The organism is Pseudomonas sp. F2 (assembly GCF_057174385.1).
The window spans coordinates 1,498,897-1,556,567 of the sequence record NZ_CM169904.1 but is presented as its reverse complement, the minus strand read 5'-3'; the positions used below and the strand labels follow the sequence as shown (position 1 = coordinate 1,556,567).

Annotated in this window: 44 protein-coding genes (1 of these 44 running past the window's edge); 31 read left to right on the top strand and 13 right to left on the bottom strand. The window is 57.9% G+C overall.

Annotated elements, in window-relative coordinates:
- Positions 1 to 191 precede the first annotated feature (191 nt).
- The 5 genes from AC193Q_RS06735 to AC193Q_RS06715 are packed head-to-tail and all read left to right on the top strand — an operon-like array spanning position 192 to position 6,745.
- On the top strand, positions 192 to 3,692 hold the full coding sequence (locus AC193Q_RS06735; RefSeq protein WP_483879325.1) for a response regulator: 3,501 nt from the start codon (positions 192 to 194) through the stop codon (positions 3,690 to 3,692).
- Positions 3,692 to 4,525, top strand: coding sequence for a CheR family methyltransferase (locus AC193Q_RS06730; protein ID WP_041064296.1), 834 nt, complete (start codon positions 3,692 to 3,694; stop codon positions 4,523 to 4,525). The genes AC193Q_RS06735 and AC193Q_RS06730 overlap by 1 nt, the downstream gene beginning before the upstream one ends.
- The gene (locus AC193Q_RS06725) at positions 4,522 to 5,115 is read left to right on the top strand and encodes a chemotaxis protein CheB (protein ID WP_483879324.1); all 594 of its coding nucleotides are present in this window, start codon (positions 4,522 to 4,524) and stop codon (positions 5,113 to 5,115) included. Before AC193Q_RS06730 ends, AC193Q_RS06725 begins: the two co-directional genes overlap by 4 nt.
- Positions 5,109 to 6,323, top strand: coding sequence for a hybrid sensor histidine kinase/response regulator (locus AC193Q_RS06720; protein ID WP_041064291.1), 1,215 nt, complete (start codon positions 5,109 to 5,111; stop codon positions 6,321 to 6,323). The genes AC193Q_RS06725 and AC193Q_RS06720 overlap by 7 nt, the downstream gene beginning before the upstream one ends.
- Positions 6,324 to 6,367: 44 nt before the next feature.
- Positions 6,368 to 6,745, top strand: coding sequence for a response regulator (locus AC193Q_RS06715; RefSeq protein ID WP_016774860.1), 378 nt, complete (start codon positions 6,368 to 6,370; stop codon positions 6,743 to 6,745).
- A 79-nt stretch (positions 6,746 to 6,824) separates the two neighbouring features.
- Here AC193Q_RS06715 and AC193Q_RS06710 read toward each other — a convergent pair whose 3' ends face one another.
- Positions 6,825 to 7,124 (bottom strand): hypothetical protein, encoded by a 300-nt coding sequence (locus AC193Q_RS06710; RefSeq protein WP_121185600.1) that lies wholly within the window; start codon positions 7,122 to 7,124, stop codon positions 6,825 to 6,827.
- Between the two features lie 453 nt (positions 7,125 to 7,577).
- Here AC193Q_RS06710 and AC193Q_RS06705 point away from each other — a divergent pair, with 453 nt between their 5' ends.
- From AC193Q_RS06705 to AC193Q_RS06675, 7 genes are all read left to right on the top strand, one after another.
- Complete coding sequence (locus AC193Q_RS06705; RefSeq protein ID WP_483879323.1) at positions 7,578 to 8,633, top strand: hypothetical protein; 1,056 nt, start codon at positions 7,578 to 7,580, stop codon at positions 8,631 to 8,633.
- A 28-nt stretch (positions 8,634 to 8,661) separates the two neighbouring features.
- Positions 8,662 to 9,423 (top strand): hypothetical protein, encoded by a 762-nt coding sequence (locus AC193Q_RS06700; RefSeq protein ID WP_483879322.1) that lies wholly within the window; start codon positions 8,662 to 8,664, stop codon positions 9,421 to 9,423.
- 68 nt (positions 9,424 to 9,491) lie between these two features.
- A complete protein-coding gene (locus tag AC193Q_RS06695; protein ID WP_483879321.1) occupies positions 9,492 to 9,650 on the top strand; it encodes a UBA domain-containing protein in 159 nt (52 codons plus the stop codon).
- A 104-nt stretch (positions 9,651 to 9,754) separates the two neighbouring features.
- Positions 9,755 to 10,957 (top strand): hypothetical protein, encoded by a 1,203-nt coding sequence (locus AC193Q_RS06690; protein ID WP_483879320.1) that lies wholly within the window; start codon positions 9,755 to 9,757, stop codon positions 10,955 to 10,957.
- A 64-nt stretch (positions 10,958 to 11,021) separates the two neighbouring features.
- Positions 11,022 to 11,576: a phosphatase domain-containing putative toxin gene (locus tag AC193Q_RS06685; protein ID WP_121185592.1), complete on the top strand. Its 555-nt coding sequence runs from the start codon at positions 11,022 to 11,024 to the stop codon at positions 11,574 to 11,576.
- Positions 11,577 to 11,738: 162 nt separating this feature from the next.
- A complete protein-coding gene (locus AC193Q_RS06680) occupies positions 11,739 to 12,845 on the top strand; it encodes a hypothetical protein (protein WP_476284617.1) in 1,107 nt (368 codons plus the stop codon).
- A gap of 105 nt (positions 12,846 to 12,950) precedes the next feature.
- Entirely contained in the window at positions 12,951 to 14,081 is a 1,131-nt protein-coding gene (locus tag AC193Q_RS06675; RefSeq protein ID WP_476284616.1) for a hypothetical protein, read from the top strand.
- 194 nt (positions 14,082 to 14,275) lie between these two features.
- On the opposite strand, the gene AC193Q_RS06670 is transcribed toward AC193Q_RS06675, so the two are convergent.
- The 9 genes from AC193Q_RS06670 to AC193Q_RS06630 all read right to left on the bottom strand — a co-directional run bounded on the left by AC193Q_RS06670 (position 14,276) and on the right by AC193Q_RS06630 (position 26,232).
- Positions 14,276 to 15,946 (bottom strand): ATP-binding protein, encoded by a 1,671-nt coding sequence (locus tag AC193Q_RS06670; protein ID WP_121185586.1) that lies wholly within the window; start codon positions 15,944 to 15,946, stop codon positions 14,276 to 14,278.
- Positions 15,943 to 17,445, bottom strand: coding sequence for an ATPase domain-containing protein (locus tag AC193Q_RS06665; RefSeq protein ID WP_476284615.1), 1,503 nt, complete (start codon positions 17,443 to 17,445; stop codon positions 15,943 to 15,945). The genes AC193Q_RS06670 and AC193Q_RS06665 overlap by 4 nt, the downstream gene beginning before the upstream one ends.
- 140 nt (positions 17,446 to 17,585) lie before the next feature.
- A complete protein-coding gene (locus tag AC193Q_RS06660) occupies positions 17,586 to 18,641 on the bottom strand; it encodes a tetratricopeptide repeat protein (RefSeq protein WP_047294601.1) in 1,056 nt (351 codons plus the stop codon).
- A 258-nt stretch (positions 18,642 to 18,899) separates the two neighbouring features.
- Positions 18,900 to 20,321 carry an efflux transporter outer membrane subunit gene (locus AC193Q_RS06655; protein WP_041064275.1) on the bottom strand — a complete coding sequence of 474 codons (1,422 nt, stop codon included), beginning with the start codon at positions 20,319 to 20,321 and terminating at the stop codon, positions 18,900 to 18,902.
- Positions 20,321 to 23,509, bottom strand: a complete 3,189-nt coding sequence (locus AC193Q_RS06650; protein ID WP_121185579.1) for an efflux RND transporter permease subunit — start codon at positions 23,507 to 23,509, stop codon at positions 20,321 to 20,323. The genes AC193Q_RS06655 and AC193Q_RS06650 overlap by 1 nt, the downstream gene beginning before the upstream one ends.
- Before the next feature lie 15 nt (positions 23,510 to 23,524).
- Positions 23,525 to 24,778 carry a multidrug efflux RND transporter periplasmic adaptor subunit MexE gene (gene mexE / locus AC193Q_RS06645; protein WP_047294597.1) on the bottom strand — a complete coding sequence of 418 codons (1,254 nt, stop codon included), beginning with the start codon at positions 24,776 to 24,778 and terminating at the stop codon, positions 23,525 to 23,527.
- A gap of 273 nt (positions 24,779 to 25,051) precedes the next feature.
- Positions 25,052 to 25,504 carry a DUF805 domain-containing protein gene (locus AC193Q_RS06640; RefSeq protein WP_047294596.1) on the bottom strand — a complete coding sequence of 151 codons (453 nt, stop codon included), beginning with the start codon at positions 25,502 to 25,504 and terminating at the stop codon, positions 25,052 to 25,054.
- A gap of 15 nt (positions 25,505 to 25,519) precedes the next feature.
- Positions 25,520 to 25,867, bottom strand: a complete 348-nt coding sequence (locus tag AC193Q_RS06635; RefSeq protein ID WP_041064263.1) for a DUF4190 domain-containing protein — start codon at positions 25,865 to 25,867, stop codon at positions 25,520 to 25,522.
- Positions 25,868 to 26,097: 230 nt separating this feature from the next.
- On the bottom strand, positions 26,098 to 26,232 hold the full coding sequence (locus tag AC193Q_RS06630; protein ID WP_257012240.1) for a hypothetical protein: 135 nt from the start codon (positions 26,230 to 26,232) through the stop codon (positions 26,098 to 26,100).
- On the opposite strand from AC193Q_RS06630, the gene AC193Q_RS06625 reads away from it, so the two are divergent.
- Positions 26,231 to 26,515, top strand: coding sequence for a hypothetical protein (locus AC193Q_RS06625; protein WP_121185577.1), 285 nt, complete (start codon positions 26,231 to 26,233; stop codon positions 26,513 to 26,515). The genes AC193Q_RS06630 and AC193Q_RS06625 overlap by 2 nt on opposite strands.
- Positions 26,516 to 26,689: 174 nt before the next feature.
- The gene (locus AC193Q_RS06620) at positions 26,690 to 27,868 is read left to right on the top strand and encodes a sugar transporter (protein ID WP_483879319.1); all 1,179 of its coding nucleotides are present in this window, start codon (positions 26,690 to 26,692) and stop codon (positions 27,866 to 27,868) included.
- A 16-nt stretch (positions 27,869 to 27,884) separates the two neighbouring features.
- Here AC193Q_RS06620 and AC193Q_RS06615 read toward each other — a convergent pair whose 3' ends face one another.
- A complete protein-coding gene (locus AC193Q_RS06615) occupies positions 27,885 to 28,814 on the bottom strand; it encodes a LysR family transcriptional regulator (RefSeq protein WP_145598195.1) in 930 nt (309 codons plus the stop codon).
- Between the two features lie 269 nt (positions 28,815 to 29,083).
- Here AC193Q_RS06615 and AC193Q_RS06610 point away from each other — a divergent pair, with 269 nt between their 5' ends.
- From AC193Q_RS06610 to pgm, 4 genes are all read left to right on the top strand, one after another.
- Positions 29,084 to 30,106: a zinc-dependent alcohol dehydrogenase family protein gene (locus tag AC193Q_RS06610; protein ID WP_047294577.1), complete on the top strand. Its 1,023-nt coding sequence runs from the start codon at positions 29,084 to 29,086 to the stop codon at positions 30,104 to 30,106.
- Between the two features lie 547 nt (positions 30,107 to 30,653).
- The gene (locus AC193Q_RS06605; RefSeq protein WP_483879318.1) at positions 30,654 to 32,114 is read left to right on the top strand and encodes a hypothetical protein; all 1,461 of its coding nucleotides are present in this window, start codon (positions 30,654 to 30,656) and stop codon (positions 32,112 to 32,114) included.
- A 48-nt stretch (positions 32,115 to 32,162) separates the two neighbouring features.
- Positions 32,163 to 33,563 carry a GntR family transcriptional regulator gene (locus AC193Q_RS06600; protein WP_483879317.1) on the top strand — a complete coding sequence of 467 codons (1,401 nt, stop codon included), beginning with the start codon at positions 32,163 to 32,165 and terminating at the stop codon, positions 33,561 to 33,563.
- Between the two features lie 96 nt (positions 33,564 to 33,659).
- Positions 33,660 to 35,306, top strand: a complete 1,647-nt coding sequence (pgm, locus tag AC193Q_RS06595; protein WP_483879316.1) for a phosphoglucomutase (alpha-D-glucose-1,6-bisphosphate-dependent) — start codon at positions 33,660 to 33,662, stop codon at positions 35,304 to 35,306.
- A 173-nt stretch (positions 35,307 to 35,479) separates the two neighbouring features.
- Here the strand turns inward: pgm and AC193Q_RS06590 are convergent, their stop codons facing one another.
- Positions 35,480 to 36,175, bottom strand: coding sequence for a pirin family protein (locus AC193Q_RS06590; RefSeq protein WP_047294568.1), 696 nt, complete (start codon positions 36,173 to 36,175; stop codon positions 35,480 to 35,482).
- Positions 36,176 to 36,454: 279 nt separating this feature from the next.
- On the opposite strand from AC193Q_RS06590, the gene AC193Q_RS06585 reads away from it, so the two are divergent.
- Positions 36,455 to 38,929, top strand: coding sequence for a UvrD-helicase domain-containing protein (locus AC193Q_RS06585; protein WP_483879315.1), 2,475 nt, complete (start codon positions 36,455 to 36,457; stop codon positions 38,927 to 38,929).
- 62 nt (positions 38,930 to 38,991) lie between these two features.
- Here the strand turns inward: AC193Q_RS06585 and AC193Q_RS06580 are convergent, their stop codons facing one another.
- Complete coding sequence (locus AC193Q_RS06580; RefSeq protein WP_047294563.1) at positions 38,992 to 39,264, bottom strand: DUF1652 domain-containing protein; 273 nt, start codon at positions 39,262 to 39,264, stop codon at positions 38,992 to 38,994.
- Between the two features lie 263 nt (positions 39,265 to 39,527).
- On the opposite strand from AC193Q_RS06580, the gene AC193Q_RS06575 reads away from it, so the two are divergent.
- The 12 genes from AC193Q_RS06575 to AC193Q_RS06520 all read left to right on the top strand — a co-directional run.
- Positions 39,528 to 40,343, top strand: a complete 816-nt coding sequence (locus AC193Q_RS06575) for a helix-turn-helix transcriptional regulator (protein WP_483879314.1) — start codon at positions 39,528 to 39,530, stop codon at positions 40,341 to 40,343.
- A gap of 52 nt (positions 40,344 to 40,395) precedes the next feature.
- Positions 40,396 to 41,802 (top strand): FAD-dependent oxidoreductase, encoded by a 1,407-nt coding sequence (locus AC193Q_RS06570; RefSeq protein ID WP_476284608.1) that lies wholly within the window; start codon positions 40,396 to 40,398, stop codon positions 41,800 to 41,802.
- 31 nt (positions 41,803 to 41,833) lie between these two features.
- Positions 41,834 to 42,178 carry a cupin domain-containing protein gene (locus AC193Q_RS06565; RefSeq protein ID WP_047294557.1) on the top strand — a complete coding sequence of 115 codons (345 nt, stop codon included), beginning with the start codon at positions 41,834 to 41,836 and terminating at the stop codon, positions 42,176 to 42,178.
- A gap of 56 nt (positions 42,179 to 42,234) precedes the next feature.
- Positions 42,235 to 43,320, top strand: coding sequence for a polyamine ABC transporter substrate-binding protein (locus AC193Q_RS06560; protein WP_047294555.1), 1,086 nt, complete (start codon positions 42,235 to 42,237; stop codon positions 43,318 to 43,320).
- A gap of 457 nt (positions 43,321 to 43,777) precedes the next feature.
- Entirely contained in the window at positions 43,778 to 45,244 is a 1,467-nt protein-coding gene (locus AC193Q_RS06555) for a serralysin family metalloprotease (protein WP_047294553.1), read from the top strand.
- Positions 45,245 to 45,336: 92 nt separating this feature from the next.
- Complete coding sequence (locus AC193Q_RS06550; protein WP_183082881.1) at positions 45,337 to 45,765, top strand: AprI/Inh family metalloprotease inhibitor; 429 nt, start codon at positions 45,337 to 45,339, stop codon at positions 45,763 to 45,765.
- 203 nt (positions 45,766 to 45,968) lie between these two features.
- Entirely contained in the window at positions 45,969 to 47,744 is a 1,776-nt protein-coding gene (locus AC193Q_RS06545) for a type I secretion system permease/ATPase (protein ID WP_121185568.1), read from the top strand.
- Positions 47,741 to 49,090: an HlyD family type I secretion periplasmic adaptor subunit gene (locus AC193Q_RS06540; RefSeq protein ID WP_121185566.1), complete on the top strand. Its 1,350-nt coding sequence runs from the start codon at positions 47,741 to 47,743 to the stop codon at positions 49,088 to 49,090. The genes AC193Q_RS06545 and AC193Q_RS06540 overlap by 4 nt, the downstream gene beginning before the upstream one ends.
- Positions 49,091 to 49,092: 2 nt before the next feature.
- On the top strand, positions 49,093 to 50,457 hold the full coding sequence (locus tag AC193Q_RS06535) for a TolC family outer membrane protein (protein WP_121185564.1): 1,365 nt from the start codon (positions 49,093 to 49,095) through the stop codon (positions 50,455 to 50,457).
- Positions 50,458 to 50,629: 172 nt separating this feature from the next.
- On the top strand, positions 50,630 to 53,581 hold the full coding sequence (gene eprS, locus AC193Q_RS06530) for an autotransporter serine peptidase EprS (RefSeq protein ID WP_121185562.1): 2,952 nt from the start codon (positions 50,630 to 50,632) through the stop codon (positions 53,579 to 53,581).
- Positions 53,582 to 53,885: 304 nt separating this feature from the next.
- On the top strand, positions 53,886 to 56,972 hold the full coding sequence (locus tag AC193Q_RS06525) for an autotransporter domain-containing protein (RefSeq protein ID WP_483879313.1): 3,087 nt from the start codon (positions 53,886 to 53,888) through the stop codon (positions 56,970 to 56,972).
- 56 nt (positions 56,973 to 57,028) lie between these two features.
- Positions 57,029 to 57,671 carry the 5' portion of a polyurethane esterase gene (locus AC193Q_RS06520; protein ID WP_121185558.1) on the top strand. 1,046 nt of this gene lie beyond the right edge of the window, so only the first 643 of its 1,689 coding nucleotides appear in the window; it begins with the start codon at positions 57,029 to 57,031; its stop codon lies beyond the right edge, outside the window.

The window sequence follows — 57,671 nt, the reverse complement described above, 5'->3', positions numbered from 1 at the left end:
TGGCGCATGGCCACAAGTTCCCGATTCAACGGAAAAAAGATTAGCTGCTCTTCGCGGCGCAAGGATAACGGTTGGTGCTCGGTAAGCGCAGGAAAATGTAGGAAATTGCTGCCAAAGCAGTCAGAAAAATGGATCCATACGACCGTTTTGGGGCAAACTCCCGGGTTTCGACAGTTCGACAAGGCCGCCCCATGCCCACTCCGTCTTCGATTGATGAAACACGGTTTCGCAAACTCCTGACGCGCAACATCGGATTGCCGCTGGGCGTTGGCGCACTCAGCGCCGTGTTCTTTGTATCCCTGATTACTTATCTGCTGTCGGTGATCCAGTGGGTGGAGCACACCGATCGCGTCATCAATAACGCCAACGAAGCGGTGAAACTCACGGTTGATCTGGAAACCGGCATGCGCGGCTTCCTGCTCAGTGGCGATGAGCATTTCCTCGACCCATACGAGACCGCCAAGCCGCGGATCAATGTGGCCCTCAACACCTTGCTCGAACTGACCGCCGACAACCCGGTGCAGACCGATCGTCTGCGTCGTTTGCAGGCGTTGCAGATCGAGTGGGCCAACTACGCACAATCGATGATCGATCTGCAGCGCACCAGCGGTGATTACCGGGGTGCGGTCAAGGCCGGGCGCGGCAAGCGCTTGACCGACGAGATCCGCAAGCAATTCGAAGACGTGATCGACATGGAGCAGCAGTTGCGCACCACGCGCAACGAAGAGGTGCGCCGCACCACAATCTGGAGCATCACCCTGTACCTGCTGTTCATCGCCGGGATCAGCGGTTTGCTGGCGTATGTCGGTCGCCGTGATCTGGTTCGTCTGTCTGACAGCTACAGCGCCACTCTCGCCGCGCAACAGGCCAGCGCCGAGCGGCTGGAACGCCAGGCATGGATGCGCAGCGGCCAGACCGAGCTGGCGGAGCAGGTGCTGGGGCAACTGACGCTGAACCTGCTGGGGCGCAATATTCTGCAGTTCTGCGCGCAATACCTCGGCACGGCGGTGGCGGCGCTGTACGTGCGTGAAGAACACGGCGGCCTCAAGCGCGTGGCGTCCTACGGGTTCTCCCGCGAGCAGGAAGAAAAGGATCAGCAGATCTACAGCGGCGAAGGCATCGTCGGCCAGGTGGCCCAGCAGGGGCAACTGATTCGGCTGGATTCGGTTCCGGCCGACTACTTCAAGGTCAGCTCCGGCCTGGGCGCGGGCCTGCCGCGCAGTGTGCTGGTGGTGCCGACCAGTGATGACGACCGGGTCAACGGCGTGATCGAGCTGGGCTTCCTGCGTCCGCTCACCGACCGCGATATCGATTTGCTGGAACTGATTGCCGGCAACATCGGCACCTCGATCGAAGCGGCGCGTTATCGCCAGCGTCTGCAGGAAGTGCTGGCCGAAACCCAGCAGCTCAACGAAGAGTTGCAGGTGCAGCAGGAAGAGCTGAAAACCGCCAACGAAGAGCTCGAAGAACAGTCGCGGATTCTCAAGGAATCCCAGGCGCATCTGGAAACCCAGCAAGTCGAGCTGGAACAGACCAACGAGCAGTTGGCCGAACAGGCGCAAACCCTGGCCGAGCAGCGCGACGCCATGGACCAGAAGAACACCGAGCTCAATCAGGCTCAGGTGCAGCTTGAAGAGCGCGCCGAGGAGCTGCAGCGCTCGAGCAAGTACAAGTCCGAATTCCTCGCCAACATGTCCCACGAACTGCGCACGCCGCTGAACAGTTCGCTGATCCTCGCCAAGCTGCTGGCCGAGAACCCGCAGGACAACCTGACGGCCGAACAGGTCAAGTTCGCCGAGTCGATCTATTCCGCCGGCAACGATTTGCTGAACCTGATCAACGACATTCTCGACATTTCCAAGGTCGAGGCTGGCAAATTGGAAGTGATCCCGGAAAACACCAGTGTCGCGCGGCTGGCCGACGGCCTGCGCAGCGTGTTCGAGCCGCTGGCGGCGGACAAGCAATTGACCTTCAGCGTCGAGTTGCAGCCGGATGCGCCGATCATGCTGTACACCGACCGCCAGCGCCTGGAGCAGGTGATCAAGAACTTGCTGTCCAACGCCGTGAAGTTCACCGAGCACGGCGCGGTCAGCCTGACCATCGCCGGCCAGCCAGACGAGCGTATTGCCTTCATCGTGCGCGATTCGGGGATCGGTATCGCCGCGGATCAGCAGGAAAGTATCTTCGAAGCGTTCCGCCAGGCTGACGGCACCACCAACCGCAAGTACGGTGGCACTGGCCTTGGTCTGTCGATTTCGCGGGATCTGGCGGCCTTGCTCGGCGGCTCGATCAGCGTCAGCAGCGCGCCGGGCCAGGGCAGCGTGTTCACCCTGGTGTTGCCACAGCAATACAGCGAGCCGGGCGACACACCGTCCGCGCCGTTGTCCTTTACGCCGCCGCCGGTATCGAGTCCGGCCCCGGTGGCGCCGCCGTCGATTGCGGTTTCGCCCATGGCCCCGGTGCACATCCCGCGCTTTGCCGACGACCGTGGCAAGGCACCGTTCGCCACGCGCTGCATTCTGGTGGTGGAGGACGAGCCGAATTTCGCCCACATTCTTTACGATCTGGCCCACGAACTGGGTTACCAGTGCCTGGTGGCTCACGGTGCCGACGAAGGTTACGACCTGGCTCGCGAATTCGTACCGGATGCGATCCTGCTCGACATGCGTCTGCCGGACCATTCCGGGCTGACCGTGCTGCAACGCCTGAAAGAACATGCCGGAACCCGGCACATCCCGGTGCATGTGATCTCGGTCGAGGACCGCGTTGAAGCGGCGATGCACATGGGCGCGATCGGTTATGCGGTCAAGCCGACCACCCGTGAAGAGCTCAAGGACGTGTTCGCCCGTCTCGAAGCCAAGCTGACCCAGAAAGTCAAACGCGTGCTGCTGGTCGAAGATGACGATCTGCAGCGCGAAAGCATTGCCCGCCTGATTGGTGACGATGACATCGAGATCACGGCCGTCGGTCTGGCGCAGGATGCGCTGGAGAAACTGCGTACCACGATCTACGACTGCATGGTGATCGACCTGAAGTTGCCCGACATGCTCGGCAACGATCTGCTCAAGCGCATGTCCACCGAGGACATCTGCTCGTTCCCGCCAGTGATCGTCTACACCGGGCGCAATCTGACCCGCGATGAAGAAGCCGAGCTGCGCAAGTATTCGCGTTCGATCATCATCAAGGGCGCGCGCTCCCCGGAACGGCTGCTGGATGAGGTCACACTCTTTCTGCACAAAGTCGAATCGCAGTTGTCCCATGAACGGCAGAAGATGCTCAAGACCGCCCGCAGTCGCGACAAGGTCTTCGAAGGCCGCAAGGTGTTGCTAGTGGACGACGACGTACGCAACATCTTCGCCCTGACCAGTGCGCTGGAACACAAAGGTGCAGTCGTGGTGATCGGCCGTAATGGTCGCGAAGCGATTGATAAGTTGAATGAAGTCGAGGACATCGATCTGGTGTTGATGGATGTGATGATGCCGGAGATGGATGGCTTTGAAGCCACTATTGAGATCCGCAAGGATCCGCGCTGGCGCAAGCTGCCGATCATTGCGGTGACGGCCAAGGCCATGAAGGACGATCAGGAGCGCTGCCTGCAGGCGGGCGCCAACGATTACCTGGCCAAGCCCATCGACCTGGATCGCCTGTTCTCGTTGATTCGCGTGTGGTTACCGAAGATGGAACGCATTTAGTGGACAGCAGTCACTCCGTGGAGCGCAACAGCGAAATCGAATTACGCTTGTTGATTGAGGCGATCTACCTCAAGTACAGCTACGATTTTCGTGATTACTCGGGCGCTTCGATCAAGCGCCGGGTGCAGCACGCCTTGAGCCAGTTCGAGTGCGCGACGATCTCGGCGTTGCAGGAGAAAGTGCTGCACGATCCGACTGCGTTCATGCAGCTGCTGCAACTGCTGACGATCCCGGTCAGCGAGATGTTTCGCGATCCGTCGCACTTTCTGGCGATCCGCCAGGAAGTGGTGCCGCTGTTGCGTACCTACCCGTCGCTGAAGATCTGGATCGCCGGCTGCAGCACCGGTGAGGAGGTCTATTCGATGGCGATTCTGCTGCGCGAGGAAGGCCTGCTCGAGCGTACGATCATCTACGCCACCGACATCAACCCGCGCTCGCTGGACAAGGCCAAGCAGGGGATTTTCTCAATGGAGAACGTGCGCGCCTACACCGCCAATTATCAGCAGGCCGGCGGCCAGCGCTCCTTCGCCGATTACTACACCGCAGCCTACGGCTACGCGATTTTCGACAAGAGCCTGTGCGAGAACGTGACCTTTGCCGATCACAGCCTGGCGACCGACAGTGTGTTCTCCGAAACTCAATTGATTTCCTGCCGCAACGTACTGATTTACTTCAACAAGAAACTTCAGGACCGTGCCTTCGGTCTGTTTCATGAATCGCTGTGCCACCGTGGCTTTCTGGTGCTGGGCAGCAAGGAAACGCTGGATTTTTCCGGCTACTCGAATCAGTTCGAGCCGCTGGTCAAACAAGAACGGATCTACCGCAAATTATGAACGATGCCTTGGATTTGCCTTGTGTCGAGGCCATCGTGGTCGGCGCTTCGGCTGGTGGGGTCGAGGCCCTGCTGACCCTGCTCGCGCCGCTGCGCCAAGGCTATGTGCTGCCAATCATTGTCGTGTTGCACCTGCCGGAAGAGCGCCGCAGCCAGTTGGCCGAAGTATTCGCCCGACGGTTGATGCTGCCGGTGGAAGAGGCGACCGACAAACAGGACATCGCTCCCGGTACGGTTTACTTCGCGACACCCGGTTACCACCTGTCGGTTGAGCAGGATCGCAGTCTGTCGCTGAGTCTTGAAGACCGCGTGCACCATTCCCGGCCAGCCATTGATTACCTGTTTGAATCCGCCGCTGATGCTTACGGCGCAACCTTGGCTGCCGTGTTGCTGACCGGTGCCAATCACGATGGTGCTCGCGGTCTGGCGCAAGTCAAACGGCGCGGCGGACTGACCATTGTTCAAGACCCGCAGGACGCGCAGGTCGCCACCATGCCTCTGGCTGCGCTGAAGATTCAGCAGCCTGACCATGTCCTACCCATTCACGGCATCGGCCGTCTGCTTGTCGAGCTGGAACGAATCGCATGCTGAGTAATATCCAGGCCAAATTGCTGATCGTCGACGATCTGCCGGAGAACCTGCTGGCCCTCGAAGCGCTGATCAAGCGCGAGGACCGCACGGTGTACAAGGCGCTGTCGGCGGACGAAGCACTTTCGCTGCTGCTGCAACACGAGTTCGCCATGGCCATCCTCGATGTACAGATGCCGGGCATGAACGGCTTTGAACTCGCCGAGTTGATGCGCGGCACCGAGAAAACCAAAAACATCCCGATCATTTTCGTCAGCGCCGCCGGCCGCGAACTCAATTACGCGTTCAAGGGCTACGAGAGCGGGGCGGTGGACTTCCTGCACAAGCCGCTGGACATTCACGCGGTGAAGAGCAAGGTCAACGTGTTCGTCGACCTGTACCGCCAGAGCAAGGCCATGAAGCAACAGGTCGAAGCCCTGGAGCAGGCCCGCCGCGAGCAGGAAGCGCTGCTGCAACAGCTGCAGAGCACTCAGTTGGAACTGGAGCAGGCGGTGCGTATGCGCGATGACTTCATGTCAATCGTCGCCCACGAAGTCCGCACGCCGCTCAATGGCCTGATACTCGAAACCCAATTGCGCAAGATGCACCTGGCCCGGGACAACGCTGCGGCGTTCACCCTCGACAAGATGCACGCGATGGTCGATCGCGACGAGCGCCAGATCAAAAGCCTGATCCGTCTGATCGAAGACATGCTCGACGTCTCGCGGATTCGTACTGGCAAGTTGTCGATCCGTCCGGAGCGGTTCGATCTGGTGCAACTGGTGAGCAACCTGCTGCAGAATTTCGCCCAGCAGATAGAAGCCGCCGAGACCGAAGTGTCGTTCACTGCGTCCGGGCCGGTGGAGGGTTATTGGGACGAGTTCCGCATTGAGCAGGTGGTGTCCAACCTGCTGACCAATGCTCTGCGCTACGGCGGTCGCAGCCCTATCCAGGTGCGGGTGTACCGTGAAGGTGATGAGGCGCGGGTCGAGGTTCAGGACCGCGGCATCGGCATCAGTGAAGAGAATCAGAAGCGTATTTTTCAACAGTTCGAACGGGTTTCCGCCAAGACGGTAGTGGCTGGTCTCGGGCTGGGTCTGTTCATTTCCGAGCAGATCGTCGCCGCCCATGGCGGTTCCATCGTCGTCGAGAGTCAAATCAACGAAGGCGCCCTGTTTCGCGTTTGTCTGCCAATCCAGGAAAACGGCATATCCGACGCAACCTCTGAGTGACCGCACGGTCGTATCAGCAGCTATTGACCGAACAAAGGCTTCCCATGAGCGTAGATGCACAAGATGTAGTACTCGTCGTCGAGGACGAACCGGTTATCTTGATGGTGCTGACAGACTATCTGTCGGGGCAGGGTTACCGCGTGTTGCAGGCCGAAAACGGCGAGCAGGCGTTCGAGATTCTCGCGAGCAAACCGCATCTGGACATGCTGATCACTGACTTCCGCCTGCCGGGCGGGATCTCCGGCGTGCAGATCGCCGAGCCGGCAGTCAAGCTGCGTCCGGACCTGAAAGTGATCTTCATCAGCGGCTACCCGCAGGAAATCCGCGAGACCGGCAGCCCGATCACCAGCAAGGCGCCGATCCTGGAAAAACCGTTCGATCTCGACGTGTTGCAGGAAAAAATTCAGGAATTGCTGGCCTGAAGCGTGCGTCGGCGCAACGCCGACGCACATCAAGTGAATCCTTTCATCGTTTTACCAGCAGCAAACTGTTGCTGAACCGTTATCTGACCTGATCAGCCTGGTTATCTATGAACTGCGCATCGGCGTTGCCGGCGCGTGGTAGGTTGATCTTGATAATCGGCACGATCTTGTCATCCGTCGAATTGAAAAAAACGTTTTGATCAAACTGCACACTGGCTAATTCTTCTTCCAGATAAAAGAACGCCAGAATTGGCAGTTTTTTCGAAATGTTTTGCGCCCAAGTCACCAGAATCAGCTCAATATCGTCAGGTTGACCGGCGAAAAACGCCCAGCTGATGAGCACGGAAGGGTAAAAAGATCCCACGCCCAAATCGTTCATAGAGTCTGACTCGCACATCGTTTTACGCGTCCTCAGATCCTAAGCGGCCTGCGGACCGTGCTGTGCTCGATACCGCACTGGCGACGCCGATCCCACTGTGGGTTTTTACCTTCGCCTGTTCGCGGGAAGTCCTCCGCCAACAATAGCGCCAGTATCAAACCTTCGATATAACAAAAACAACTAACCTCCCGGCACAAATTCCAAATAAGTATTTTGACCTGTCATATCTGACAGTGTTCATCGTCTCCTTTCGATGTTTATCTATTCCAGAGCGTTACCGTCCAGTCCGGAACAGTGGTCAGAGCGATAACTGGTAAACACCGTTAAACAACCGCTGGATCACTCAATATGTGAGACGTATCTAATTCAATTTAAAAAAAGACGTTACAGCAAAACGCTGATTGTCGGCTAAACATCCGTAAACCGAAGACGCCCATTTGAAGGACATTTTACATGGAACTCAGTGCAGACTACGCAATCCCGATCGTGACGAGTGATGATGTGCGCGTTATACAAAATTATGTTTCTACGGCAAAAGATCTTCCCTTGACCACTGACGGTGTAGAAAAGGTAATAAATAACGCGCCAGCTACACTGATCACTGAAGTCATGAATAATTACAAGATCATCAACGCGCATGCCCTCTCATGGGAAAAGACTCAGAATAGCATGATTACCATCGGCTCCGTCCTCATAGCGTTTTCTAAAGATATACATGAGTATGGTGACGAGGTCGTCGTTCTTATCAAAAGCATGGAGGGCTATAAATCCAGGAAAATAGATGATTTGACCACTGATGAACTCAATGCCTTTCCTTCAATATCACTTGACGGTAATGACCAAAGCAAAATCGCAACATTGGAACAAACGATCAGCTACATTAAAGACTCCATCACACAAAAAAAACAGAAAAGTATTGTGGCGTTAGCGGATCTCGATAGCTTTAAAAAAATACTACTGGGCACCATTGAACCTTGGATTGGGAAAATGATATCGATTTCGAATCCAGACGCACTGGATCGAGAAATTTCCGATATTGTTCGTCAGCTAAACAAATTAAACAACGATATTGTTCAAATGCAAGTAAAACCTAGTTTCATGCACGACGTACTAGGTATGGCACGCTATTTGAGTCCACTAGCTGCACTCCTTGTTGAGTCGAGGAAAGACGGCGGGCCTGGTGAAAAATTCATTAAGCGGCGTGACGAAATTCTCAACAAACTGAGAAACGACAACCAGCTTAAAGCAGTACTTCACACTCTCTATATCGGCATGGGTTCCTTGTACGATGTCGTTACCCCAGCCATTAAAGCCGTTATGCAACTCCATAGCCATTGGGAAAATATCATTGCGCTTATTGATGACTCTTCAAATCAATTTAAGAATAAAACAAACTACGCCTATCTCGGTTTATTTGTCAGAAAGCTGGAGGTGCTGTTACAGGATTGGCGCAGCATTGAAGACAACTCGACGGCTGTGAGGGATGCCTTCAGGCTGAGCAATAAATAATCTTAATCACTTACACAGGCACTCAACTATGAACGCTATCTGTATGACACTGCATATGCCTAGTTTAAATACGGTAAAAAACTGTCGGGAAATGATTAAATACTATGCAGAATTAAAGCTAGGCACTATTAATATACCCGCACTACGAGCGGACTTGTCAATGCTGGTAAATTACTTGAGCCAGACTGATCAAAATGCCAATGACGTATTGGTAAAGGTCGTCAATGTCATGAAGACCACTGACATCGACGCTGCGCTGGAAGATTTGGGGGGGTTAGAGGGAGACGTACTCACTGCCTATAAACGAGATTTGGGTACGACGCTCGAAAGCAAAAGAAATACGCTTATTGGCTTGTCTAACGAACTATCCAAATCTGCTCACGAAATTAAAACGATGAACTACACTACTAACACTTTCAGAAAGCAAGAGCTCGAAACCACTAGAGCAAACCTTCAAGCCATCTCATTGGTGGAAAAAGGCGAACTCTTTTATGATGTAATGCTACAAAAAAAGCAGGCGTTGGATATTTCAATTGAGGCTTACAATGCAGAATCTATTTATGACAAAGCTTTGCCAATAATAAATCAAGTTGACAAGATTGTGACGGCAAGTGAATCACCCGCGACTTTTAAAAAGGAATTGATCAAAGAAGGCGTGGAGGCGGCGAAAACCATTCTGAAACTTGTTGATAGTGCCGTAAAATACGATGATATGATATCCGCTCGCATTGAACTCATAAAAAAATTAACAAGATTGAAGAGCGAGCTAATGATATCGATAAACAACTGAAGTCAAATTTTGAAGCGCTAAGCCAAATCCTCGCTTTTGATCAATTGCGGGATCCAAAAGCCCAGTACGTGGCTGAAGTCGAAAAAATCATTGAATCCTATAAGACCTTCATCGCGGTCGTTTTTACCGGTTCTGACCCGGCGGAAATTGCCAAGCGTTTCGTAGAGCATGCGCCGGCACTGCGTGATTATGCTAACAGTCTTTATCCATACTGGTTGCGAGTCTAGTTAATAATAAAGAGTTCATATCGGTGGATGCGAGGCATTTGATTTTTACCTTGTCTCGGTCGAGATGGTAGAAAGTTTATTGGATTAGCGTGGAGTTATCGATCATGAGTGTGAAAACGGTATATTTCAATAGTGATGGGGATTGTCTGCCTTTTAGTTTTGAAGATGGATATCGTGGAACTACAAGAAAATTCGGACTTGATAACATAAGCTCCAACCCAAGAATGCATTTAATGAGCGCAATGCTGCCAAGAGAAGAAGGGCAAGGCGAAATGATTTATCTATTGATTGCTGCAGAATATGTGATGCATTCGTCGCCTAGGGAGTATAGCGGTGACTTTGTGGTAAACGGCCCCGGCAGCGGTTATTTCAAGAGCGATGAAAACATTACAAAATCACCTCATATCTCTCAATGGATCTCTCCTGAGTTAATGAGCCTATGGAAAGCCAATGTAGACCTAATATTCCGAACCCTTACTGGATATGCATTCGAAGAAATTAAAAATCGACCTGATGAATTTGAAATTGCGGAGCTCGCTGAGGAATTACCAAGGGACTGGACCTACAGACAATTCAACCCAGATTTTTTCAAAGATATTTTTAACGAAGCGCCTCTTGCTGATCCGGACACACGGTTAATTCTAATGGGCTGGGGACGCGGTGCGGTGAGCTGTCACATGCTGGCGAATCTTTTAAGGAACGATAGTAAGTTTTGTAACATCCCTATCAATATTCTGGCCATCGATCCAGTCACTGGCACTTCGAGCCCTGAGCTCGACCAAACAACGTTGGGAAGCAATGTCAAAGAATACGTAGGGCTTTATGCAAGAGATGAACGGTCCAGCAATCTGCCCTGCATCGTCCCCGATACCGCTTCGACGACGCTTGTTCATCTTTACCCAATAGCGGGTCGCCACACCACTTTAATAGGAAATCAAGCATCAGACGGCGAAAACAAGCCCGGAACATTTTCTGAACCTTCCGAGTTGGTTTTTTTTCTTTCACAGAAATGCCTGAGTCGATGGCGAGGACCGGATTTTTATAAGAATAAGGACTACCCCGACCTTAGTCTATTCAATAGAAGTAACGAAGTGCTCGCTAAAATTAAAAGTGAATACGACGACTACGTTTTTATGCGAAATACCACTTACTCGAACCAAGGTTATGACATCAAAAATGAACGTACGATTATATTGAACGGGCAACTAACAAACTTCAAGTCTGCCCAAGGTGCGCGTTTCACGCCCAGCCAAGGGCTGGCAAAAGGGCATATTGACGATGTGACGTATTTCAAGGATATACTTTGACATAAACACGCTCAGCTTAATGACTTCTCTGCGCTCTACATCATTAATGCACTGGAGAGGGAAAATGAAAAAAAGTGTCAGTAGTTTGGCGGGTTACGTAAAAACATTGTCGTCCGGCAAGATTGCTGTATTTCAAAATTGGGTGACGTTCGATAAAGGCGGCACCAAAGTCTTCAGAAGCTCACAACCATATTATAACGACACGGAGGATACGGTTCAGAAGTTTGACTCCCCGGCCGTTGCGCTGTTAAAAACTTACAATATCAAAGGTATTGTAAGTTTAAATCATAATTTAATATATGATAGCAGTGCGGCAGTGTTGTCTGCTGAAAATATTACTTACCATAATCTCGCTATTGTTGATTTTAGCACCCCTACAGTGAAAGAGCTTTTATATGGATGCCAGGCCATAGATAACATCTTGAGTAGAGGTAATGCATTAGTCTATTGTGGTTTTGGTCAAGGCAGGACGGGAACGATGATGACGGCTTATGCTATCTACAAACTTCCCAAAGGGAGTCCTGCGTCGAAGTTGGAAGACCTCATCGAGGCATCGACTGCGGAGACTAATGATCAGGAAAATGTTCTTCGCGAGTTTTATAGGACGCTTCCTAACTGACGCGTCGTTTGTTGATCAGAGGTTCTCTATTAGTTGGGTGGTTTTTAAGGTGAGATACAGCAAGCAGTTTCCAATTTTGTCCAAGGTGTAACGCAATAATAACGGAAGTCAAGAATTTCACTAGGGTGTATCAACGACATCGAGCGAAAGAGGAACATTGTCATGCCTAATCAATCAGCAACTATTGCTATTCTTACACCGCGTGAGGTTGAGGTAATCAAGCAGTACGTGAGCCTTGCGCGCCGGCTTAGAACAAGCTTGGGACAGATGAAGGAATATTGGGCTGACGAGGCCGTTCCCGTAAATTATGAGGAACTAACCCGTATTTATGGTGATGGCATAGGCAGTATCATCAGGCATATTACCGAACACGCAGACAAGTGGCCGTCCATTGAAGAGCAACTGAAGATACTTTGCGAAAACGTTCTTGAATGTTTCACGCAATTCAAGTTGCTTGCCGATCAAGCCATCTACACTATTGAGCACTTGCCAGGCTACGTAGATTTTACCCGTACCCTCGAACAAGAAGAGGCTGACTTGCGCTCGTGTCCTGTAGTTGATAGCGAGCTGCCGCAACTCCTTTCGGTCCGGAGCAATGTCAGCGATATGATGAAACGGGTGAAGGATTTGGAGCCCGAACTTTTTGGTCTGGTTAACTCCGTTCAAAATTTCAAGGAAAATCTCATGAACGGAATTGAAACGGAAATCAATCAGTTCGTGAAGTTGGACACCTTGTCCGAACTCGACAACAAATTACTCAAGATGCCTATGGGCGATGCTAGTCGCTCTCTATTTGCCACGTTCATGGGGGTGATACGTGGCGTGGTGATTGAGGTTGTTAAGAATTCCTCAAGTGAACCTTTGGATAACCTTGAGCAGTTAGTTACCTCACGATTGCACCCCAACCATGTTAGGCAATACACTGAAGCTCTGAATTATTTGTCCCCCACAATCAGAGATCAAGTCGAGCAACTTATATCTCAAACAAAAAAAGGTCATGTGCTGTTTGCACAGCTGGAATCTTTGCATGACTGGCTCGATTCATTTAAAGAACCACTCAACAATGCTAATAAAGGTGTTGGTCAGATACGAACCCTTTGGGTCAACACGCAAAATGAGTTAGAAAGCATCGAAAGCAGAGTGTTGCAGGTTAAAGAGCATTCAATATTGCATAATATTGTCAAGTCTCTGAATTCTTCTTTAATGCGCTGGAAAGACACTGCCGAAAATGCACAGCTGCTAAAGGATTTACTGGAGCGTCGCTATTAGTCGTCGGCTACATTGTAACTTTATAAGCGACTGTTTTTTTTACAATCGTGTTACCCACCGCCAAGTGTTTTCCATTGAAATCCTTTGTACCTGCGAGCGTATCCAATGAGCATATTTACTGTTTATTTTTGCGGTACCAGTTCAACTAAATTTGATGATGTTAAAGCAAGTTTTTGGAATGGTGAGCTTATATCCACTCTTGCTCAGAACAACCTCGGAAGAGAGTTTGTCGACTGGATTATAATTAACGGACCCGGGAGCGGAAATCTGCAAGATGACGAGTTGTTCACCGCACCGGGTGGCTATAACAAATGGGCAGGGCAAGCCCTTGGCCAAGGTTGGGAAGAGAATGTAAAACACGCGATCAACATGATCAAAGGGAAGTTTGATTGGCAGCGCGAGGCACTGACAGAAGAAAACTACAATCAACTGCAAAATGCTGGTATCCAGATTGAGGAGGTAAAAAAACAAGGTAGTTGGTTCTGGCGTAAATATGATTATGGTTCGCGCGCCATCACACCACAACAGTTGCAGGAACAAATAATCAAACAGTTTCGCAAGGGCGACGTCATCCCAACCATGGTTAATTTGATCGGTTGGAGTCGAGGCGGTATCAGCTGTACAATGTTGGCTAATGCAATGTTAAATGACAGTGAATTGAAAAACATACCTGTCAATATTTTTGCAGTTGATCCGGTTCCCGGTGCATTGAATTACCAGAGTAATAGAACAAGGCTCGGTGAGAACGTAAAAGAGTATGTTGCGATCTATGCAAGGGATGAGCGATCATTTGGTTTCGATTGTGTAGTGCCCAAATTCAGCGATACAACAAAAGTGCATATCTACCCGATGGCGGGTCGGCATGCTACGTTAGTTGGCAATGCGGCACCGGACGGCGTCAATGGTCCCAAGGTTTTTTTTGAACCCGGCGAGATCGTCCGTCATTACGCAGAGACTTGCCTGACTCGCTGGGGCGTGGCACTTGATAAGAAACTGATGTTTACCAAGTCACAGCTTGATCAACGGTTGTCCACCATTAAAGCTTCATATGACAACTATACAATGATGCGAGATAAAGCCTATACCATAAGCTCGGACGTAAAGGGTGAGCGCGAAATTTATCTTGATGGCAAAAATAGTAACTTCACTGCAGCAAGTGGTGCTCGTTACACACCCGAAAAAGGACTGTCAACGGGGCATATCCTGACTAGCACTTATTTTGACGACCTTATTTAATGTTCATAACTTTGATGGCAGATAGGCTAGAAGAATAGCCGAATCCAGGACTATAAATAATCGTTATTGGATTCGGCTTCTCATAAAAACAGCATCTAAAGCTAACTTATTGCCCCAAACTTTTTGGCACCCAAGATACGGCCTTCAACGTCCGAACGCTGACAGAACTGGGTACGTACTACCCAGTGTCATGGTCAGGTACGAATCATCTCGCGGACCTTGGCGGTCAGCAGATCAAAGGTGAACGGCTTGGTGATCATCTGCATGCCCGGGTCGAGGAAGCCGCCGCGCACAGCGGCGTGCTCGGCATAACCGGTAATGAACAGCACCTTCAGCCCCGGCCGGTACTGCCGACCGATTTCCGCCAGTTGCCGGCCGTTCATGCCCGGCAGGCCGACGTCACTGATCAACAGATCAATGCGCTGCGTCGAGTTGAGGATCGGTAAGGCGCCATCGGCATCGCCGGCTTCGACAAATGCATAACCCAACTCACTGAGCACTGCACTGACCAGCACGCGCACGGCAGGGTCGTCTTCGACGATCAACACCGTCTCGCCGTCCATCGCCTCCGGGGCCTGTTGAACAGCGGACACCGGATGCTCCAGTTCCTCGCCGCGGAAGCGCGGCAGGTACAGTTTGACCGTGGTGCCCTGATCGATTTCGCTGTCGATCGAGACGTGACCACGGGACTGTTTGCTGAAGCCATAGATCATCGACAGGCCCAAACCGGTGCCCTGGCCGATCGGTTTGGTGGTGAAGAATGGATCGAACGCGCGGTTGATCACGCTCTGTGGCATGCCGCTGCCGTTGTCGGTGACGCTGAGCATGACGTACTCGCCAGGTTCGAGGTTGGTGTAGGCCTCGGTGAACTCCTGTTTAAGGACCTGATTGCTGGTTTCGACCACCAGTTTGCCACCCTCGGGCATCGCGTCCCGGGCGTTGAGCACCAGGTTGAGCAGGGCACTTTCCAGTTGATTGGGGTCGGCTTCAGCGACCCACAAATCGTCGTTCAGGCGCATGTCGAGCTGAATGCTTTCGTTGAGGCTGCGTTGCAGCAACTCGCCCATCGACAGCACCAGGGTATTCATCTGCACGGCTTTGGAGTCCAGCGATTGCCGGCGGGAAAATGCAAGCAAACGGTGGGTGAGGCCGGCGGCGCGGTTGGCTGAGGTGACGCCCAGATCGATCAGGCTGTCGAGGTCATCAAGGCGCCCGCGAGCCAGTCGCCGGCGCAGTAATTCAAGGCTGCCGATGATCCCGGTGAGCATGTTGTTGAAGTCGTGAGCAATACCGCCGGTGAGTTGACCGACCGCTTCCATTTTCTGCGACTGACGCAAGGCTTCTTCGTTGTGGCGAAGCTGGGCGGTGCGTTCCTCGACTTGCTGCTCAAGGGTTTCAAGGGTTGATTGCAGGCGCCGTTCACTTTCACTCAGATCGATCAGGCGATCACGGGCTTCGTACTGTCGTCGTCGCCCGCGCAGGGCGGTGGATACCAGACTGACCAGGGTCGCCGGATGAAACGGACGCTCGAGAAAGGTCACGTTGCCCAATAATTCACTCAGGCGAGAAGACGGGCCTTGTTCGGGGCCGCCGTGGTGCGTCAGCAAGACGATCGGCAGATCCGACCAGGCCGGTTGCTGCTCCAGAAAATGCAGAAGCGTTTCCAGTTCCGGGCCGCGCAACGCTTCGGCAGCAATCAACAAGAGCCCGGCGCCAGGTTCCAGTTCAGCGCACAATGCGCCCAGATCCGGGGTGATGACCCCGCCGTAACCCGCCTCATTGAGGATCATCAGCGCCACTTGGCTGTCGCGGCCCATGGGCGCGAGAATCAGCGCCCGTTCCGGCAGTGAAACGGAGGCTGTCACAAGGCTTCTTCCCGCAACAGCGGATTGCTGGCGCCAAGGTAAGTCGGTACGCCCCGCAACACACCCTGGAACGCTTCCAGCGGTTCGCCAATGGTCATGCCCTGGCCCGAAATGCGGAATTCACGGATGGTCGACTCGTGGTTGCCGGTGCGTTTCTTGATAATGGAAATGGCTCGGCGGACTTTGCCGATGGCTTCGAAGTAGCGCAGCAGGATCACCGTGTCGGCCAGGTAAGTGATATCGACTGGCGCCTGCATGTCGCCGACCAGACCATGCTGGGCAACCGTCATGAATGTCGCCGCACCTTTGCGGTTCAGATACAGCAGCAACTCATGCATGTGCAGCACCAGCGCGTTTTCTTCCGGCATCGCGGCCTGATAGCCGTTGATACTGTCGATCACGACGGTCTTGATGTTGCCCTCATCGACACAGCGACGCACCCGGTGCGAGAACTCGCCGGGGGACAGTTCGGCGGCGTCCACCTGATCGATCAGCAGGTTGCCGGTCGCTTGCAGGGCCTTGAGGTCGATGCCGATATTTTTCATACGCTCGAAGAGCAGACCCAGCTCTTCATCAAAGATGAACAGCGCCGCCTTTTCACCGCGTGCTACGGCAGCGGCAGCAAAGATCATTGCAATCAGCGATTTGCCAGTACCGGCCGGGCCCAGGATCAATGTGCTGGAACCGGTCTCGATGCCACCACCGAGCAGGGCGTCCATTTCCTTGATGCCGCTGGTCAATTGCAGGCGTGGATAGTCGCCACGGTGTTCGGCAGCGACCAGGCGCGGAAATACATGGACCCCGTCGCCCATGATGGTGAAGTCATGGTAACCGCCACGGTACTTCTGCCCGCGGTACTTGATGATGCGTACGCGGCGGCGCTCGGCACCGTAATTGGGGGTCAGCTCTTCGAGGCGGATGACGCCGTGGGCGACGCTGTGCACGGTCTTGTCGAGGGACTCCGTGGTCAGGTCGTCAAGCAGCAGGACCGTGGCGTCGTAACGCACGAAGTAATGTTTGATCGCCAGAATCTGCCGGCGGTAACGCAGCGAGCTTTGCGCCAGCAGGCGGATCTCCGACAGGCTGTCGAGCACCACACGGGTCGGTTTGAAGCGCTCGACCACCTCGAAAATCTGCTTGGTGGCTTCACCGAGCTCAAGGTCGGAGGAGTACAGCAGGCTTTGCTGATGTTCGGCGTTGAGCAGGCTTTCCGGCGGTGTTAGTTCGAAAATCTCGATGTTCTCGTTCAGTTCCCAGCCGTGAGAGGCTGCGCCCTGGCGCAGTTCACGCTCGGTTTCCGACAGTGTGATGTACAGACAGCGTTCGCCGGCACGGGCGCCCGCCAACAGGAAATGCAACGCGACGGTGGTTTTGCCTGTACCGGGTTCACCCTCGAGCAAAAACACATGCCCTCGGGACAGACCACCGGCGAGGATGTCATCCAGGCCAATGATGCCGGTGGCGGCTTTTGCACTGATCAACTCGTTGGACGTAGACAAAGAATGCCCTCTCATGACTAGGGGAATCGAGGCAGCAGGCTGTACCAGCCGTTGTGCTCTACCTGATTACTTGACCGCTGCCGCTCATGACGGTTCCGAGGTTTCGATAGCAAAGTGTCATTGAATCAGCGGCCAACGGCTCAAAGTCCCTGCTGCAGGGCCGGGTCGTCGGGGTTCATCTGCTCCAGTTGCGCCAGCAGAATCTGCACGTTCTGCAACTGTCCGCTTTCCTTCCAGTAATTGATCAACAGCACCCGAGCCTTACGGTCGGCGGGGTGGCGCTGCACGACTTCCTGCAATTGTTTTTGCGCCGCTTCCAGTTCTTCGGCGGCATGCAGGGTGGTGGCGAGGTCGTAGCGGTAATCCTTGTTGTCCGGTTCCAGTTCGACGGCTTTGGACAAGCCGAGCAGGGCGAACTCACGCTGGCCGTGGTGCAACAGCCACAGGCCCAAGGCGTGTTGCAGATAGGCGGAATCCGGCTGCGCCTGCAGTTGTTTGGCGAGCAACTGGCGCGCGGCGTCGCTCTGACCCTGGCGATCGAGCACATCGATTTGCATCACCAGCGCCGGCAGGTTGCCCGGTTCCAGACGCAGCGTGTTGTCCAGCGCTTGCTGCGCCTGTTTGAGCTCGGCGTTGTGCAGATACAGGCGCGCCAGCTGCGCAAAGGTGGCGGCGCTTTCCGGTTGGCCCTTGAGCACTTGTTCCCAGCCATCGATGGCTTGCTGCAACGGGGCGAAATACAGACCCAGCTCATCTGGCGTCAGACCGAGGAGGGCGTTGATCGCGGCAAAACGCACGTTTTGATCTTCATCGTCGAGCATCGGCCCGAGCAGCAGGCTGCGTTGCCCGCCAGGCACCAGCCCGACCACACTTTGAATCGCTGCCAGCCGGACTTCCGGGGCTTCGTTCTGCAGGTGTGCGTCGGCCAGTTTCAGCGCTTGTGGGCTTGGATAGTTGGGCAGTTCGGCCAGCAGCCAGACGCTGCGCTTGGCCGACAAGTCCGGGCGCCCCAATTGCTGGTACAACTGCCGTGCCGCCCCGGGCTGCCCGGAGCGGGCCGCCGTCAGGGCTTCGCTGTAGCCGCGCTTGATCGCCTCGGGCACTACCGGGGCGGTGGAGCGCAGAGATAACCAGGCAACGACGATGATCAGCACGAGGCCAAGGCTGATGAGCAGGTAGCGGCGGGACTGAGGCATGCGATTTCCGTGAACGGGTGTTCTTTAGCAGAGGGGCAAGCTTCGGTCAGAGAAGGCCATGAGTCAAACCCGTGCTTGCGAATTGACCTGTAGGAGCTGCCGCAGGCTGCGATCTTTTGACTTTGATGTTCAAGATCAAAAGATCGCAGCCTGCGGCAGCTCCTACAGGGGCGGGCACAAAAAAGCCCCGCGACCGAATGATACGCGGGGCAAAAAATTGGTTGGTTGCGGCCAACCAAAGGAGCGCTTTGAAAACCTTTACTTGCTGGCGACGGTTTCCGGTTGCCAGCCACCACCCAAGGCCTTGTAGATCGCCACGATGCCGCGATACAGATCGACTTCGGCCTGGGCCTGACTGTCTTCGGCGTTCAGCCGTTCACGCTGGGCGTCGAGCAGCACGAGGAAGTCGGTGGTGCCTTCGCGGTAGCGGATTTCAGCCAGGTCGGCAGCCTTGCGGCTCGATTCACTCTGACGAATCAGCGAGATCAGCCGTTGCTGACGCTTGCCGTAATCGCTGAAGGCGTTTTCCGATTCCTCCAGCGCCAGCAACACTTGCTGCTCGTAGGTGGCAAGTGCGCCTTCGGCATCGGCATCGGCGCCACGCAAGCGGGCGCGCACGCTACCCAGATCGAACGCCGCCCAGGTAATGCTCGGGCCGAGTGCCCAGGCGTTGGCCGCTGAGGAGCCGATCTGCGAACCACGCCCGGCCGTCCAGCCCAGGAACCCGCTGAGGCTGACCCGTGGAAACAGATCGGCTTTCGCCACACCGATCCGCGCGGTGGCCGAGGCCAGTTTGCGTTCGGCGCTGAGGATGTCCGGACGGCGTTGCAGCAGCTCACCCGGATCACCGATTGGCAAGGCCTTGGCAATTGCCGGCAAGTCTTTCGGGCTCAAGTCCACGGTCATTTTGTCCGGACGCTCACCCAAAAGGGTGGCGATGCGGTTTTTCTGCCGTACCTGTTCCGCCTGCAGTTGCGGCACGCTGGCTTCGACCGAGGCCAGACGCGCATCGGCACGTTCGACGTCAAGCTGATCACCGACGCCGGCGTCACGCAGGCTGATGGTGATCTTGCGCGACTCCTGCTGGTTTTCCAGGTTGGCCACGGCGATTTTCTCGCGCAGTTGCGCCCCGCGCAGTTGACCGTAGGCGTCGACCAGTTCGGCAATCATCGTGACTTGCAGTTGATACAGATCGGCTTCGGCCGCCTGCTGGTCGGCGTCGCTGGCTTCCAGATTGCGCTGGATCCGGCCGAACAGATCAAGCTCCCAAGCCATGTCCAGGCCCAGATCGTAGCGCTCGCTGTTGACCCGCTTGGTGGTCTGGCCGGGAATTTGTCCCTTGGCCAGATCACTGCTGGCGCGGCTGGTGATGGTCGGCATCGCATCGTTGCTGACGTCGTCGCGGATCGCCCGGGCGGCTTTCCAGCGGGCGAACGCCACGCGCAGTTGACGGTTGCCTTGCAGCGATTGCGTCACCAACTGGTTGAGGGTCGGATCGTCGAATTGCTGCCACCAGATGCCTTCGAATTTCGAACGGTCAAAGTTCTTTTGCCCGGCGGCGCCATCGGTGGCGGCCGTGATATTGGCCGCCTCCGTGGCTGGGGTCTTGTAGTCGGGGCCGACGGCGCAGGCGCTCAGCGCCAGCACCAGAAGACTCGGCAGGAAGACTTTCAGACTCATTATTGCGCCTCCAGTGGCTTTTGAAGAGCGTGCGCTCTGGCCGCTTTGCGGGCTTCCCCGCGTTCGACAAAGTTACGGATCAACACGTAGAACACGGGTGTCAGCAACAGACCGAAGAAGGTCACCCCGAGCATCCCGGAGAACACGGCCACACCCATGGCGTGACGCATCTCGGCACCGGCACCGCTGGAGAACACCAGTGGCACTACACCCATGATGAACGCGAACGAAGTCATCAGGATCGGCCGCAGACGCAGACGGCAGGCTTCCAGTACCGCAGCCAGCGGGTCGAGGCCTTCCAGCTGTTTGTCCTTGGCGAATTCGACGATCAGAATCGCGTTCTTACAGGCCAGGCCCACCAATACGATCAAACCGATCTGGGTAAAGATGTTGTTGTCGCCGCCGGAGACAATCACCCCGGTGATGGCCGACAGCAGGGTCATCGGTACGATCAGGATCACCGCCAGTGGCAGGCTCCAGCTTTCGTATTGAGCGGCGAGCACGAGGAACGCCAGCAATACGCAGAGCGGGAACACGAACAGCGCGGTGTTGCCGGACAGAATCTGCTGGTAGGTCAGGTCGGTCCACTCGTAGGTCATGCCGTTTGGCAGTTCATCCTTGAGCAGTTTTTCGATGGCTTTTTCGGCCTGGCCGGAGCTGTAGCCAGGGGCTGCCGCACCGTTGATTTCAGCGGTGATAAAGCCGTTGTAGTGCATCACGCGATCCGGGCCCGAGGTGTCGCTGACCTTGATGAAGGTCGCCAGCGGGATCATTTCGCCCTTGTTGTTACGCACTTTCAGCTGACCGATCTGATCGGATTCGAGGCGGAACTGCTGTTCAGCCTGAACGTTGACCTGATAGGTGCGCCCGAAGCGGTTGAAGTCGTTGGCATACAGCGAACCCAGGTAGATCTGCAGGGTGTCGAAGATGTCGCTGACGGCCACGCCGTGGGTCTTGGCCTTTTCGCGGTCGATGGCGGCATCGACTTGCGGCACGTTCACGGTGTAGCTGGTGAACAGTCCGGCCAGTTCCGGCACGTTGTGGCTCTTGGCGATGATGTTCATGGTTTCCTTGTACAGCTCGTCGTAGCCCAGGTTGCCCCGGTCTTCGATTTGCAGGCGGAAACCACCAATGGTACCCAGACCTTGTACCGGCGGTGGCGGGAAGATCGCCATGTACGCTTCCTGAATGTTCGCGTACTGACCGTTCAAGGCCCCGGCGATGGCACCGGCGGACATGCTCGGGTCTTTACGTTCGTCGAACGGTTTCAGGGTCACGAACACGATGCCGGCGTTCGGGCTATTGGTGAAGCCGTTGATCGACAGGCCCGGGAACGCTACGGCGCTTTCCACGCCAGGCTGTTTCAGCGCCAGGTCGGACATGCGCTTGATCACGTCTTCGGTACGATCCAGGCTCGCAGCGTCCGGCAGTTGCGCGAAGGCCACCAGGTATTGCTTGTCCTGGCCGGGCACGAAACCGGTCGGCGTGCTGGAGAAACCGAAGAACGTCAGCACCATCAGGCCTGCATACAGCAGCAAAGCGATGCCGCTGCTGCGGATCACGCGGCGCACCGTGCCGACATAGCCATGGCTGGCCTTGTCAAAGAAACGGTTGAACGGACGGAACAGCCAGCCACCGAAGATCCTGTCGAGAATCCTCGAGAAGCGGTCTTTCGGCGCGTCATGCCCTTTGAGCAACACGGCGGCCAGCGCTGGCGACAGCGTCAGCGAGTTGAACGCCGAGATCACGGTCGAGATCGCAATGGTCAGCGCGAACTGCTTGTAGAACTGCCCGGTGAGGCCGGAGATGAATGCCGCCGGAACGAACACTGCACACAGTACCAGTGCGGTCGCAATGATCGGGCCGGTCACTTCGCCCATGGCCTTTTTGGTCGCATCGAACGGGTTGAGCCCCAGTTCAATGTTGCGCTCGACGTTCTCCACCACGACGATGGCGTCGTCCACCACGATACCGATCGCCAGCACCAGGCCGAACAGCGACAGGGCGTTGAGCGAGAAGCCGAACAGGTGCATGACCGCAAACGTACCGATCAACGACACCGGCACCGCCACCAATGGAATGATCGAGGCGCGCCAGGTCTGCAGGAACAGAATCACGACCAGCACCACGAGGATCAGCGCTTCGAAGAGGGTGTGAACCACCGCCTCGATCGAGCCGCGCACGAAGATCGTCGGGTCATAGACGATGCTGTAGTCCATGCCTTGCGGGAAGCCTTTCTTCAGTTCCTCCATCTTGCCGCGAACTTCGTTCGAAATATCGATGGCGTTGGAGCCAGGACGCTGGAAGATCGGGATCGCGACCGCTGGCTGGTTGTTCAGCAACGAACGCAGGGCGTACTGGCTGGAACCCAGCTCGACGCGCGCGATGTCCTTGAGACGAGTGATCTCACCATTGTCGCCGGAGCGAATGATGATGTTCTCGAACTCTTCCTCGGACACCAGACGGCCTTGGGTGTTGACCGACAGCTGGAAGCTCTGGGCATTCGGGGCAGGGGGCGCACCGAGCTGACCGGCAGCAACCTGACGGTTCTGCTCACGAATCGCCGTCACCACATCAGTGGCAGTCAGGTTGCGCGAAGCGGTCTTGTTCGGATCGAGCCAGACCCGCAGCGAGTAATCGCCCATGCCGAACAGTTGCACGTCACCGACACCGCCCAGACGCGCCAGCTCATCCTTGATGTTGAGGATCGCGTAGTTGGACAGGTAGAGCATGTCGTAGCGTTTGTCCGGCGAGGTCAAGTGCACAACCATGGTCAGGTCGGGCGAGGCCTTGTCGACGGTGATACCGATGCGCGTCACTTCCTCGGGAAGTTTCGGCTCGGTACGGGTCACCCGGTTCTGCACCTGCACCTGCGCATTGTCCAGGTCGGTGCCCAGGGCGAAGGTGATGGTCAGGGTGATCTTGCCGTCAGCGGTGGACTGCGAGGACATGTACAGCATGTTCTCGACGCCGGTGATGGCTTGCTCCAGCGGAGCGGCCACGGTTTCACCGATGACTTTGGGGTTGGCACCCGGGAAGTTGGCACGTACCACCACGGTCGGTGGCACGACTTCCGGGTATTCGCTGATCGGCAGCTGGAACAGCGAGATCGCACCGGCGATCAGGATCAACAGCGAGAGCACCGCTGCGAAGATCGGCCGTGAAATGAAGAATTGGGAAAAATTCATCGGAGTTGTCGTCCCTTAACCGCGTGGGGTCGTAGCGGCCAGCTTCACAGCCGTACCCTGTGCACCTTTGGCAGGTGCGACTTTGGGCAGGTTGCTGGCTTCCAGCGCTTGACGTTGTTGAGCCAGAGCGGCAAGGGTCTGCTCGCTGGCCATCGGGATCACTTCAGGCGTCACCGGCGAACCCGGACGAACCCGCTGCAGACCCTTGACGATAATCGTGTCGTCCTTGTTCAGACCGGTGCGCACGATGCGCAGGCCTTCGATCTTCGGCCCCAGTTCAACGGCGCGATAAGCGGTTTTGTTGTCCGCATCCATCACCAGCACGAACTTCTTGCCGAGGTCGGTACCGACCGCTTCGTCGTTGATCAGCATGGCGTTGTAGGTGCCGCTGCCGACCAGTTTCAGCCGTGCGTACAGGCCCGGGGTGTAGGTGCCGTCGCTGTTGTCGAACACCGCGCGACCACGGATGGTGCCGGTTTTCGGATTGACCTGGTTGTCGACGAAGTTCATCTGACCGAGGTGCGGGTTGCCGTCTTCGTTGGACAGGCCCATGTACACCGGCGTGGTGGCGCCACGTTGGCCGTTGCGGGCGAGTTGGGTGTATTTGAGGAACACCCGCTCGTCAGCGTCGAAGTAGGCGTAGACCTTGTCAGTGGAAACCACGCTGGTCAGCGGTGTGGTGTCGGCGGTCACCAGGTTGCCGGCGGTGATCTCGGCACGGCTGACGCGACCGCTGATTGGTGCGGTGACGCGGGTGAAGCTCAGGTTCAGTTTGGCCAGATCCAGTTGCGCTTGCAGGGCGCCGACGGCGGCGCGGGCCTCTTGTGCGGCACTGGTGCGCGAGTCGGCCAGTTCAGCGGAGATCGCGTTGCTGGCGCGCAGACGTTCGCCGCGACCGGCTTCGTTCTCACTGCGAGTGGCATTGGCGCGCGCCTGGGCTACCAACGCTTCGAGACGGCGAACTTCTGCCTGGAAAGGACGCGGATCGATCTGGAACAGCAGGTCACCTTTCTTGACCAGCGCGCCTTCGGTGAACGCCACCTCGTCGATCTGGCCGGAGACCCGTGGACGGATTTCAACGGTTTCCGGCGCTTCGAGGCGCCCGGTGAATTCGTCCCACTCGTTGACCGGTTGTTCCAGCACCTTGGCCACGCTGACTTTGGCAGCGGGCATGGTGGCGGCAGTCTCCGGAGTCTTGCCGCAAGCGCTCATCACCAGCACGGCCAACATGGCCAAGGGGAAGCGCAAATGTTTGAGTGACTGTTCCATGGAATCATCCGCCAATGTATTGAAGATGGGCGGATGATGCTCGGCGGGCTGTGATGGCACGAATCGAATGAAGCAAAGGTAACTATCATTCGGAATGATATAAGAGCGATTCGAGCCCTCTAGCATGCACCTTTCGTTAGGGTGCTATCAATCTGTTTGATGACAAATGTGTGTTGCGCCGCCAGTAAAAATCCAGTGGCGGCTTCAGGATCAGAATGCACAAACAAAGAGACGGCCATGAAGGCCGTCTCGTTCAACGTGTTGCGAAGTGACTTAGTTGTTGCCTTTGCGGTTCGGCCCGAAACGGTTCGGACCTGGCTGGCTGTCTTGCACCAGGAACACCAGGTTGACGATCGGCAGCAGCAACCACCAGCCGCTACGGTCAGTGTCGTGCATACGGCGCGCGCCCACTGCGATGCTCGGCAGCAACATCGCCAGGCTGTACAGGTTGTAGAGCACGCCCTTGGTGTTGAGCATGGCGTCGAGAACGCCCATGACAATGCAGATACCCATGTTGATCAGCACAAACATCCAGTACTCGCGGCGGGTGGCGCGGCCTTTGAATTCGGCGTAATTCTTCAGCGCTTCCACGTAAGGATTGCCCGTGGTGATGGCGGGGCCGCTTGCATAGGACGGTTGAGCGGCCTGAGGTGCACCGCACTGTGGGCATGCCACGGCCAGGCTACTAATTTCCTTGGCGCAACCACGGCAGAAAACCAAGCTCATATTTTTTCCCTAAAATTATTCAATCGATAGACAGGACAAAACGAACGCGGCAAGGCCAGACAAAACGATGCCGGCGATCGCGAGGTTTCTTCCTGGGTGTTTTTGGTTGATACAGACGATGCCGCAAGTGAGGCCCGCAAGGCTGAGGATGCCCACACCGACAATCGCATCCCTGTCCCATTCGGAATCATCAAATAGGTTGAGTGCGCTGATAATCCCGAGGATCAATGAAACGATGGCCAGCCAGGGTGTTTCGGCTTGCGTTTGCGGCACGGAGGCCTGTTGGGGCGCCCCGCATTGGGGGCAGGTGAGCGCCGTTTCGTGTAGCTCCTTGGCGCAAGCACGACAATAGACCATTGCCATCGTTTTCCTTAACTGAGTGCAAATGCCCGATCCTCCAGCGGTCGGGGCGGCGGTAAGTTAAACTTTATTACCGGATTTGTCATTATCACTTTGCCATCATTGCTGCCGTGGGTGTGCGGGGACTCAAGGACTGAAGGCTATCGGGATTGTGGAAGCGTCTGGAGCCGTGCCAGCCAGCGAGGCCATTTACCGCTTCGGCATGGTCGAACGCTTCACCGGCTCCTTGCTGCTCAAGATACGTCGCGCAGCACGAACCGCATTTCCATGCGCGGCGATTGCAACGCCCAGGCGTGCCAATAAAACTCTACATCGGTGAAATGATTCGGCGCGACATCTACCCGCTGGCGAATACCGTCACCTTGCATGCAGTCTCGCGAGTCAGACCGTGGCACACCGACATCCATACACGATTGGTCCAGGCCCGGCGCCAGTGCTGCTGAAATCCAGCACGATATAGCTGAATGCCAATATCAGGCCAACGCTGCGACCGCCAGCTACCATTCGACCCCGGCAGCGAACGATAAAACCCACGGCATGGGCAGTGCCGTGGGTGACGGGATTATCATCGCGGAGAAACAGATCGACCTGAAGAATGACTGCATGCAGGGCAACGTCTACTTGCGCCAGTGGACAAGGCAGCTTGTTTGATCAAGACCTCGTATGCTTCTACCGCATTGGATCAGATCAGTGTGGCTTGACCCTCTGATGATGCGTCCCCCTAAACGTCGAAACATTCGGCAATCGGTACCAAGACACCGACAGATGGGCACAGATCGCTTGCGTGCATTCACGCGCGATCATCGACGAGTAATACGACGTTCAATGAGTGATTCTACGGCGACAAACACCGGCAACTGGTACGCAGTCATTGCCCTGGCATTGGCCGCGTTTGTGTTCAATACCACCGAGTTTGTGCCTGTCGGGCTGTTGAGCTCGATCGGCAGCAGCTTCGACATGTCGACGGCGCAGGTCGGTTTGATGCTGACCATTTACGCGTGGGTGGTGTCTCTGACGTCGCTGCCGATCATGCTGCTGACGCGCAACGTCGAGCGACGCAAACTGTTGCTCGTGCTGTTCGCAATGTTTATCGCCAGCCACATTCTATCGGGTCTGGCGACCAGCTTCGGGGTGCTGCTGGTGAGCCGGATCGGCGTGGCGCTATCGCATGCGCTGTTCTGGTCGATCACCGCTTCTCTGGCCGTGCGCCTGGCTCCGCCGGGCAAGCAGGTTCAGGCGCTGGGCTTGCTCGCAACCGGTACTTCACTGGCGATGGTGCTGGGCATTCCCCTCGGCCGCTTGCTGGGGGAGGCCATGGGCTGGCGCACCACGTTCATCGTGATCGCGGGCTTCGCGGCAGCGCTGGTGTTCTGTCTGGCGAAGGTGCTGCCGTTGCTGCCCAGCCAGAACTCGGGCTCGCTCAAGAGCCTGCCTATATTGCTGAAGCGACCTGCGCTGGTAGCCGTTTATGTGCTGACAGCTCTGGTGGTGACTGCACAGTTCACCGCCTACAGCTACATCGAGCCGTTCGTACTGACCGTGGCCAACATGAGCGGTGAGGTGGTGACGCTCCTGCTGTTGTTATTCGGCGGCGCCGGCATTTTCGGCTCGCTGCTGTTCAGCTATTTGCACAGCTATAACCCGCAACGTTTTCTGATCATCTGCGTATTGGTGCTCGCCTTGTGCCTGGCGTTGCTGTTGCCGTTCAGCGGCAACGTCTCATACCTCGGCGTGTTGAGTGTGTTCTGGGGCATGGCGATCATGGGCTTCGGGCTGGCGCTGCAGTCGAAAGTCCTGGTGCTGGCGCCGGACGCCACCGACGTGGCGATGGCGCTGTTTTCCGGGATCTACAACATCGGCATCGGCGGCGGGGCACTGGTGGGCAGTTGGGTCGGCAGCCAGTTCGGCTTTGCTTACGTCGGGCTTGTCGGCGGGATGCTGGCGGCGTTGGCGTTGGCGTCTTACTGCGTGTCGATCTATCGCATCAGCCGGCCGAGGACTTGAGCCTTTGGCTGCCTGCTTAATGTGCGGGCAGCTCAAGGCTGTCAGGATCCCCGAAAAACATCTGAATCCGCGACCGCAACCAGCGCTCCCCTGGATCGTTGTCCTGCGATCCACGCCAGGCCATGTGCAGCTCAAACGTGCGCGTCGGCAACGGTGGATCTTCTGCGCGCACACCGCCCGCCGCCGTCAGCGCATCCGCCGTGTAATCCGGCACCGTCGCAACGATGTCGGTACCGGCCAGCAACGTGCTCAAGCCGTTGAACTGCGGCACGGCCAGCACCACGTGGCGCTTGCGCCCGAGTTTTTCCAGCTCTTCATCAATGAAGCCACTGAGGTCGCCGGCGAACGACACCAGCGCGTGCGGACGCGCGCAGTAATCGTCGAGACTCAGTGGGCCGGGCACGGTGTCGGCGCGCAGCAGCTTCGGCTGGCTGCGACGCAGCACCTTGCGTTTGGCGTTGGCCGGCAGGTCGGTGGTGTAGCTGACGCCGATGGAAATTTCGCCGGAGGCCAGCAGGCTTGGCATCAATATGTAGTTGACCCGGCGCACGACGAGGACGATCCCCGGTGCTTCGGCGCGCAGGCGCTTGAGCAGCATCGGCAGCAGGGCGAATTCGACGTCGTCGGACAGGCCGATGCGAAATACCGAGGTGCTGGTGGCGGGGTCGAATTCAGCCGCGCGGCTGACAGCCGTTGAAATCGAGTCGAGCGCCGGGGAGAGCAGGGCGAAGATTTCCACGGCGCGGGCGGACGGTTCCATGCTGCGTCCGGTGCGCACGAACAACGGGTCGTCGAACAGGCTGCGCAGGCGCGAGAGCGCCGCACTGATCGCCGGCTGGCCGAGAAACAGCTTCTCGGCGGCACGGGTCACGCTGCGTTCGTGCATCAACGTTTCGAATACGATCAACAGGTTCAGGTCGACACGACGCAGGTCATTACGATTCATCTGGAGTCCTGGCAGAGTCATCAAGCTTGACGAGAGCGACCATATGAGAACAATGGCCGGCATGAATATTACGGGGAAAGGCTGGTACTCTGCACCGCTAAATTCAGCTTTACCGAGCCGGTTGCGGCATTTTTTCATCGATTTTGCCAATGCCGTTCATACTGCGGAATCAATGACAGGCATGTCGACTATTAATAGCCACTGATAGTCTTGGGTCAAAAGCCCAGATAGAGTTCAGGGCATTAGAGGTTACTTTGACGAGGTTTGCGATGTCCCGCACGATCCGTTTTCACAAGTTTGGTCCGGCCGAGGTGCTCAAATGCGAAGAGCATGCGGCCGCTCAGCCAGGTCCTGGCGAAGTGCAGGTGCGTGTCGAAGCGATCGGCATCAGCTGGTATGACATTCTCTGGCGTCAGAACCTGGCCTCGTCCCAGGCACGCTTGCCGTCCGGTCTCGGCCATGAAATGGCCGGCGTGGTCACGGCGGTCGGTGACGGTGTCGACGACCTGTCGGTTGGCGACAAGGTGGCCAGTTTTCCCGCCGAAAGCCCGAACGACTACCCGGTCTACGGCGAGCAGATCGTATTGCCACGAACCGCGCTGACTCGCTATCCGGACGTGCTCAGCCCGATCGAAGCCAGCGTGCATTACACGCCGCTGTTGATCGCCTATTTCGCCTATGCCGATCTGGCGCGGGTCAAACCCGGGCAGTTTGCCCTGGTCACTGATGCCAGCCATTGCGCCGGTCCGTCCTTTGTCCAGTTGGGCAAAGCCATGGGGGTGCGGGTGATTGCCGCGACGAAAACCGCAGATGAGCGTGAATACCTGTTGTCGCTGGGTGCCGAGAAAGTCATCGTCACCGAGGAAGAAGATCTGTTGATGCGAATCAACAAGATCACCGACAACCGTGGTGTCGATGTGGTCTTTGACGGTCTCGGCGGCCCGCAGATGTCGTTGCTCGGTGATGTACTTGCGCCGCGTGGCAGCCTGGTTCTGTATGGCCTGCAAGGCGGTAATCAGACACCATTCCCGGCCTGTGCGGCCTTTCAGAAGAACATCCAGTTCTTTGTGCACTGCATCGGCAATTTCACCGGCAAACCCGAGCTCGGTATCACTCAGGATCACGTCGCTTTGCAGCGGGCCCTGCGTGACATCAACCAGCTCACCGCCGACCGCGTATTGCTGCCGCTCAAGACTCGGGTTTTCCCGTTCAACGAGTTCGTTGAAGCGCATCGGTACATGGACGAATGCCCATGCCGCGAGCGGGTTGCCCTGCAGGTCGAACCCGCGTAACCCCCCCTCCGATCAGAGTCCGTGGCCCCACGGACTCCAGCGTGTTGCGCCCTTGCCATCACAACAGTTGCCGGATTCAGTGCCTGGCCGTCTGTGCATCTGAACCGGTTTTTGCTCGCGACCTGTATCTTTTAATCGCCCTCCAGGCCCTGATAATTGAATGATTACTTTCATCTCAAGGAATGAGCCATGTCTGTGCATTCTGTTATTTATTCCGTGTTTAATTTTATCTCGAGAACGATGCGTCGGTTTCTGTTTAATCGGTGTAGGGTCTTTCCTATCGTTGTTCTGCTTTTCTTGTACTCAAAGTTCGTGGGACGTTGTAAGAAGTTTCCTCAGATATTTTTCTCTCAGATAAAACCCAATGTAAACAATGGGTTGCGTCACTTTGGATGGTGTCTCTGCCAGCGTCTTGGGTACATGTGTTTCAAATAACTTCAAAATCATAAGTGTTAGTATTTGATCGTCTATTACTTATTGATGAATTTATCGCGCCAGTGTCTTCATTGATGCGCGATATGAATTTTTTACGCCGGGTAAAGTACTGATGAGCACGATCCATGATCAGGCAATGAACTATGTCTACCAGCAAGTACTGCAACGTTTGCTGAGTTTCTTTTCCAGAGCCGAACGCACTGCACTGCAGCTCCTGATCCAGCGGCTGATGGTCGCCGCCGGCGGAGCGGAACGCATGGGTGACTACAAGGTTCTGGTGACCCCCTCCGGTACTCGCGACAGCTGCTATACCCTGGCGTTGCTGCGTGCCGCTCAACTGAGTATCGCCGGCCGCGCTCCGGCCACTTTCAAGTTGCGTGTCGCCATCCTGCGCAGCGGCGGCATGGGCGGTGCCCCACTCGACAATCTGCACCGCAGCTTTGCTGCACTGTTTCTTTACGATGACCCGCGGGTCGAATTGCTGATGGTGGATCACCGTCAAGTACTGCCGTTCAATCACCTGAAATCACCTGACAAGGAGAGTGCGGACGCCAATCGCATCAATCTACTGATGATGGGGCACCGCCGGGCGAGGGACGAGCAGCTTGAATTGTGGGACGACGTTTGCCTGGCGCGGGCCGAGTTTTGCGGCCAGATTGCCCGCTGGAACAATGGAGTTGACGCCTGGGTTGCCAGTGAGTCGCCGCGGCGCCAGAAGCAATTCATCAATGATCTCGCGCGAGCGGTGCAGAAAGCCGGCCTGGAGGCTCCGCCATCCAATGCCGTTTCATTCGATGATTTGTTCGCGATTCTCGACGGCCTGGGGGGGGATCTGTATCGCGGTCTTTACGCCGAATCCGAACTATTGCGCTGGCGTCCCGAAGACGGATTCGAGTCGTGCCGTCGCACTACATTCCTCGATATTCACGACATGGCAGTGGGCAAGCTGGAGGAGCGCTGGCCGTTGCTTAGCGAGTTTCTCGGGTTTCAGGCGGAGGAATGGGTGTTTCATCAGGGCGAAGGTGAATACGCCGATCCTTTGATTGAGGCTCATCTTCGCGGTCTTGAGGCCGAGTTCATTGACGGAAGCGGTTATGAATGCGGTTTTGCGGAACATGTTCAGCGCATGCTGGTAAGAATGCAGCAAATGCAGGTGCCGGATCCGGTTTGTGAACAGATGATCGCGAGGCTAGGGTTACAGCAGACTGAGGTATTGCGTGAAGCGGCGGCAACAGCTTTGCACAAGACCTATGGTCTGAACGAAGCGCAATGGGTGTGTTTGCTGTTCACGCCGTTCATCGAACGAGGGGCCGGGCTTGAACGGTTTCTGCGCAGCTGTCATCCCGGCATGTTGGTGGCATTGCCCGATTTGCACCGGGCAATGCAAGGGCTGCACGGCCCCGAGCAAGTGTTGCAATGGATGACGGATGTCAGTGGGCTGCCAGTCAGTCTGATCGGTCATCTCTATGCCATGGAGCCGTTGCCGATCCGTGGTGCTGGCCGGTCGGCAGGAGAGGCGGCGGATGCTGGTAATGCCGACACCGGTGTGAGTAGCCGGTCAGCGGAGCGCTGAGGTGAGCGATGCATCTTTCAGGACCCCCGTCGTCCCGGCATCGGGATCATGAGGGTTGTACGAGAGCCTGGTTTCGCTTATCAGGCCGTCTATCGTTACCTGATGCGATTGATGGCGGAGACGGCTGGTGATGACAACACCAAGCTACCTTCGCTGCGTCAGCTGGCAGAGCGTCTGAACGTGTCGATTTCGACCATTCAATACGCTTATTCGTTGCTGGAGAAGGAAGGGCGGGTCTATTCAGTTGCCAAGTCCGGGTATTACGCACGGGCATCAGCAGGGCTGTCGTCTCCAGTTATTGGCAATGACCTGCTTGAAACGCTCTACATCAATACGCGGCGCCCGGGAATGCGGCTGTTGAGCGCCGAAGACCCGGTCTCCGTGCAATCGCTGGACAGCCCGTTGCTCTTACTCGAACGCGAACTGCTGCGGCAATATCCCCGGCAATCAACGCTGGTTGACCAGCCTTGCGGCGAGCTTGAATTACGCGGAGTCGTGGCAGCCCGCTATACCACTTCACCGCAGCAGTGCTGGCACGCCGAAGATGTCTACATCGGTGCGGATCTGCGCGGGGTGCTGGAAATTCTGGTTGCCGTTCTGAAGCTGAAACATGCAACGGTCCTGGTCGAGTCGCCCTGCGACTGGGTCATACTGCGGCTGCTTCAGGCTGCAGAGGTACGCGTAATCGAATTGCCGCTGCAGGCCTGCGGCGGGCTGGAACCGCAGCGCCTGGAAGCGCTGCTCAATACTGAAGATGTCAGGTTGATTGTGCTTTCTTCGGGGTTGTGCATGCCGCGTGGCACACAGGTTCCTGTAGATAATCGCAGCCGCATCGCCGGGTTGCTTGTCAAGCACGGCACCTGGGTGCTGGAAAACGATTGTTATGGTGAACTCAGCGAAGCAATGGACGGCGGGTGCCTGCGTGACTTGCTGGATCCCGAACGGCTGATGGTTTTCTCCACGTTCGAGAAATTCATGGGGATCGAAGCACCTTACGGGGTTGTGTTGTCGCGCCAATGGAAGAGCGAACTACTGCGGCATTTCCTGATGCGTTCGTTCCGACTGTCACCCATCCGCCAGAAAGCGATCGCTCGACTGTATGGAAACGGTCGGATCGATCAGCATCTGCATGTCCTTCGTCGGCTGCTCAGGGAGCGTCGGGCGCCCATGATCCACTTGCTGCGCGAGCGCTTGAGCGATGCACTGCAGGTCGTTGAGCCGCAGGGCGGTGCAACCGTCTGGGTGCGAGCAAAGCGTCCGGTGGACATGCGCGATGTATTTCAGCGCCTGCTCAGACAGCAGGTTCTGATCGCGCCGGGAGAGCTGTTCAGTTTGCAGGGTTTGCACCGTCGGCATCTGCGTCTGAATCTACTGGATCAGGGGGAAACCGGCTTGAGCGGGGCGATTGCAATGCTCGGGGATGCATTGCGCCTGGCTGCTGTGGAATGAACGTTGGAAAGCGTCGGATAGATCCCGTCGCGCTGCGGTCAAACTGCCAGTAAACTGCGCTGTATTTCCTGAACCACTCTATTTCAGAGGTTTTGCATGACTATCAGTCCTTTTGCGGGCAAACCGGCACCGGCAGAATTGTTGGTCGACATCCCGCGACTGGTAACGGCTTATTACACCGGCCAACCGGACGCTTCGATTTCCACCCAGCGTGTGGCGTTTGGTACTTCCGGGCATCGGGGCAGCTCCTTTGACCTGAGCTTCAATGAGTGGCACGTTCTGGCGATCAGCCAGGCGATCTGCCTGTACCGCGAAGCACAGGGCATTGATGGCCCGTTGTTTGTCGGTATCGACACTCACGCACTGTCGACCCCCGCCGGAGCCAGTGCGCTGGAGGTGCTGGCAGCCAACGGCGTGACCGTGATGATCGCCGAAGGTGACGAATACACGCCGACGCCGGCGGTTTCGCATGCAATTCTCTGCTACAACCGTGGCCGTACTTCTGGCCTGGCCGATGGCATCGTCATCACGCCGTCGCACAACCCGCCACAAAGTGGTGGCTACAAATACAACCCTACCAATGGCGGCCCGGCCGACACCCATATCACCAAGTGGATCGAAGCCAAAGCCAATGAACTGCTGGCCAACAAGCTGGCGGGTGTCAAACGCATCAGCTACGAGCAGGCGCTCAAGGCGAGCACCACGCACCGCCATGACTACCTCAACACCTACGTCGCCGACCTGATCAACGTGATCGACTTCGATGCCATTCGTGGCGCCAAATTGCGCCTGGGTGTCGATCCGCTGGGTGGAGCAGGGGTGCGTTACTGGTCGGCAATTGCCGAGCATTATCGTCTTGATCTGGACGTTGTTAACAAACAGGTCGATTCGACGTTCCGTTTCATGACGGTCGATTGGGACGGTCAGATTCGCATGGACCCATCGTCCAGCCATGCGATGCAAGGTTTGATCGGTCTCAAGGAACGTTACGACGTGGCGTTCGCCTGCGACCCGGATCACGACCGTCATGGCATTGTTACGCCTTCAGGCGGTCTGCTGGCACCGAACAACTATCTGGCGGTATCCATCGATTATCTGTTCCAGAACCGCCCGCAATGGCGCGCCGACGCTGCCGTGGGTAAAACCGTGGTCAGCAGTGGCCTGATTGATCGTGTGGCCAAGCGCCTGGGTCGGCGCTTGTATGAAGTCCCGGTCGGCTTCAAATGGTTTGCCGATGGACTGTTCGACGGCTCATTGGGTTTTGGTGGCGAGGAGAGTGCCGGCGCTTCGTTCCTGCGCAAGGATGGCGGCGTCTGGAGCACCGACAAGGACGGCCTGATTCCAGCTCTGCTGGCGGCTGAAATGACTGCGCGTACCGGTCGTGACCCAAGCCAGGCCTATCACGCTCTGACCGATGAGCTGGGCGAACCGTTCTCGGTGCGCGTCGATGCCAAGGCCAACCCTGAGCAGAAAGCCCTGCTGAGCAAACTGTCGCCGGAGCAAGTGACGTCGACCGAACTGGCGGGCGAGAAGATTCAGAGCATTCTCAGCCATGCGCCGGGCAACGATCAGGCCATCGGCGGTTTGAAGGTGATGACCGAAAACGGTTGGTTCGCTGCACGTCCTTCCGGCACCGAAGACATCTACAAGATCTACGCCGAAAGCTTCATTGGCGACGACCACCTGAAGCAACTGGTGGCTGAAGCGCAAACGCTGGTGGATGGTGCAATCAGCACCAAGTGATCTTCAGGGAGGTGAGTTCTTCCTGTGGCGAGGGGATTTATCCCCGATGGACTGCGTAGCAGTCCGCTCCATTGAAAAGACGGCCGCTTTGCGGTCTATCGGGGATGAATCCCCTCGCTACAACAAAAGGGCGACTGTAATGGTCGCCCTTTTTTTGCCTGCAAATCAGCCGATCAAGCCAGATCCACCAAAACGATTTCGCTGTCTTCGAGTGCCGTCACCGTCAGCACCGCCTCCTGCTCGACGGCAACGCCATCTCGAGCTTGTGCACGCAAGCCATTGACTTCAATCAGGCCGGTGGCGGGCACCAGATACGCACGGCGTCCTGCATCCAGTTGATATTCCGCGGTTTCTCCCGCCTTGAGATTGGCTGCAACCAAACGCGCATCGGCGCGAATGCGCAAGCTCTGATCATCGCCTTCTTTGCCGCTGGCCAGGGTGACAAAGCCTTCGCGCTGACCTTTGGGGAACGGTTTGGCACCCCACGATGGCGGCGCCCCGGTTTCCGTCGGCAGAATCCAGATCTGAAAGATTCGGGTCTCCTTGTCTTCCAGGTTGTACTCACTGTGCGCAATGCCGGTACCGGCGCTCATGACCTGTACGTCGCCGGCTTCGGTACGGCCCTTGTTGCCGAGGTTGTCCTGGTGGGTAATCGCACCTTCACGCACGTAGGTGATGATTTCCATGTCGCGGTGCGGATGTAACGGGAACCCGGTGCCGGCGGCGATCACGTCGTCATTCCACACCCGCAGATTGCCCCAGTTCATGCGTTGCGGGTCGTAGTATTCGGCGAAGGAAAAGTGGTGATGGGCATCCAGCCAGCCGTGATGAGCGCCGCCCAGCGTGTTGAAAGGTCTGAGTTCAAGCATGATCGTCTCCTCAAAAGGTCCGTCATGGGGCGTAACGCCAGAGCCACGAAGCGAGACCGTCGGTTAATGACGGGCATCATCCATCAGTCAATCATCGATAAAAAGCGTAAAAAGTGCGGCATTCTCATCGAATCCGTTGATGGGAAGCTGGCTCGAAACGATCTCACCCCACTTTCATTTCATCGCCTAAACCTATGAGCTGTAAGCATTTCGCTAGAACTCAGGGGCAAATAAAGACACCATAGCCCCCAACAGCCTCACACACTGGAGCCCCTCAGCGTGGCGCAACACACTCCCGATCTGCCTCCCGAACTCCGTCCACTGGCCGAGATGCCATGGTTCAAGCGTCTGGCCGCGCGTTTCTTCGGCCACGGCCTGACGCGCTTGCGCGCTCAACACCGCGCGTCATGGTTGCATGGTCAGGCTGACGGCTTTCGCAGTGGCCACACCGCTGGTGTGGAGTACGGCTTCAAGGAGGGCAAACTCGAAGGCCTGGAGGAGGGTCGGCAAGTGCTGTTGATTCGTGACAGTCGCAGCACCGAACATCGTCCGCCGAACGTGGACAATCATTTGTTCGACGACTGGCGCCTGCCCCTCAGTGCCGAGCTGAAGAAGCGTATGAAGGCCGATGTGGCGCGCTTGCTGCCCGAACATGCTCAGCCAAGCGCCGCGCAATGGAAAATGATTTTCAGTGATACGCCTTCGACCTCGGTGATTGCCGGTGCCGGAGCGGGCAAATCGACGACGCTGGTACTAAGGATTCTGTTGCTCACTCACTACCTGGGCTTTGAACTTGATTCGATGACCGTGGTGACCTTCACCCGCGAGTCTCGCAAGGACTTCATCAACAAACTGATCGAATTGTTTGCGCTCTGGGGTTTAGCCCTGAGCCTGAAACAGGCGCGGGAACTGGTGCGCACCTTTCACTCGCGGATTCTGCCGATGGTGCGCAGTCTGCCGGGATTTGAGCGCTTGCAGGCGTTCGAGAACCTCAGCGACCGAATTCAGGGTGCTGACGAAGAGGTCGACAGCAATCCATTCGATTTGCGGATCAACGACGCTCAGCGCCGCCAGCTCAATGCCTGTTACCACCGGTTGTTCACGGAAGACGAGCGTTTCCGTCAGCTCATTCAGCCGTTGGCCAAGGCGGGTTTGCAGCTCAAGGAGCTGGAACGCGATCACCCGGACGTGCAAAAGCGCATGGCGGTGACAGAGTTGGCGGCCAAGCGCGATGAAGAGCTGTGCGATGCCATCGAAGACTTGTGGTTTCGCGCAGGCGCCTGGCCGATCAAAGGCATCGAGCCCAGCCGGCAGACGTTCGAGATCAACGGTTCGACCTTTCACTGCCATGGCTACATTCCCAGCCTCGATGCCTGGGTGATGCTCGGGTTCGATCCTCGGGAAAACCCGCAGATCTGCCGACCCAACGCCAGGCTCGGAGTGCGCGCCGAGTGGGCAGTCAAGCGCACCCTGTTTCAAGCTTTCTGTCGTAAGCCATTGATTTGGTTGGATAGTTACGAAGCTTCGAAGCGGGTCTTGTCGACGTTGGCAGGCGACGCGAGCGCCGGTCCAGGCTTCGATTACAAGGTCAAAGGTGAGCTGGTTTCGGCGCCGCTGCTGGACTGCTTTGTCGCGGCGGCCGGCTTCATCGAAAACCTCGGGCTGGACGTGCCGGACGCTGTCGGCCGGATGAGTTTCGCCAAGGACGATCCGGACCGGTTCTTCTTCGAGGCGCTGAGCCTGTTCTGGCGTGCCCTGGAGGATCATTTGCTCGATCAGAAGCCGCCGGTGATGACCTATAACCGGATGTTTGCGCTGTTCAGCGAACATTCGCCAGAGAACCTCAAACTGCTCAGTGACGAGCTGCTGCGCCCCATGTCGCACTTGATGATCGACGAGTTTCAGGACGTTTCGCCGCAAATCGTCTCCTGGATTCGTGCCAGTCTGGCGGAAATCCGCAGTCGTGGCCCGGCGATGCATGTTGGGCGGGGCGCACAGCGTTCGTCGTTGCTGTGTGTGGGCGATGACTGGCAGTCGATCTACGGCTGGCGTGGCAGTTCGCCGAGTTATTTCATGGAATTCAACAAGGAATTCCCTTCACCGGGCACTACACGGGTGATGCTCAGCGACAATTATCGCAGTCATCAACACATCATCGATGCCGCTGAACACATCGTCCGTGCGGCGCCGGCAATCCCGGGCAAAAAAGCCAAAGCCAGCGGCGCCCCCAAGGCCTTGTGGCCGGTGAGCGTGCTGGAGCGCGATGATCAGGCTTTGGGGCAGCGCTTGGCCGAACACTATAATCGCGGCGATTCAATCTTGATGCTGTATCGAAAAGGTAGCGATAAGTCGTTGATTGAACAGCATATTCAGTCTGTAGTTAATGTTGATTCGAGCTTGCCGTACGAAGCGCGACGCCTGAAACAGCTGACTTACCACAGTGCCAAGGGACTGCAAGCCGATGCGGTGTTTCTGCTGGGTGACTGCCAGCACCTGACCAGTTCTCCGTACAAGAACCAGGTGTATCGCATGGCCGGCCTGGGCAAGGCTGGCGACAGTGAGCCCTATGACACGGCGCAGAAGGACGAAATATTGCGGCTGGCCTACGTCGGCATCACCCGGGCGGTCAGCCATTGCTATTGGTACGTCGAGCCGCAGGACACTCAGTCAGTCAATATGCCGAGAGCGTCTGACCGGGTGGCCCAAGACAAGGCATTCTTCGTCGATCACCGTAAGCAGCCGCAAACCGCGTGATGCACGCCCGCGCACAAAAAAGCCCGCCGGAACTGGCGGGCTTTTTCAATAAAAACAAAAGCTTAAGCGTAACTCTTGAGAGACTCTGGAGGAATGAAAGTCTCCAGTTCGTCTTCCACGGCTTCAATGATTCGTTCGACATCGGCCGCGTTCATCACCGTGGCGCAGGGAATGCCGGCGATGGCGATCATGGTTTCACCGCTGGCACGATCGAACAGTCGGGCAATCATGCTGCCCGGCGCATCCATCGTCGCTTCAAAACCCATTGGATGAAAATGCCAGCGCATCAACTGGCACGCGTTGGGGAAGGTGACTTTACTGGAACCTTTATTCATGTGTTGCCCGCCTTCTTCATCGAGCGATTCCTTTTGCTCATGCTAGGTGGGAAGAGCCTTCATTGGCTCAACCGGTCAGTGACATTAAAAGTAGCATCCGCATGTGAATTTTCCGTGAGCTTTTTCAGTTCATTTTGCGATTGCTGCGCATTTTTTGATGTAAGTCACGCCTCATTCACTCTTCGCCAAAAGGCCACTACGGTTTACTGATTGATCGTCTGGATGAAGTTGGGCAAGCTCGGTGCTTTTGCGCAGAGCCCTTTATGCATGTCGACGACGACGGCCCAGAACAGACCCCGGCCACGGCCGCTACGGTCATGCGCTATCACCTGAGCTGGAAACATCGCGACCTGGACAGCGTCATGGCGCTGTACCACCCGGACGTCCAGTACAACGATTTCTTTCAGAACCGGGTGCTCGGCTTTGATGAGTTGCGTGAGTACGTGCGTGTCAGCATGCCGCGAGAATCCGACGAAGCGCTGGAGCATTGCGACCGGATCCGCGTGGATGGCAACACTGCCTACATTCAGTACGAAGTGACCTTGCGCGGTGGCGACGGACTGGTGTCGTTCCGTTCCAGTGAAGCGATCACAGTAAAGGACGGCCTGATCTGGCGGGTCAACGAATACGCCTCGCTGGTTCGCACGGCAAACAGTGGCACCGTCGCCCCCAGCCAGCGTCCGGCGGTGAGTCGACTGGGCCTGTCACCGCGCCAGATCAGTTTCATGGCCGAAGACCTGCAGCAATATTTCGAACGGCAACAGCCTTACCTCGATCCCGAGCTGGATCTGCAACGGGTGGCGAAGGAGTGCGGGTACAGCCGCAATCAGATTTCCTACCTGCTCAATCAGGTGCTGGGGCAGAGCTTCTATCGATACGTCAACCACGCGCGCCTGCAGCACTTGCTCAAGTCACTGGATCACGCCACGCCACCGCTGCGTATCGATGAACTGGCATTTGCCGCCGGTTTCAACTCGCTGTCGGCGTTCTACAGTTGCTTTCGCCAGCACACCGGACAGTCGCCGAAGGCCTACGCCAAACAAATTTCTTTGCGGACACGCGCGCAAGACAGCCGTTGAAGGCTCGCACTAGGATCGACGCCATCGAAGGTTTTCAGTGGCGGAGTCTTGCATGCCGGCGTGGCGCACTATCAGTTTGTGGATGGATCAACTCGACGAGCCGCTGATCGCGCGGCCGGCGCTGGAACAGGATCTGGATGTCGACGTGGCCATCATCGGCGCCGGCTATACCGGGCTGTGGACCGCGTACTACCTGAAAAAACTCGCGCCGGGTCTGGATATCGCCATCATCGAGGCGCAAACCGCCGGTTTCGGTGCGTCCGGACGCAATGGTGGCTGGCTGATGGGCAATCTGCTGGGCGAGGATCGACTGCTCGCCGGTCTCTCGCCACAACAACGTCGCGCCTCTTTTGATCTGCTGCACAGCATCCCCGATGAAGTGGAAGTTGTCCTCGAACGTGAGGGTATCGACTGCGATTATCGCAAGGGCGGGGTGCTGTACTGCGCCGCTCGCTACCCGGAACAGGAAGCCAGCCTGCGCGAATACCTCGACAAGCTGCACGCCCAAGGCCTGACCGACAACGATTACCGCTGGCTGAGCCCCGAACAACTGGCGCAACAGATTCGCGTGGCAAAACCCTACGGCGGCATCTATGCGCCGCACGTGGCGACGATTCACCCGGCGAAACTGGTGCGCGGTCTGGCGCGTACCGTGCAGAACATGGGCGTGAAGATCTACGAAAACAGCCCGGTCACGCACTGGCAGTCCGGTAGTTTGCGCACGGCCAGGGCCAGTGTGCGCAGCCGCTGGATCGTGCCGGCCGTTGAAGGCTATTCGGTGACGCTGCCGCCGCTGGGTCGCTATCAGTTACCGGTGCAGAGTCTGATTGTCGCCACCGAACCACTGTCGGTTGCGACCTGGGATGAAATCGGCCTCAACCGTGGCCAGGCCTTCAGCGAGTTCAGCCGTCAGGTCACTTATGGCCAGCGCAGTGCCGATAACCGGCTGATATTCGGCGCTCGCGGGGGCTACCAGTTCGCCGGCAAGTTGCGCCACAACTTCGATCTGACCCGCGATGAAGTCGAACTGCGGCGCTATCTGTTCGGTGAGCTGTTCCCGCAACTGAAAAACGTGCAAATCACCCACGCCTGGGGCGGCAACCTCGGCATGTCGCGGCATTTCAAGCCGCACATGCTTTGCGATCGGGCCAATGGCATCGCGCTGTCCGGCGGTTATGGCGGGGAGGGCGTGGGGGCCAGCAACCTCGGCGGCCGCACCCTGGCCGATCTGATTCTGGAGCGCGATACCGAACTGGTACACCAGCCGTGGGTGCTGCCGGACGGCGGGATCCATGCGTTGCGCGCCTGGGAGCCGGAACCGTGCCGCTGGCTCGGTTACAACGCGATCATCAAAAGTTTTGTCCACGAAGACCAGACCCTGGCCAATCCGGCCACCGCACCGTGGCGGCGCAAGCTCGCCAGTCAGGTCGCGGGCTTCATGGAAGGTTTCATGCACTAACCGCCGTTTTCTTCACAAGACAGGTCCCACCATGAGCATTACGCAGTTCAAGAACACCGCCAGCCTGCAACTGGACCAATCCAACCCGGTCGCCGTGCCGATCGGCGAGCCGGTCGCGATGACCTCGACCACCAGCGTCGAGCGCGACGACGGCGTTGAAACCGGCGTCTGGGAATGCACCCCGGGGCGCTGGCGCCGGCAGATCACCGCGCAAGAGTTCTGCCATTTCATCTCCGGGCGTTGCACGTTCACCCCGGACAACGGCGGTGAAACCCTGCACATACAAGGTGGCGACGCACTGATGTTGCCGGCCAACACGCTCGGCATCTGGGATATCCAGGAGACCGTGCGCAAGACCTACGTCCTTATTTTCTGATTGTTTGATCCTTTGATTGCCTGCCAACAAAAATAGCCACTACAGGAATCGACCCCATGATCCAGAAAACCCTCGCTCTGGCGCCGCTGCTGCTGGCTGCCTCCATTAGCCATGCCGCCGAAACGGTGAAGATTTACAACTGGTCCGATTACATCGCGCCGGACACCACGAAAAACTTTCAGAAAGACACCGGCATTGGCGTCACCTACGACGTCTACGACAGCAACGAAACCCTCGACGGCAAGTTGATGACCGGCAAATCCGGGTATGACGTGGTGTTCCCGTCCAACCACTTCATGGCGCGGCAGATCCAGGGCGGGGCGCTGAAGAAGCTCGACAAGAGCCAGTTGCCGAACTGGAAGAACCTCAATCCGGTATTGCTCAAGGCCTTGCAGGTCAATGACCCGAACAACGAGCACGGCTTTCCGTACCTGTGGGGCAGCACCGGCATCGGCTACAACGTCGCCAAGGTCAAAGCGGTACTGGGCGACAACGCGCCGGTGGATTCCTGGGACCTGATCTTCAAACCCGAGTACATGGAAAAACTGCAGAAGTGCGGCGTGGCGATCCTTGATAACGGCCCGGAACTGCTGCCGGCGGCACTCAACTACCTGGGTTTGCCACCGCATAGCAAGAACCCCGAGGACTACAAGAAAGCCGAAGCACTGCTGATGAAAGTGCGGCCCTATGTCAGCTACTTCCATTCCTCGAAATACACCAGTGACCTGGCCAATGGCGATATCTGCGTGGCGGTCGGTTTTTCCGGCGACATCCTGCAAGCGGAAAACCGCGCCAAAGAAGCGAAGAACGGCATCGACATTGGATACGCGATTCCCAAGGAGGGCGCGGCAATCTGGTTCGACATGGTCGCCATGCCCGCCGATGCGCCGGACGAGAAGGCCGGTTACGCGTTCATGAACTACCTGCTGCGCCCGGACGTGATGGCCAGCATCAGCAATTACGTGCACTACGCCAATGGCAACCAGCAGGCCGACGGCCTGATCGACCCGGCCATCAAAAGTGACACCAAGGTTTACCCAAGCCCGGAGATGATGGGCAAGCTGTTTGCGCTGGAAGCCATGCCGCTGAACATCGACCGGATCCGCACCCGTGTCTGGAACAAGATTCGTACTGGTAGCTGAGCCAACCCCAAACCCTGTAGGAGCTGCCGAAGGCTGCGATCTTTAGATCTTCAAATGCAAAGATCGCAGCCTCGTTCCACTCGACAGCTCCTACAGGGACAGGGGTATCAGGCGTTATTAAATAGTTGATATCAATACACTGGCATCGCACTAATAGAGTGCAGGAAAGTGAGACGCGTCTAACAAAAAACAACTTACCAATATTTAATATTTAAATAGAAAATCGTCAGACAATTGGAGGCGGTGAAACCGGGTAAAACAATCTTTCGACCCCGCAGGCTTTGTTTACGGTAGTTTTGCGCAACAGTGCAATTTGATCTCAAAAAAAGGCTAGACGTATGATTTCAAATTGTGTCAGGTTCGTTACGCCTTCATTGGGCGAGTGATAGGACGATCTCGCCAGGGATCGTCGCTATCTGACAAAAACTGTTCCATTGCTAAACAAGGAAGTGTGTTTATGTCGAAAGTAAAAGCTAACGCTATTGATATCACCGCAGACACATTCGTGCCTGTGGGCGCAGTGCAGTCTCTGGCGGCAACCAGCTCCGCCTGGAATCAGATCAATAGCTTCAGCCATCAATACGATCGTGGCGGCAACCTCACGGTCAATGGCAAACCCTCCTTTTCCGTCGACCAGGCCGCAACCCAATTGCTGCGCGACGGCGCTGCCTATCAGGACAAGGATGGCAGCGGCAAGATCGAACTCACCTACACGTTCCTGACTTCGGTATCGTCCAGCACGATGAACAAGCACGGGATCACAGGGTTCAGCCAGTTCAGTAATCAACAGAAAGCCCAGGCCGTGCTCGCCATGCAATCCTGGGCCGATGTGGCCAACGTCACCTTTACCGAGAAAGCCACTGGCGGTGACGGCCACATGACCTTCGCCAACTACAGCGGTGGCGTGGACGGCGCAGCAGCGTTCGCCTACCTGCCGGGTACCGGTCCTGGTTACGACGGCACTTCGTGGTACTTGATCAACAGCGGTTACACCCAGAACAAGACCCCGGACCTGAACAACTACGGTCGTCAGACCCTGACCCACGAAATCGGCCACACCCTTGGCCTGGCGCACCCGGGCGACTACAACGCCGGCAACGGCAACCCGACCTACAATGACGCCACCTACGGGCAAGACACCCGCGGCTACAGCGTCATGAGCTACTGGAGCGAAAGCAATACCAGCCAGAACTTCAGCAAGGGCGGCGTAGAAGCCTATTCCTCAGGCCCGCTGATGGACGACATTGCAGCGATCCAGAAACTCTACGGCGCCAACATGAGCACCCGTACCGGTGATACGACCTACGGCTTCAACTCCAACGCCGGTCGCGATTTCCTCAGCGCCTCGTCGTCGAGCGACAAGCTGGTGTTCTCGGTGTGGGATGCGGGCGGCAAGGACACCTTCGACTTCTCGGGTTTCACCCAGAACCAGAAGATCAACCTCAATGAAGCCTCGTTCTCCGACGTGGGCGGCATGATCGGTAACGTATCCATCGCCAAGGGCGTGACCATCGAGAACGCCATCGGCGGTTCGGGCAACGACCTGCTGATCGGTAACAGTGCGTCCAACGAGCTCAAGGGCGGTGCCGGCAACGACATCATCTACGGCGCCGGTGGTGCGGACAAACTGTGGGGCGGTTCGGGTTCGGACACTTTCGTGTTCGCCTCCAGCTCCGACTCCAAGCCGGGTGCAATCGACCAGATCCTCGATTTCGTCAGCGGTCTGGACAAAATCGACCTGAGCGCCATCACCAACGGCTCCGGCCTGCACTTTGTCAGCAGCTTCACCGGTTCGGCCGGCGACGCGATCCTGACCTCGTCGGGCGGCAACAGCCTGTTGTCGGTGGACTTCTCCGGGCACGGCGTGGCGGACTTCCAGGTCAGCACCGTTGGCCAGGCAGCGACCAGCGACATCGTGGCGTGATGTAAACGGGAAAGCGGCGCTTCATGCGTCGCTTTCTTTGCTTGCATCGTGTTGATGGCTGGGCAAGGCTAGGTGCCGGAGCGAATTTTCTGATGATCCGTAAAGTTTTTACCTACAAGGGAATGGCGTGGCTTTCGGCGGCGCTGATCATGATTTCTGGAGAAGCAACCATGGCAAGCAGCCTCAGACTGGAAGACCCCTCCGTGTTCGTCGGGCAGTGGCAGGCGATTCTGACTGCGCCCGATGACGCCCCAGAGGCGCAGGCATTGCAGGATAAACCCTCGAACACCTGTCTGATCGATCTGAAACCCAACCAGACACTGGGCAAGGGCGCCGAATGCCTGGGGGCATGGCTTGAGCAAGCGCCAGTCGGCTGGTTTCCTGATCCGGACGGCCTGTCGATTACCGGCAAGGAAGGTTCAAGAATCCAGTTCTTCAGCCGACAACGTGATGGGCTTTATCTGAGCACTTTGAAGTCGGGACTGGTGATTACGCTGACGCGCCATACACCGCAGCCGTGAACAACGGCACCGACTGAACCGTTGACTATAAGGTTTGATGTTGCAGTTATAAGCAACAGCTCAATGCAACGAGTGGCGTTGAACTGTTGAAAGTTGTTATTGAAGTGTAAGTGCAAGTTGCAAGAACCCGTCCGGTCTGTGCACGGATAATTAATAGAAGCGTCTCGCCAAAGAATGGCGGGGATTACATTCAGGAATAATCAATGAAGATGGCGAAGGCCCCAGCCACCGCTCCCTTATTCAAGGCTTTGGGTGACTATAAAAGCATTCTGATCAGCGTTGGGTGCTTTACCGCACTGATTAACGTGCTGATGCTGGTGCCCTCCATTTATATGCTGCAGGTCTACGACCGCGTGCTGTCTTCGCAGAACGAAACCACCCTGGCGATGTTGTCCTTGATGGTGGTCGGCTTTTTCGCCTTCATCGGCATGCTGGAAGTGGTGCGCAGTTTCATCGTAATCCGCATCGGCAGCCAACTGGAGCGCCGCTTCAACCTGCGGGTGTATCAGGCGGCGTTCGAACGCAACCTGTTCAAGGGCGAGGGTAACGCCGGGCAATCGCTGGGCGACCTGACCCACATTCGCCAATTTGTCACCGGGCCAGCCCTGTTCGCGTTTTTCGACGCGCCGTGGTTCCCGGTCTATCTGTTCGTGATTTACCTGTTCAACGTCTGGCTCGGAGTCCTCGCCACGGCGGGTGCGCTGCTGCTGATCGCACTGGCGTGCCTCAACGAATACATGACCAAGAAGCCGCTGGGCGAAGCTGCCGGTTACTCGCAGAAGTCCAGTCAACTGGCGACCAGTCACCTGCACAACGCAGAAACCATTCAGGCCATGGGTATGCTTGGCGCGTTGCGCAAGCGCTGGTTCGGCGTGCATTCACGCTTCCTCGGTCTGCAGAATCAGGCCAGCGACACCGGTGCGGTGATCAGCTCGATCAGTAAAACCCTGCGTCTGTGCCTGCAATCGCTGGTGCTGGGCCTCGGTGCGTTGCTGGTGATCAAGGGTGACATGACGGCCGGGATGATGATCGCCGGTTCGATCCTGATGGGCCGCGTGCTGAGCCCGATCGACCAATTGATCGCGGTGTGGAAACAGTGGAGCGGGGCGAAGCTCGCCTACCGCCGTCTGGATGCCTTGCTGCAGGCGTTCCCGCCGAGCGACGAGGCCATGGCGTTGCCTGCGCCAAAGGGCCAGATTGCCTTTGAACAAGTCAGTGCCGGCCCACCGGGGCAACGCGCGGCGACCCTGCACATGGTCAACTTCGCGATTGGCGCGGGCGAAGTGCTGGGCGTGCTCGGTGCTTCCGGGTCCGGCAAGTCGACCCTGGCCCGAGTGCTGGTCGGCGTGTGGCCGACCCTGGGTGGCACGGTGCGCCTGGACGGTGCCGACATCCATCGCTGGAACCGCGATGAGCTCGGCCCGTACATCGGCTACCTGCCACAGGACATCGAACTGTTCAGCGGCAGCATCGCCGAAAACATTGCCCGGTTCAGTGAAGCCAACCCGGAACAGGTCGTGGCTGCCGCGCAACAGGCTGGCGTGCACGAGATGATTCTGCGGATGCCGCAAGGTTATGACACACAGTTGGGCGAGGACGGCAGCGGTCTGTCCGGCGGCCAGAAACAACGTGTCGCATTGGCGCGCGCCCTGTATGGCGACCCGAGCCTGGTGGTGCTGGATGAGCCGAACTCCAATCTCGACACCGTCGGTGAGGCTGCGCTGGCCAGCGCCATCGCCCAGCTCAAGGCCAAGGGCACTACCGTGGTGCTGGTCACACACCGCTCTTCGGTATTGGCCCAGGCCGACAAGTTGCTGGTGCTCAACGACGGTCGTCTGCAGGCATTCGGTAACAGTCAGGACGTACTCAAGGCGCTGTCCGGCGCTCAGGAACAATCACGGGAAAAATCTGCGCAGGCACCGGGCGGGCTCAGCATGAGCCGGCAGTACCAGCCCACGACAAGGAATTCGGGTGTATGAGCAGCGCCAGCATGAACACTGAAAACGAAGCCTCCATGGAACACGCATACATCACCGAGCGCCCGGAGCGCGATGCGAAATTCTTCGCGCGCATGGGCTGGATTCTGGCCATCGTCGGCGCCGGCAGTTTCTTCACCTGGGCCGCACTGGCGCCGCTGGATCAAGGCATTCCGGTGCAGGGCACCGTGGTGGTGTCGGGCAAGCGCAAAGCCGTGCAGTCAATGAGTGCCGGCGTGGTCAGCCGGATTCTGGTGCGCGAAGGCGAGATCGTCAAACAGGGCCAGCCACTGTTCCGCCTCGACCAGACCCAGGTCGCGGCCGACGTGCAGTCGCTGCAAGCCCAGTACCGCATGGCTTGGGCCAGCCTCGCGCGTTGGCAGGCCGAGCGCGATAACCTCAAGCAGGTGACCTTTCCGGCAGAGTTGAGCAATGATCCGGATCCGCGTCTGGCGCTGGTCCTTGAAGGCCAGCGTCAACTGTTCAGCAGCCGCCGCGAAGCGTTCTACCGCGAACAGGCCGGCCTGCGCGCCAGCATCGAAGGTGCCACCGCGCAACTGGCGGGCATGCGTCGCGCCCGCACCGACCTCAACGCCCAGGCCGATTCGCTGCAGCAGCAACTGAGCAACCTGCAGCCGCTGGCGGACAACGGCTACATCCCGCGCAACCGCTTGATGGAGTACCAGCGGCAGCTGTCGCAAGTGCAGCAGCAACTGGCGGAAAACACCGGTGAAAGCGGCCGGGTGGAGCAGGGCATCCTCGAATCGCGCCTGAAGCTGCAACAGCATGGCGAGGAATATCAGAAGGAAGTGCGCACGCAACTGGCCGACGCGCAGCTCAAAAGCGTGACCCTGTCGGAGCAACTGACTTCGGCCGGTTTCGACCTGCAGCACAGCGAGATCCTCGCCACCGCCGATGGCGTGGCGGTCAACCTTGGCGTGCACACCGAAGGCGCCGTGGTGCGTCAAGGCGAAACCTTGCTGGAGATCGTCCCGCAAGGCACCACCCTGGAAGTCGAAGGGCACTTGCCGATCAATCTGATCGACAAGGTCGGCACGCATCTGCCGGTCGATATCCTGTTCACCGCGTTCAACCAGAGCAAGACCCCGCGCGTGCCGGGTGAGGTCAGCCTGATTTCCGCCGACCAGATGGTCGACGAGAAAACCGGCGTGCCGTACTACGTGTTGCGCAGCAGCGTCAGTGATCAGGCGATGGAAAAACTCCACGGTCTGGTGATCAAGCCCGGTATGCCGGCGGAAATGTTCGTGCGCACGGGCGAACGTTCACTGCTCAACTACCTGTTCAAACCGCTGCTCGATCGGGCCGGCTCCGCGTTGACCGAAGAATAAGGATGTTCGGCTGTATGAATAAGCTTTCGATGTTGGGGGCGGCGTTCGCGCTGCTCGCAGGAAACAGCGCACTGGCGGCCATGGGGCCATTCGAGGTCTACGAACAGGCATTGCGCAACGATCCGGTGTTCCTCGGCGCGATCAAGGAGCGCGACGCGGGTCTGGAAAACCGCATCATCGGCCGCGCCGGGCTGTTGCCGAGACTGGGTTACAACTACAACCGGGGTCACAACACCTCGAAGGCCACGCAACTGACCGCTCGCGGCAACCTGACCGAAGACCGCAACTACAACAGCTACGGCTCGACCCTGACCTTGCAGCAACCGTTGCTCGACTACGAAGCCTACGCGGCGTATCGCAAAGGCGTGGCGCAGGCGCTGTTCGCCGACGAGGCGTTTCGTGGCAAGAGCCAGGAACTGCTGGTGCGGGTGCTGGATAACTACACCAAAGCCTTGTTCGCCCAGGATCAGATCGATATCGCTCAGGCCAAAAAGAAGGCCTATGAGCAGCAGTTCCAGCAGAACGAGCACATGTTCAAACAGGGCGAGGGCACGCGCACCGACATTCTGGAAGCCGAGTCGCGCTACGAACTGGCGACCGCCGAAGAGATCGAGGCGCGCAACGAGCAGGATGCCGCGTTGCGTGAACTGGGCGCGCTGGTTGGCGTGCAGACAGTGGATATCAGCGAGCTGGCACCACTGGATCAGAACTTCCAGACCTTCGCGCTGATGCCGGCCAACTACGACACCTGGCATGAGCTGGCGATCAGTAACAACCCCAATCTGGCGTCGCAACGGCAAGCGGTAGAAGTGGCCAAGTACGAAGTCGAGCGCAACCGCGCCGGGCACCTGCCGAAAGTCAGTGCTTATGCGTCGATCCGCAAGACTGAATCGGACAGCGGCAACACCTATAACCAGCGCTATGACACCAACACCATCGGCTTTGAAGTCAACGTTCCACTGTATGCCGGTGGCGGGGTGTCGGCCTCGACCCGTCAGGCCAGCCGCACCATGGAGCAGGCGGAATACGAACTCGACGGCAAGACCCGCGAAACCTTGATCGAACTGCGCCGCCAGTTCAGCGCCTGCCTGTCGGGCGTCAACAAGTTGCGTGCCTATCAGAAGGCCCTGGCGTCGGCTGAAGCGCTGGTGGTGTCAACCAAGCAAAGCATTCTTGGCGGTGAACGGACGAACCTCGATGCGCTGAACGCCGAACAGCAACTGTTTACCACCCGCCGCGATCTGGCTCAGGCGCGCTATGACTACCTGATGGCCTGGACCAAGCTGCATTACTACGCGGGGACCTTGAACGAACAGGATCTGGCACGGGTGGATGAGGCGTTCGGACAAGGCCCGAAAACCCAGTAACACTGAAAATCCTGTAGGCGCTTGAAGCAGAGCAAATGATCGCAGCCTGCGGCAGCTCCTACATAGAGCAAGGACTGGCTGAACTGTAATCCCTGTAGGAGCTGCCGAAGGCTGCGATCTTTTGATCTGGCTGTCAGTGCCTGCAAAACAATAAGAAAAGTGAGTGGTGAACATGGACGTACGCATCAAGCCGGCAGCGGTCGGCACCCTGTTGCTCGCAGTTTCCATCGCGCAAGCCCATGCGCAGTACTTTGAATCCGGCAAGCCCGGCGATCCTGCCAGTTGGCGCAGTGCCGAATTCCAGCGCGACTGGGGCCTGGCGCGGATGCAGGCCGATCAGGCTTACGCCGCCGGTATCACCGGCAAAGGCGTGAAGATCGGCGCCCTCGACTCCGGCTTCGATGCCGCCCACCCTGAGTTCGCCAGCGACCGCTATCACCCGGTAATGGCCTCCGGCAGTTACGTCGACGGCTCGCTGTTCAACGTCAACGGCACCCTCAATTCCAACAACGATTCCCACGGCACCCACGTGGTCGGCACCATGGGCGCGAGCCGTGACGGCACCGGCATGCACGGCGTGGCCTACAACGCGCAGATCTACGTCGGCAACACCAACAACAACGACAGTTTCCTCTTCGGCCCCAAACCCGATCCGCGCTATTTCAAAGCGGCCTACGACGCGTTGGCCGCCGCCGGCGTACGCGCGATCAACAACAGTTGGGGCAGTCAGCCACCGGATGTCAGTTACCGCACCCTGGCCGATCTGCACGCCGCGTACGCCCAGCACTGGAATCAGGGCACCTGGCTCGATGCAGCGGCGGACGTCTCGCGCCGTGGCGTGATCAACGTGTTCAGTGCCGGCAACAGCGGCTACCCGAACGCCAGCGTGCGTTCGGCGTTGCCGTACTTTCAGCCGGATCTGGAAGGCCATTGGCTGGCGGTGTCCGGGCTGGACCAAAGCAATCAGCAGAAGTACAACCAGTGCGGCGTCGCCAAATACTGGTGCATCACCACGCCGGGGGCGAAGATCGACAGCACCATCCCGGGCGGCGGTTATGCGATCAAGTCCGGCACTTCGATGGCCGCGCCGCACGCCACCGGCGCACTGGCGCTGGTGATGGAACGCTATCCGTACATGAACAACCAGCAGGCGCTGGAAGTGCTGCTGACCACCGCCACGCAACTCGACGGCTCGGTCACCGATGCGCCGACCGAACGGGTCGGCTGGGGCGTGGCCAACCTCAATCGGGCGATGCACGGGCCGGGGCAACTGCTCGGCGCGTTCGATGCCAACCTGGCCGCCGGACAAAGCGATGTCTGGAGCAACGACATCTCCGACAAGGCCCTGATTCAGCGGCAAAGCGAAGACCTCGCCGAACACCGCGCCTGGCAGCAAACCCTGCAGGACAAAGGCTGGCAAAACGGTATTCCGGCCGGCGCCAGTCAGCAGGATCAGACCGACTACGCGGTCGGTATGGCGCGTGATGCCGCAGCGGCGACGCGGGTCTACCAAGGCAGCCTGATCAAGTCCGGGGCAGGTCGCTTGCTGCTGACCGGTGATAACACCTTCCGTGGTCCGACCACGGTCAATGGCGGCGTGCTCAGCGTCAACGGCTCGCTGGCCTCGGCGGTGACCGTCAACGACAGCGGCACCCTTGGCGGTTCGGGGCGCATCGGTGCGCTGATCGCCAACAGCGGCGGCCGCGTGGCGCCGGGCAACTCCATCGGCACGTTGAACGTGACCGGTGACGTGACCTTCGCCCCCGGTTCGACTTACGCGGTGGAGCTGTCGCCGACCAGCAGCGACCGCATCGTTGCCGGCGGCAGCGCGAGCGTCAGCGGTGCCACGGTCAGCCTGTCGCTGGAAAACAGCCCGACCCTGCTCAGCACCACGCAAGCGCGCAGCCTGCTTGGGCATTCGTACGACATTCTGCAAGCAGCCGGCGGCATTCAGGGCCAGTTCGGCGCGGTGCTGCCGGATTACCTGTTCATCGGCGGCAACCTCGACTACGCGGCCAACGCCATTCAGCTCGACATCCAGCGCAATGCGACCTCGTTCGCCAGCGTCGGGCAGACCCCGAATCAGCGTGCGGTGGCGACTGCCGTCGAAGGTCTGGGCGCCGGCAACTCGGTGTACGAAAGCTTGCTGCTGTCAGCGTCTGCCGCTTCGGCGCAACAGGCGTTCCAGCAACTCAGCGGGGAAATCTACCCGGCACTGGGCTCAATGCTGATCAATGACAGCCGCCAGTTGCGCGACGCGGTCGGCGAACGTCTGCACGATGCCAACGCCACGCCAGGCAATGGCTGGATCAAGGCCCTCGGCGCCTGGGGTTCGACCGATTCCGGTAACGACACCTCGCGCTACAGCACCTCGATCGGCGGCTTGCTTGCCGGTGTTGACGGCGCGCTGGACGAGCAGACGCGCATCGGTCTGGTCACCGGTTACAGCGACAGCTCGCTGAACATGGGCTCGGACACGCACTCGTCGGCCAAGGTCGACAGCTATCACCTCGGCGCTTACGCCGGTCATGACATCGGCGCCTGGCGCCTGAGCACCGGCGCGGCCTACAGCTGGCATCGCGCCGATGTGAAGCGCGATCTGCAATACGGCGACGTCAGCGCCAAACAGAAAGCCAAGGTCGATGCGGCCACCACGCAGGTCTTCGGTGAAGCGGCTTATCGCCTGAACTTGCAACCGGTCGCGCTCGAGCCGTTCGCCAACCTCGCTTACGTGCATCTGGATACCGAAGGCTTCACCGAAAAGGGCGACGCGGCCGCGCTGAAAAGCTCCGGCGAGCAGCGTGATGCGGTGCTCAGCACCCTCGGTTTGCGTGCGGTCAAGCGCTTCAATCTGTCGACTCAACAGGCGCTGGACGTCAGTGGTCATCTCGGCTGGCAACACAGCTTGAGTGACATCGACGCCGAACAGCATCTGCGTTTCGCCAGCGGCAGCACGCCGTATTCGGTCGAAAGTTCGGCGCTGGTGCGTGATGCGGCGCTGGTGGGCGTGCAAGCCAGTCTGGCGTTGAGCAAGGACGTACGGGTCAACCTCGATTACAACGGACAACTGGCCAACCGCGAGAAGAGCCATGGCGTGGGGCTGAGCCTGAACTGGCAGTTCTGACGGAGGGCGTGCGCCTATCCCTGTAGGAGCTGCCGAAGGCTGCGATCTTTTGACTTTGATTTTTTAACAACAAGATCAAAAGATCGCAGCCTGCGGCAGCTCCTACAGGGGGGATGTGAGCACACACCTGTGGTGAGAGGATTCATCCCCGATGGGACGCGAAGCGGCCCCGATAGTCGTCCGGGTGTGCGACTGCTGCGCAGTCGATCGGGGATAAATCCCCTCGCCACAAGCGTTATTTCCCGGGCCCAGGTGTGGGCCTGGTAGACGGATTTTTCGCAACAACACTAAGGAAGGTCGCTGGATGAATAACAACAATACCCCCGCGCAAACGGGCGGTCGCTTCGCCATGAAAACCCTCAATTGCGCCGTACTCTGTGCGTTGACCAGCTGGGGCACCGCGCACGCGGCGCCTTATGTGGAAAACGGCCGCAGCGGTGATCCCGCCAGTTGGCGCAGCGCCGAGTTCCAGGCAGATTGGGGCTTGGGCGCCATCGGGGCGGATTCCGCTTACGCTGCCGGCTACACCGGTAAAGGCGTGAAACTGGGAATCTTTGACCAGCCGGTGTACGCCGCGCACCCGGAGTTCTCCGGCCCCGACAAAGTCGTGACCCTGGTCACCATCGGGATCCGCGAATACACCGACCCTTACATCCCGGTCAAAGCCGGGGACGCGTTCCGCTATGACGGTTCGCCCTCGGTCGGTTCCGACGGCAAGCTCGGCGCCCACGGTACTCACGTCGGTGGCATCGCTGCCGGCAGCCGTGACGGCGGGCCGATGCACGGCGTGGCGTTCGGTGCGCAGATCATCAGCGCCGACAACGGCGACCCGGGCCCGGAGGACGGCATCGTCCGTGGCAACGACGGCGCGGTGTACAAGGCCGGTTGGGATGCGCTGATCGCCAGTGGCGCGCGGATCATCAACAACAGCTGGGGCATCGGTATCACTGACCGTTTCGACCTTGGCGGTCGCGACCCGGCGTATCCGCACTTCACCGTCAACGACGCGCAAGTGCAGTTCAACGAAATCCGCACATTGCTCGGCACCAAGCCGGGCGGCGCCTACGACGGCGCGATTGCCGCCGCCCGTAGCGGTATCGTGACGATTTTTGCCGCCGGCAACGATTACAACCTGAACAACCCGGACGCCATCGCCGGCCTCGGTTACTTCGTGCCGGACATCGCGCCGAACTGGATCACCGTCGCCGCGTTGCAGAAGAACCCGGATCTGGCCAGCGCCAACCCGTACATCATGAGTACGTTCTCTTCGCGTTGCGGTTACACCGCGAGCTTCTGCGTTTCGGCACCGGGCACGAAGATCTTCAGCTCGATCATCGAAGGCACCAACGCCGACAACCTGACCACCGGCTACAAAAACTACAACGGCACCTCAATGGCCGCGCCGCACGTGGCCGGCTCGATGGCGGTGTTGATGGAGCGCTTCCCGTACATGACGGGTGACCAGGTCGCCACGGTGCTGCGTACCACCGCCACCGACCTCGGCGCACCGGGCATCGACGCCTTGTACGGCTGGGGCATGATCAACCTGCGCAAGGGCATTGATGGCCCGGCGATGTTCGTCACCGAGCAGGACATTCCGGAAGAATTCCGCATCCAGGGTGCCTACGGTTCCGGGCAGTTTGTTGCGGACCTGCCGGGCATTGGCGCGATCATCGACAAGGGCAAACCGACCGAGCGCGTCTGCACCGACATCACTTGCGGGCTCGACACCTGGCGCAACGACATTTCCGGTCACGGCGGCCTGACCAAGCAGGGCATCGGCACGCTGGTGTTGACCGGCAACAACAGCTACAGCGGCCCGACCCTGGTCAATCAGGGGCGTCTGGCGATCAATGGCTCGCTGGCTTCGACGGTCACGGTCAACGACAGCGGCATCCTTGGCGGTAACGGCCGCATCGGCGCACTGACCGCGAAAAGCGGCGGTACCGTGGCGCCGGGCAACTCGATCGGCACGCTGAATGTCGCCGGTGACGTGACCTTCGAGCGCGGCTCGACCTACGCGGTGGAAGTCTCGCCAACCAGCAGCGACAAGATCGTTGCCGGTGGCAAAGCCATGATCGATGGCGCCACGGTTAGTCTGTCGCTGGAGAACAGCCCGACCTTGCTGACCACGACTGAAGTGAAGAGTCTGCTCGGCACTCAGTTCAACATCTTGCAAGCGGCCGGTGGCATTCAAGGCCAGTTCGGGCAAGTGCTGCCGAACTACGCGTTCCTCGGCGGTACCCTGGCGTATTCGGCGAACGGCGTGCAACTCGACGTCGGGCGCAACGGCGCGTCGTTCGCCAGTGTCGGCTTGACGCCGAACCAGCGTGCGGTCGGTGCGGCTGCCGAGGGGCTGGGCGCGGGCAATGCGTTGTTCGAAACCTTGCTGCTGTCGCCAAACGCGGCGTCGGCGCAACAGGCGTTCCAGCAACTGTCCGGCGAGATTCATCCGGCCATCGGCACGATGCTGATCAACGACAGTCGCTACCTGCGTGAAGCGGTGGGCGAGCGTCTGCGTGAGCGCGATCTGTTCAATGCCAACGCACCGACTGACGAGCGCAGCAATGCCTGGGTCAAGGTGCTGGGTTCGTGGGGCAAGAGCGATGGCGGCCATGAAAACGCCGACTCCAACAGCTCCATCGGCGGCTTGCTGGCCGGTGTCGACGGCTTGATTGCTGAAGATACTCGTCTGGGTTTCGTTACCGGTTATAGCGACAGTTCGTTGAACATGGGCAGCGGCACGCATTCGTCGGCCTCGGTCGACAGCTATCACCTGGGTGCATACCTGGGGCATCAGATCGATGCGCTGCGTCTGACCGCCGGTGCGGCGTATAGCTGGCACCGCGTGGATGTGAAGCGTGATCTGCAGTTCGCCGGCGTCAATGGCAAAGAGAAAACCAAGCACGATGCCGCGACCACTCAAGTGTTCACCGAAGCGGCTTACGATCTGCGTCTGCAACCGATGAATCTGGAACCGTTCGCCAATCTGTCGTATGTGCACCTGAACACCGACAGCTTCACCGAAAAGGGTGATGCCGCGGCGCTCAAGAGCTCTGAAGACAACCGCGATGTGGTGCTGTCGACCCTTGGCGTACGCGCCAAGCGCACCTTCGCCCTGTCGGACAAGCATCAGCTGGAACTGGGCGCGACCCTCGGCTGGCAGCACAACCTGAGCAGTGTCGATGCTGACAGCCACCTGGCCTTCGCCAATGGCAACAGCGCGTTCACTGTGCAGAGTGTGTCGATGGATCGTGATGCGGCCGTGGTCGGCGTCCGTGCCGGGCTGGCGCTCAATCGCGATGTCCGGGTCAACCTGGACTACAACGGACTGATCGGTAACAACGAGAAGGACCACGGTGTGGGTCTGACCCTCGACTGGCAGTTCTAAAGGAGTACCGGCAGCCCTCCAGGGGCTGCCGGTCATGAAGGAAGAGAGAGCACAACATGGGATTGTTCGATTACAAAAATGCCGATGGCAAAGCGTTGTACAGCGATGCCATCGCCCTGACGCTGTATGCCTACACGCCAACCGGCCAGCCGTTGCCGGCCACCGCCTGGAAACCCCTCAGCGCCACGGCGCTGGGCTATCAGGGCAAGGTCGGCGCGCAGGGCACGTTCTTCGGCGAGAAGGACGGCTTCACCAGCGCCGAGGCTGAAGTGCTCGGCAAGTACGACGCCGGTGGCAAGCTGATCGGCATCGGCGTGGCCTTTCGCGGCACTGGCGGACTGGGTTACAGCGACACTTTCGGCGACATGAAGAACAATCTGCTGGCCGCCATCGGGCCATCGGATTACGCGAGTAACTACGCGAAAAACGCCTTCGACAACCTGCTCAAGGCGGTTGCCGCGTTCGCGCTTGCCAACGGCATTGCCGCCAAGGACGTGCTGTTCAGCGGTCACAGCCTCGGTGGCCTCGGGGTCAACAGCGTGGCCGAGTTGAGCGCCAGCAACTGGGGCGGGTTCTTCAAGGACGCCAACTACATCGCGTTCGCTTCGCCGACCCAGAGCAGCACCGGCAACAACGTGTTGAACATCGGTTACGAAAACGATCCGGTGTTCCGCGCACTGGACGGCACCACGTTCAGCA

Bases quoted from the DNA above. Each gene is read 5' to 3' on its own strand.
- AC193Q_RS06715 (WP_016774860.1), top strand. From the start codon at position 6,368: ATGAGCGTAGATGCACAAGATGTAGTACTCGTCGTCGAGGACGAACCG.
- AC193Q_RS06550 (WP_183082881.1), top strand. From the start codon at position 45,337: ATGATCCGTAAAGTTTTTACCTACAAGGGAATGGCGTGGCTTTCGGCG.
- AC193Q_RS06600 (WP_483879317.1), top strand. From the start codon at position 32,163: ATGAGGGTTGTACGAGAGCCTGGTTTCGCTTATCAGGCCGTCTATCGT.
- AC193Q_RS06690 (WP_483879320.1), top strand. From the start codon at position 9,755: ATGAGTGTGAAAACGGTATATTTCAATAGTGATGGGGATTGTCTGCCT.
- pgm (WP_483879316.1), top strand. From the start codon at position 33,660: ATGACTATCAGTCCTTTTGCGGGCAAACCGGCACCGGCAGAATTGTTG.
- AC193Q_RS06525 (WP_483879313.1), top strand. From the start codon at position 53,886: ATGAATAACAACAATACCCCCGCGCAAACGGGCGGTCGCTTCGCCATG.
- AC193Q_RS06540 (WP_121185566.1), top strand. From the start codon at position 47,741: ATGAGCAGCGCCAGCATGAACACTGAAAACGAAGCCTCCATGGAACAC.
- AC193Q_RS06650 (WP_121185579.1), bottom strand. From the start codon at position 23,509: ATGAATTTTTCCCAATTCTTCATTTCACGGCCGATCTTCGCAGCGGTG.
- AC193Q_RS06605 (WP_483879318.1), top strand. From the start codon at position 30,654: ATGAGCACGATCCATGATCAGGCAATGAACTATGTCTACCAGCAAGTA.
- AC193Q_RS06565 (WP_047294557.1), top strand. From the start codon at position 41,834: ATGAGCATTACGCAGTTCAAGAACACCGCCAGCCTGCAACTGGACCAA.
- AC193Q_RS06535 (WP_121185564.1), top strand. From the start codon at position 49,093: ATGTTCGGCTGTATGAATAAGCTTTCGATGTTGGGGGCGGCGTTCGCG.
- AC193Q_RS06575 (WP_483879314.1), top strand. From the start codon at position 39,528: ATGCATGTCGACGACGACGGCCCAGAACAGACCCCGGCCACGGCCGCT.
- AC193Q_RS06545 (WP_121185568.1), top strand. From the start codon at position 45,969: ATGAAGATGGCGAAGGCCCCAGCCACCGCTCCCTTATTCAAGGCTTTG.
- AC193Q_RS06555 (WP_047294553.1), top strand. From the start codon at position 43,778: ATGTCGAAAGTAAAAGCTAACGCTATTGATATCACCGCAGACACATTC.
- AC193Q_RS06610 (WP_047294577.1), top strand. From the start codon at position 29,084: ATGTCCCGCACGATCCGTTTTCACAAGTTTGGTCCGGCCGAGGTGCTC.
- AC193Q_RS06635 (WP_041064263.1), bottom strand. From the start codon at position 25,867: ATGGCAATGGTCTATTGTCGTGCTTGCGCCAAGGAGCTACACGAAACG.
- AC193Q_RS06655 (WP_041064275.1), bottom strand. From the start codon at position 20,321: ATGAGTCTGAAAGTCTTCCTGCCGAGTCTTCTGGTGCTGGCGCTGAGC.
- AC193Q_RS06680 (WP_476284617.1), top strand. From the start codon at position 11,739: ATGCCTAATCAATCAGCAACTATTGCTATTCTTACACCGCGTGAGGTT.
- AC193Q_RS06700 (WP_483879322.1), top strand. From the start codon at position 8,662: ATGAACGCTATCTGTATGACACTGCATATGCCTAGTTTAAATACGGTA.
- AC193Q_RS06685 (WP_121185592.1), top strand. From the start codon at position 11,022: ATGAAAAAAAGTGTCAGTAGTTTGGCGGGTTACGTAAAAACATTGTCG.
- AC193Q_RS06720 (WP_041064291.1), top strand. From the start codon at position 5,109: ATGCTGAGTAATATCCAGGCCAAATTGCTGATCGTCGACGATCTGCCG.
- AC193Q_RS06710 (WP_121185600.1), bottom strand. From the start codon at position 7,124: ATGAACGATTTGGGCGTGGGATCTTTTTACCCTTCCGTGCTCATCAGC.
- AC193Q_RS06675 (WP_476284616.1), top strand. From the start codon at position 12,951: ATGAGCATATTTACTGTTTATTTTTGCGGTACCAGTTCAACTAAATTT.
- AC193Q_RS06640 (WP_047294596.1), bottom strand. From the start codon at position 25,504: ATGAGCTTGGTTTTCTGCCGTGGTTGCGCCAAGGAAATTAGTAGCCTG.
- AC193Q_RS06660 (WP_047294601.1), bottom strand. From the start codon at position 18,641: ATGCCTCAGTCCCGCCGCTACCTGCTCATCAGCCTTGGCCTCGTGCTG.
- AC193Q_RS06630 (WP_257012240.1), bottom strand. From the start codon at position 26,232: ATGCAAGGTGACGGTATTCGCCAGCGGGTAGATGTCGCGCCGAATCAT.
- AC193Q_RS06580 (WP_047294563.1), bottom strand. From the start codon at position 39,264: ATGAATAAAGGTTCCAGTAAAGTCACCTTCCCCAACGCGTGCCAGTTG.
- AC193Q_RS06560 (WP_047294555.1), top strand. From the start codon at position 42,235: ATGATCCAGAAAACCCTCGCTCTGGCGCCGCTGCTGCTGGCTGCCTCC.
- AC193Q_RS06590 (WP_047294568.1), bottom strand. From the start codon at position 36,175: ATGCTTGAACTCAGACCTTTCAACACGCTGGGCGGCGCTCATCACGGC.
- AC193Q_RS06570 (WP_476284608.1), top strand. From the start codon at position 40,396: ATGCCGGCGTGGCGCACTATCAGTTTGTGGATGGATCAACTCGACGAG.
- AC193Q_RS06625 (WP_121185577.1), top strand. From the start codon at position 26,231: ATGCAGTCTCGCGAGTCAGACCGTGGCACACCGACATCCATACACGAT.
- AC193Q_RS06615 (WP_145598195.1), bottom strand. From the start codon at position 28,814: ATGAATCGTAATGACCTGCGTCGTGTCGACCTGAACCTGTTGATCGTA.
- eprS (WP_121185562.1), top strand. From the start codon at position 50,630: ATGGACGTACGCATCAAGCCGGCAGCGGTCGGCACCCTGTTGCTCGCA.
- mexE (WP_047294597.1), bottom strand. From the start codon at position 24,778: ATGGAACAGTCACTCAAACATTTGCGCTTCCCCTTGGCCATGTTGGCC.
- AC193Q_RS06725 (WP_483879324.1), top strand. From the start codon at position 4,522: ATGAACGATGCCTTGGATTTGCCTTGTGTCGAGGCCATCGTGGTCGGC.
- AC193Q_RS06705 (WP_483879323.1), top strand. From the start codon at position 7,578: ATGGAACTCAGTGCAGACTACGCAATCCCGATCGTGACGAGTGATGAT.
- AC193Q_RS06620 (WP_483879319.1), top strand. From the start codon at position 26,690: ATGAGTGATTCTACGGCGACAAACACCGGCAACTGGTACGCAGTCATT.
- AC193Q_RS06735 (WP_483879325.1), top strand. From the start codon at position 192: ATGCCCACTCCGTCTTCGATTGATGAAACACGGTTTCGCAAACTCCTG.